Source organism: Micromonospora sp. NPDC005367, from assembly GCF_040606825.1.
Taxonomy (GTDB): Bacteria; Actinomycetota; Actinomycetes; order Mycobacteriales; family Micromonosporaceae; genus Micromonospora.
In genome coordinates this window covers 1-56,335 of the sequence record NZ_JBEXFP010000044.1, presented here as the reverse complement: position 1 = coordinate 56,335, position 56,335 = coordinate 1, and the positions used below count along the sequence as shown (strand labels likewise).

Here is a 56,335-nt window from a genome sequence, read left to right as displayed (position 1 = left end):
GCCCTGCGCGACCGGATCGCCGAGCTGGAGGATCAGGTGCGCCGGGCGCACGGCGAGGACGGCAACGGCGGCTCCCAGGTGCGGGGGCGGGGGCTCGTGCGCGACGGGGGTGGCATGGTTCGCTGGGGGCCGTCCCAAACCCTGGACGCCTGGAGGAAACATGATCGAGTCGCTGCTGGTCGCCAACCGAGGCGAGATCGCCCGCCGGATCATCCGTACCGCCAGGCGGCTCGGCGTCCGGGCGATCGCGGTGCACTCGGAGGCCGACGCCGACCTGCCGTTCGTCGCCGAGGCCGACGAGGCGGTGTGTGTGGGGCCGGCCAACCCGGCGCAGAGCTACCGCAACGTCGAGGCGATCCTCGACGCCGCCAAGTCCACCGGGGCGCAGGCCATCCACCCCGGGTACGGGTTCCTGTCGGAGAACGCCGACTTCGCCCGTACCGTCGAGTCGAGCGGGCTGGTCTGGGTCGGGCCCGGCGCCGACGCGATCGCCGCGATGGGCGACAAGATCAATGCCCGGAACCTCATGGCGGCGGCCGGTGTCCCGGTCGCCCCCGGCACCACCGAGCCCGCCGCCGACCTCGCGGCGGCGGTCGCCGCCGCGGCCGAGATCGGCTACCCGGTGATGGTGAAGGCCGCGGCCGGCGGTGGCGGCATGGGCATGGGTGTCGCTACCGACGAGGCGGCGCTGCGCACCGAGTACGACAAGGTGCGCTCGTTCGCCGAGCGGATGTTCGGTGACGGCTCGGTGCTGATCGAGCGGTACTTCCCGCGGGTTCGCCACGTCGAGGTGCAGATTCTCGGCCTCGCCGACGGTCGCGTGGTCGCGCTCGGCGAGCGCGAGTGCTCGGTGCAGCGACGTAACCAGAAGCTGGTCGAGGAGTCCCCGTCACCGGCGGTCGACGCCGAGCTGCGGGAGCGGTTCCTCGCCGCCGCCGTGCGGGCCGGCGAGGCGGTGAACTACCGCAACGCGGGCACCGTCGAGTGCCTGCTGGACCCGACCACGCAGGAGTTCTTCTTCCTGGAGATGAACACCAGGCTCCAGGTCGAGCACCCGGTGACCGAGCTGGTGTATGGCATCGACCTGGTGGCGGAGCAGCTGCGGGTGGCCTCAGGGCTGGCCCCGACGTTCGACCCGGAGGCGCTGGTCCCGCGCGGGCACGCGATCGAGCTGAGGATCAACGCCGAGGACCCGAAGCGTTTCCTCCCCGGCCCGGGCGTGATCAGCACGTGGACCGAGCCGGTCGGTGAGGGCGTACGGGTGGACTCCGGCTACGCCGCCGGCAACACGGTCACCCCGTTCTACGACAGCCTGATGGCGAAGCTGATCGTCAGCGGGGCGGACCGGGCCGAGGCGATCGAGCGTGCGAAGGCGGCCGTGGCCGGGTTCGAGATTGCCGGCCCCAAGTGCAATCTCCCCTTCTTCGCCGAACTGCTGGAGCACCCGGACTTCCTCTCCGGCGACTACGACACCCGCATCGTCACCCACCTCCGCTGACCCCAACCCCAACCCCACCCCGGCCCGGCCCGGAGGCCCGGAGGCCTTGCCCGGCCCGGACTGGCCCGGACTGGCCCGGACTGGACCGGCCCGGACTGGACCGCTTGATCATGAAGTTGTTGCCCTGCGCCGCCCGGTGTGTCGCAGCAACAACTTCATGATCAACCCGTGGCGCGGGTGGGGTGACATGCTGGGGGTGAACAGGACCAGCACCGTCACAGTGAGGTGACCCCTTATGACGAGCCTGCCGAACTCCGTGTCGATCCGGGAGGTCGGACCCCGCGACGGGTTGCAGAACGAGGACCCGATCCCGACTGACGCCAAGGTGCGCCTGCTCGACGCGCTCTCCCACACCGGCGTCAAGCGGATCGAGGCGGTCTCCTTTGTGCACCCGAAGGCGATCCCGCAGATGGCCGACGCGGACGAGGTGTGGCAACGCGCCGACCGGGTCGACGGGGTGCGCTACTCGGCGTTGGTGCCGAACACCCGCGGCGCGCAGCGCGCGCTGGCCGCCGGGTTCACCGAGATCGAGGTGGTGGTCTCGGCCAGCGACACGCACAACCGGCGCAACGTCAACCGCTCGACGGAGGAGTCGCTGGACGACATCGCCGAGTTGATCGACCTGCTGCACGGTGCGGGCGCGCGCGCCGAGGTGATCGTCGCGACCAGCTTCGGCTGCCCGTACGAAGGGGACATCGACCCGCAGCGGGTCGCCGGGATCGTGGATCGGGTCGTCCGCGACGGGGCCGACCGGGTCGCGTTCGGTGACACCACGGGAATGGGTACGCCGCGCCGGGTGCGCGAGCTGCTGACGGCGGTACGCGACCGCAACGCGCACATCCCGGTGCTGTTGCACTTCCACAACACCCGCGGCACGGCCCTGGCGAACCTGCTCACCGCGTTGGAGCTGGGGGTCATCGAGTTCGACGCCAGCATCGGTGGCCTCGGCGGCTGCCCGTACGCCCCGGGGGCGAGCGGCAACCTCGCCACCGAGGAGGCGGTGCACATGCTGCACGACATGGGCATCGACACCGGCATCGACCTGGACGCGCTGGTCGAGGTCGCCGAACTGGCCGAGCGGCTGGTGGGCCGGCAGCTGCCGTCCGGTGTGCTCCGCGCCGGGCCACGTACGCGACTGGCCCGATAGGCGGGGCGGGTCCCGTTCCGGACCGTCGCACGGCGCAGGGGCCGGCACGACGCCGACCCCTGCACCAGCCTGCTGCCGGCATTTGCGAACCGGCGCTGTCGGCCTCTGCGAACCGGCGTGCTGCCGGTTCCCGGTCGGTCAGCCCACCGTCACGGCGGTGGCCGGCCAGCTGTCGCGGAAGATCTGGCTTCCGGTGCTGTCGGTGGCGCGTTCGGTGGCGATGCGGGTGCCGGCGAAGAGGTTGCTGACCCGGTTCGCCTCGGTCGTGCTCGGGTACGGGTTCGTGCAGCTGGTGCCGGCGCTGCCGCCGGACATCAGGATCGCGCAGTTTCCGTTGTAGTTGTCCGGCAGGCCGAGGATGTGCCCGATCTCGTGGGTCATGATGCGCAGCGGGCTGTACTGCTGGGCCTGCTGGGTGTCGATGTAGACCCGGCCGTTGCCGAGGCTGGTCCGGATGGCGTAGGAGCCACCGCCGGTGATCTGGTAGATCCGCAGGTTCGAGCCGCAGTTCGCCGACAGGGTCAGGTTCGTCGTGGCGTTGTTCCAGATCGAGGCGGCCTGGCCGGCGACGCCGGCGAAGCTCCCCGCCTGGCTGGTGTTGTAGCAGATGGTCATGGCGGCGGACGCCGGTGCCGGGTTTGCCACCGTGACGCCGAGGGTGGCAAGCGCCGTCGCGACGGAGGCGGCCGCAAGCCGGCCGATTCGTGAGGTCATGACGCACTCCAATCCGGAAGGTGCTGGGGTGCCAGGAGCCTAGCCATAGAGATAGGTCGATATCAATATCTGGCGGGATGGTCGTCGGCCGAGTGGTCCGTCGTGACCGGGATGCGCTAACCTAACGATCGTTCAGGTCGGTACGGCGAGGGGGTCGGCGTGACGCTCGACGGTGAGGCACTGGAGCAGCTGCGCAAGCGGGCCAAGGCCGGCGGGGCGGACAAGTACCACGCGGCGAACGCCGCCAAGGGCAAGCTCTTCGCCCGGGAGCGGGTCGCGCTCCTGGTCGACGAGGGCAGCTTCGTCGAGGACGGCCTCTACGCCAACGCGCTGGCCGACGGGCTCCCCGCCGACGGCGTGGTGACCGGCACCGCCACCATCGACGGCCGGCCGGTCTGCCTGATGGCGAACGACTCCACGGTCAAGGCCGGCAGTTGGGGCGCCCGGACGGTCGAGAAGATCATTCGGATCATCGAGCGGGCGTACGACACGGGCGTACCCATGGTTTACCTGGTCGACTCGGCCGGCGCCCGGATCACCGACCAGGTCGAGCTCTTCCCCGGTCGACGCGGCGCCGGAAAGATCTTCTGGAACCAGGTTCGCGCCTCCGGCTCCATTCCGCAGGTCTGTGCCCTGTTCGGACCGAGCGCTGCCGGCGGGGCGTACATCCCGGCCTTCTGCGACGTGGTGGCCATGGTCGAGGGCAACGCCAGCATGTACCTCGGCTCGGACCGGATGGTCGAGATGGTCACCGGCGAGAAGACCACGTTGGAGGCGATGGGCGGGGCGAAGGTGCACTGCGCCGAGTCCGGCGTCGGGCACTTCCTCTGCAAGACCGACGCCGAGGCGCTCGACGTGGTGAAGCGCTACCTGTCGTACCTGCCGGCGAACTGGACGCAGACCCCGCCGGTCGGCGAGGCCGTGCCGGCGCCCGAGAAGGCCGACCTGGCCGCGCTGGTGCCGGCGAGCGAGCGGCAGGCGTTCGACATGCGACGGTACGTCAAGGGCCTGCTCGACGAGGGGTCCTTCTTCGAGATCCAGGCGCTCTGGGCCAAGGAGCTGACCATCGGCTTCGGCCGGCTGAACGGCGAGGTCGTCGGCGTGGTCGGCAACAACTCGATGTTCAAGGGTGGCGTCCTCTTCGTCGACTCGGCCGACAAGGCCACCCGGTTCGTGCAGCTCTGCGACGCGTTCAACGTGCCGCTGCTGTTCCTGAGCGACGTACCCGGCTTCATGGTCGGCAGTGCGGTGGAGAAGCAGGGCATCATCCGGCACGGCGCGAAAATGATCACCGCGATCTCCGAGGCGACCGTGCCGAAGATCTGCGTCGTGGTCCGCAAGGCGTACGGCGCGGGTCTCTACGCGATGGCCGGCCCCGGCTTCGAGCCGGACGCCACGATCGCGCTCCCCACCGCGAAGATCGCCGTGATGGGCGCCGAGGCGGCGGTGAACGCCGTCTACGCCAACAAGATCGCCGCGATCGCCGACGCGGCGGAGCGCGCCGCCTTCGTCGCCGCCAAGCGCGAGGAGTACGAGCGCGACATCGACATCGTCCGCCTCGCCAGCGAGCTGGTGGTCGACGCGATCGTTGAGCCGTACGAGCTGCGGGCCGAACTGGTCCGCCGCTTCGCCGCCGCGCGCGGCAAGGATCGCAGCTTCTCCCGGCGCCGGCACGGCGTCACCCCGGTCTGATCGACCGGTCCCGCGTCTGCCGCCGGCGTCACGAGCGCCCGGTCGGCCTGTCCGTACAGGAGGAACCATGGACTTCCGGCTCACCGAGGAACAAGAGGCACTGCGGGAGAGCGTGCGGGACTTCGCGCGCGAGGTGGTCGCGCCGGTCATCGCCGAGCACTACGAGAAGCACACCTTCCCGTACGAGGTGGTCCGGCAGATGGGCAAGATGGGCCTCTTCGGGCTGCCCTTCGCCGAGGAGTACGGCGGCATGGGCGGCAACTACTTCACGCTCTGCCTCGCGCTGGAGGAACTGGCCCGGGTCGACTCCAGCGTGGCCATCACGCTGGAGGCCGCGATCTCCCTCGGCGCGATGCCGATCTACCGGTTCGGCACCGAGGAGCAGAAGGCCCAGTGGCTGCCGAAGCTGATCAGCGGCGAGGCCCTGGCCGGCTTCGGGCTCACCGAACCGGGCGTCGGCTCGGACGCGGGAGGCACCCAGACCCGTGCCGTGCTCGACGGCGACGAGTGGGTGATCAACGGCTCGAAGGCGTTCATCACCAACTCCGGCACGGACATCACCACGCTGGTCACGGTCACCGCGGTCACCGGCACCCGGCCGGACGGCTCGAAGGAGCTCTCCACGATCATCGTGCCCTCGGGCACCCCGGGTTTCACCGTCGCGCCGGGGTACTCGAAGGTGGGTTGGAACGCCTCCGACACCCACGAGCTGACCTTCGACGACTGCCGGGTACCGGCGGGCAACCTGCTCGGTGAGCGGGGCCGGGGCTTCGCCCAGTTCCTGCGTATCCTCGACGAGGGGCGGATCGCCATCGCCGCGCTCGCCGTCGGCCTCGCGCAGGGCTGCGTCGACGAGTCGCTGAAGTACGCCCGGGAGCGGCACGCCTTCGGCCAGCCGATCGGGAACTACCAGGCCATCCAGTTCAAGATCGCCGACATGGAGATGCGGGCACACACGGCCCGGTTGGCGTATTACGACGCGGCGGCGCGGATGCTCGCGGGTGAGCCGTTCAAGCGGCAGGCCGCCATTGCCAAGCTGCACGCCAGCACCATCGCGGTGGACAACGCCCGGGAGGCCACCCAGATCCACGGCGGCTACGGCTTCATGAACGAGTACCCGGTGGCCCGGTTCTGGCGGGACTCGAAGATCCTCGAGATCGGTGAGGGCACCAGCGAGGTGCAGCGGATGATCATCGCCCGCGACCTCGGCCTCTGAGGACACCGGCCGTGAGGAGGGCGGGCGGCGACGGTTGTCGCGAGGGCGGGCGGCGACGGCTGTCGGATTTCCGCTGACGAACGTCGGCAGCCCGACGCTGAGCTGCCGGACCTCGTACCTGGTCCGTAGTCTTCCACTCCGTGACTCCGGCTCGTGATCGCTCGCCCGGCCCGGCCGACGGCTTCGGCCTGCCGGAATTCCTGCGGGGGCACCGGCTCGCCGCCGGCCTCACCCAGGCCGAGCTGGCGAACCGCGCCGGGGTGGGCGTGCGGACGGTGCGTGACCTGGAACGCGGCCGCTCCTCCCGGCCTCAGCGGACCACCGTCGAGCTGCTGGCCGGGGCGCTCGAGCTCAGCGGCGCCGCCCGTACGGCGTTCCTCACCGTGGCTCGGGGGCCGGTCGGAGTCGAACCGGCCGCCCCGACGTCGGGCTCGGCGGCGGCCACCCGGTTCGGCACCGGGGAACCCGGGCTCGCGCTGACGTTGCCGCCGCCGGTCGAGTTGATCGGGCGCGACCGGGACGTCGACGAGCTGGTCGCCATGCTGACCGACGAGCGCGGTCCCCGACTGGTGAGCCTTGTCGGCCTGGCGGGAGTCGGCAAGTCCGCGCTGGCCCTGACCGTTGGTCACGCGGTGGCGGGCAGCCACCCCGGCGGCGTCGCCGGGGTGCTGATCGGGGAGGGGTCGGACGCGCACGACGTGCTCGCCATCTCGGTGGCCGTGTTCGGCGCGACCCGCGCGCCGGAACTCGCCGCCCGCCTTGCCGGCCGTCCGGCGCTGCTCGTGGTGGACGCCGCCGAGCGCGCCACTGGTTCGGTGGCCGAGGTGCTGCACCGGCTGATCGCCGCCGTGCCGTCGCTCCGGGTGCTGGTCACCGGGCGGCATCCGGTCGGCCTGTCCGGGGAGCGGGTGTGGCCGGTGACGCCCCTCGAGGTGCCGCCCCCGGAGGCGGAGGTGTCCGGGCCCGCGGCGCTGACCGGGTGGCCGGCGGCCGAACTCTTCATCGCTCGTCTCGCCCAGGTGCGCCGCGAGCCGCCCGCGCCCGCTGAGCTGCCGGCCATCGCGGCGCTCGTTCGCCGGCTCGGTGGCCTGCCGCTCGCCATCGAACTGGTGGCCGCGCGCGGACGGGTTCTCGACCCGGCCGAGCTGCTCGATCGGTACGGCGACCGCGTTCTCGACCTCGCCACCCCCGACACGTACGCGCAGAGTCGAGGCTGGGGGCGGCGCGGGGCAGAGCCGGACGCCCCCTCGGTGGCGGTCACGCTCCGGGACGCCGTGGCGGCCAGCTACCGGCTGCTCGCCCCGGAGGAGCGGGTCGCGCTGTGCCGGCTCGCCGCGTTCGGCCATCGCTGGTCCGTCGAACTGGCCGAGGAGATGCTCGCCTGCGAGGCGGACGCGGACGGCGCGGTGGCGATCGATCCCGTTCCGGTGCTGGACCGGCTCGCCGAGCTCGGCCTGCTGAGCGTCTGCGGCACCGGGCCGTTGCGGTTCCGTCTGCTGGACGCGGTCCGCGAATTCGCCATCGAGCAGGCCGCGGGGGCCGGAAAGTTGACGCACATCCGCCGTCGGCACGCCGGAGTGATCGCCGCGCTGGTTGCCCGCATCGTGCCCGACCTGGTCGGCGCCCGCCTCACCGGTGCTGTGCGGCGGCTCGACAAGATGAACGGTGACATCAGCGCCGCGCTGGCGCACGCGGCCACCGACGATCCACTGACCGCACTGCGGCTCGCGTCGGGACTGTCGCGCTGGTGGCGGTTCCGGGGGCGCGACGTGGCCGGGCGGCAGTGGCTGCGCAGGCTGCTGGCCGACCCCCGTACCGCTGACGCCGACCCGGCCCTGCGGGCGTGGGCGGAGCTGGGGGCGGCCCGGCTCGCCGCCGAGCACGGGTCCGCCGACGAGGAACTGCCCGCGGCGTGGGCGGCCCTGGACACGTTCCGGCGTACCGGCGACGTGCCGGGGCAGCTCGCGGCACGTACCGTGCTCGGCAGCCTGCTGATCCGCACCGGCTGCCCGGTGGAGGCTCGGGAGCAGGCCGAGGCGGTGCTGCAGTTGGCCACGCGGCACGGACGGATCCGGGACGTGGCGGTGGCTCAGACCTATCTGGCCTGGCACGAGGTCCGCCTCGCCGACCTGGCCGGGGCTCGGCGTCGGCTCGCCGCGGTGGACCGGATCGCCGCCGAGCGTGGGGAGCAGCGGCTGCGGGTCCTGGCGCGGGCGAACCTGGTCGAGGTGGCCCGGCTGGAGGGGCGGTACGGCGACGCCGTCGACCAGGGCCGCCGGGTGGTGGCGATGCTCGCGGAGCTGGGTGATCCGGGGCATCGCCGCCGGATGCTCGGCCGGGTAGGGCTGGCGCTGGCCCAGGGCGGCCGGGAGGATGAAGCCGCCGAGGTGCTGGCCGAGCTTCGGGCCTGTGCCCCGGTGCGACCACGGCTGCGTCCCCGGTGGGAACATCCCGTGCCTCGGCAGCGGCCGGCCGCCGCGCCAGCGGGCCTGGCCGCCGACCACGTCGGGTGGCGGTGGCCGCATCTGGAGGCGGGAATCTGCGCGCTGATCGAGGGCAACCTGGCGCTGCACCAGGGCGATCGGGAGTTGGCGGCCGAGTGGTTCAGCGCGGCGGTTGAGGCCGGTGCGGATGGTTACGACCGCCGCGACACGGTGGAGGCGCTTGTCGGACTCGCCGCGAGCACCGGCGACCCGGCTTTGTTGGACCGGCTGGAGCGGGTGTGCCAGGAGGGCGCGATGCGGCTGTTGCCGCACGAGCAGGAGTTGCTCTACGCGCTGGTCGCCGTCCGGGGAGGTCGGGCGTCCCGGTAGAACGAGTGGAGCGCGGCGAATGGCTTCGGCCCGTGCGGGCGGTCGGAGCCGGCTCGGCGGCTCGTGCGGGCGGCGGTCTCACCGCTCCGGGTCGAACCGCTGCCCCGGTCGGAGTGGCGCGGGCGAAGAGCCCCCTCGTTGCTAACCCCTCGCTGTCCGCCCGCGCCGGCACCCCCCGGTGATCCCGTGCTGAGGCGAAGACTAGCCAGCGAGTGCCGGTAGGTTGGTCCGATTTCGCAATCGGTGTCCGGTGGTCCGGCGGTTCTGCCGGTCTTTCTGCCGGTACGTCTTTGCCCGCGGTCAGGCGGCCGGCTCCTCCGCGTCCCCGCACCTGCCGCTCCCAGCGGTGGCGCAGGGATGTACGGCGTCGCGGACCCGTCGGAGGGCGTCGAGCAGCGCATCCAGCGACTTCGGGTCGAGTTGACCGATGAACCACTCCTCGATGATGCGCAGGTGCCCGGGGAGCACCTCGTTCAGGCGCTGAAGCCCGGCGTCGGTCACCACCGCGAAGGAGCTGCGCCGGTCGGAGGGGCAGGCGCGGCGGGTGAGCAGGCCGTCGCGTTCCATCCGGTCGACCACCCGGGTCACACCGCTGGTGGAGAGGGTGGTCTGGGCGGCGAGATCGGTCATCCGGAGCTGGTTGTTGGGCGAGCGGGCCAGCCGTGTGAGCACCTCGAACTCGACCGGGGATAGATCATGTTCTTCGAATTGGGCGGCGAACCGGGCTGACAGCGCGGCGTGCACCTCGTACAGGAGGCCAATGGCGGTGATCCCGGGGGCGTCGAACACGTTCATCACCCCTGCATCCTATCAGTTATTGACACGGGGAATATCCAGCTGGCTATAGTTGTTACGTCAGCCGTTGGGCTACTAAACCAATCTGGAGGAGCATCATGACCAGCAGCACCGAGGCTGTGACCCGCGAGTGGGAGGGTCTCACCATTCCCACCCCCGGCACGTACGCGCTGGATGCCGCGCACAAGCGCGTCGGCTTCGTTGCGCGCCACATGATGGTGTCCAAGGTGCGTGGCGAGTTCACCGAGGCCGCCGCCACGATCACCGTAGCCGAGGACCCCATGCAGTCCTCCGTCACCGCGACCATCCAGGCCGCCAGCATCCACACCGGCGCGGCTGACCGCGACGCCCACGTGCGCAGCGGTGACTTCCTCGATGTCGAGAAGTTCCAGACCCTGGAGTTCCGTAGCACCGGGGTGAAGTCCCGCCACGGCAACGAGTTCGTTCTCCTCGGCGAGCTGACCATCAGGGACGTGACCCGCCCGGTCGAGCTGCACGTCGAGTTCGAGGGCGTCGGCCGCAGCCCCTTCGGCCAGGACATCTTCGGCTTCTCGGCCAAGACGGAGATCGACCGCGAGGAATTCGGCCTGACCTGGAACGTCGCGATCGAGAGCGGCGGTGTGCTGGTCGGCAAGAAGATCAAGATTGAGATCGAGGGCGAGGCCGTCCGGCAGGCCTGACCCCGGTTCGTACGCTCGGGCCCGCGCCAGACATCGGCGCGGGCCCCGCGTCGTATTCATGTGCGGATCGTCACCACTCGGGCACGGAGCTGACCCGATGACGCGGCGCCCCAGCTGGGTAGAGATGCCGTGGGAGCTCATCTCCTGGCCGGCCCGGCGGTCCGGTCACACGGATCGACGGCTGTCCGCCTCTGGTCCTGGCGAGGTGAGCGCTCTTAACGTTATGGGCTGACAACGCGCGTCGGGACGGTACGGCTCGGTCGCGCCTTATGCCGGGAGGGGCACATGGGCAGGGACGTCGCGCAGGGCGCCTTCTCCCGGGAGGACCGCGTCCGCTACCGGCAGAAGGTCCGGCGGTGTCTGGACGTCTTCGCCCTGATGCTGGACGACTTCGGCTTCGACGCCGACCGGCCGATGACCGGGCTGGAGATCGAGCTCAACCTGATCGACTCGACCGCCGAGCCGGCGATGCGCAACGAGGAGATCCTGGCCCATATCGCCGACCCGCTCTTCCAGACCGAGCTGGGTCAGTTCAACCTCGAACTGAACGCGCTGCCCCGGCTCATCGAGGGCACCGGCTTCGCCGACTACGAGAAAGACCTGCGCGGCAGTCTCGCCCGGGCGGACGAGCGCGCCGCCAAGTCGGACGCGAAGATCCTGCTCGTCGGCACCCTGCCCACGCTCACCGAACAGCATCTGATCGCGGACAACCTCTCCACGAACGAGCGCTACCGCGCGCTCAACGACCAGATCGTCGGCGCCCGCGGCGAGGACATCGAACTCGACATCCGGGGCGTCGAGCGGCTGCGTACGCACACCGACTCGATCGCGCCGGAGGCCGCGTGCACCAGCCTCCAGTTCCACCTCCAGGTCGCACCGGACAGCTTCGCCGACTACTGGAACGCATCGCAGGCCATCGCCGCCGTGCAGGTGGCGGTCGGCGCGAACTCCCCGTATCTCTACGGTCGGCAGCTCTGGGCCGAAACCCGGATCGCCCTGTTCGAGCAGGCCACCGACACCCGCCCGGACGAGCTCAAGGCCCAGGGCGTACGACCCCGGGTGTGGTTCGGCGAGCGGTGGATCACCTCGATCTTCGACCTGTTCGAAGAGAACGTCCGGTACTTCCCACCGCTCCTGCCCATCTGCGAGGACGAGGACCCGGTGGAGGTCCTGCACGCCGGCGGCGTACCCAGGCTCGGTGAGCTGCGCCTGCACAACGGCACGGTGTACCGGTGGAACCGGCCGGTCTACGACATCAGGGACGGCCGCCCGCACTTACGGGTGGAGAACCGGGTGCTGCCGGCCGGGCCGACGGTGGTGGACATGCTGGCCAACGCCGCGTTCTACTTCGGCCTGGCCCGCGCGCTCGCCGAGGCGGATCGCCCGATCTGGAGCCAGCTGACGTTCAGCTCCGCCGAGGAGAACTTCCACGCCGCCGCCCGACGCGGGATGGGTGCCGTTCTGCACTGGCCGAGGCTCGGCGACGTACCGGTGACGGAACTCGTGCTGGACGTCCTGTTGCCCAAGGCCGCCGCCGGCCTGGACGGTTTCGGTGTCGCACCGGCCCAGCGGGATCGCCTGCTCGGCGTGATCGAACAGCGCTGCCGTACCGGTCGCAACGGCGCGGCCTGGCAGACCGAGGCCGTCTGGGTGGCCGAACGGCACCGGGGCATGGACCGCGACGCGGCCCTGCACCACATGGCGCAGCGATACGCCGAGCTTCAGCGCAGCAACGAGCCGGTACACACCTGGCCGGTCGACTGATCTCGTCGACGGGAACTCCGGGCGCGCCCGCGCCGGCGACCACCCGCGCCGGACGGGCCAGACGGGCCGGCCGCGCCGCCGGGTGATGCCGGACCATTGGGATCGCGGCGCGACCACTGTCACGTCCGGGCCGAGGCCGAGAACTAACCGGCGTGTTCGACCGACCGCCGGTGCGCCCATGCCGTCAGCCGGTCCGACGTGGCGGCCGGGCCCGGCGGCCGGGCCGGACCGCCGGCTCGACCGGCTCAGCGCCGGTGGCGGCCTCCGGCTCGTCCGGGTCGAGCCGATCGGCTTCCCCGGTACGCGGTGCGGGCACGTGGGGGGCGGCAAAATCGCCGGGTGGCGTGACGTCCCCGCCGTCGGCGGGCCCGGTGCCGGTCGGCGACGGCGTGGGAGCCGTGCCCCCGCTCGAATCGTCCGTGGTCCGGGCCGGCACCACCTGGTCGGCGTCGGTCGGGTCCGTCCGCTCGGTCGCCTGCCCCGCCGTCTCGACCGTCCGTTCGGATCCGCTTCCCACGCCGGTCGAGGGCTCGGCGGCACGCGACGCCGCATGTCGATCACGGGCCTGCGCGAGCGCCGCCACCAGCACCGAACCGCCGATCCCGACGATCACCGCGTACGGCGCGATCAGGTGCGCCGACACCTGCTCCGGGCTGATCGCGGACAGGCGCGGTACGGCCAGCAGGTACGCCACCGCCACGAACAGCGGCCCGGCCGCGCCGGAGACGGCCGCACCGATCCGGTGCTCGGCCGAGCGGGCGGGGCGCCGGGCGGCCAGCACGCCGACCACCAGTGCGGAGCCGAGGGACAACGCCGCTCCCGGCCAGTAGAGGTAGTCGCGGATCCAGAACTCCGGCCGGTCCGAACCGATCTGCCAGATGCCGAGCTGGGCGCTGGCCAGACCGCGTCCGGCGAGCACGCCGTCGACCACCGCGACGACGGCGAGCAGCCAGAGCCAGGCCACCGTGGCGATCACGTTGCCGGCGGCCGCCCGCGAGCGCAGCGCCCAGAGCGCGGTCAACACACCCATCAGCACGCCGATCGCCGCGTACCCGGCGGCGAGCCGCTGCGGGGTGCCGGTGTCCGGGGCCACCGCGACCCGGGCGGGAACCGCGACCAGCAGCACGGTGACGAGGCCGCCCAGTCCGGCCGCGACGGCGAGGGTGACTCGCCGAAGACCTCCCGCGCCGTCGGCCGTTCGCCGACCGGCCGGCACGACGTCGTCCCGGCCGTCGAGCTGTGCGCCCCCGGACCGGGCCGGCTCGGACGAACCGGCGGGTTGCGGTGTGGCGGTGTCCGAACCGGCTCCGGACTCCGTCGGTTCCGGCTCGCGGGCCGGCGCAGCCCCGGCGGTGAGCGCGCGCTCGTGCAGCCGGTACGCGCAGATCGCGCCGAGGATGGTCGAGGTGCCGGCGATCCAGGTGGCCCAGACCAGGCTGGCGACCCACGCCTCCCGGGCCGCACCGGCGTCGGCCGGTGCCCAGTTGATGATGCCCAACCCGTAGCCGAAGCCCAGTTGGGCCGCGCCGGTGCCGGCGGCAACGCCGACGGCGGTCGCGATCGATCCTCCCCAGCCGCGTCTGGCCATGCCGGGCAGCGTAACGTCCCGTCGTCGGCGCGGCGAGTCGTCGACAACCGTCCCGCCTGGACGGTGGCGGCGGTGACTAGGCGGGAATCGGTACGGTCGCCGGTGACTGGGGCGGTGTCGGTATGACGGACGGGAACACGAGCGGGACCCTCGGCGACAGAGGCGAGGGTGGCCCGGGACGGCTCGCCGTGGTGCTCGGCGGCGGCATGATCGCCGTACTGCTCGCCGCGATCGGTGCGACCGGCGGTTGGCTGTTGGCGGCCGAGGACGTACCCCCGGAGAAGCCGGTGGCGGCGCCGAGCGCGACCGGCGCTCCGAGCGATGGTCCCACCGAGCGGCCGACGCCCACGCGGACCACGCCGTCCGCGCCACGTACTTCGGCGTCGACCCACCCGGGGTTGACCGTTCCGCCGGTGATCGGCACCGACTTCACCGACGCCCGCGACGAGCTGCGCGACCGCCGGTTGGGCTGGCGACTGGTGTTCGGTGACGGCGTGGGCCGTACGGTCGAACGCACCGACCCCGAGGTCGGCCGCGAGGTACGCCGCGGCATGACGGTGACCCTCTACGTGGCCGGACCGCCACCGGAGAACGACGTGCCGGACGTGGTCGGCGACGACTGCGACGAGGCGGCGGATGAGCTGGTCGAGGAGGGCTTCTACCCGCAGTACGGGAGCGGGAAGCAGGGCACCGTGACCGGCCAGGAGCCGTCCGAGGGGAGCCTGGCGCGCTGGAACGACGAGGTTCGGATCTGGTGTGGGTCGGAGAAGCCGAGCCAGCCGACGCTCTTCCCGGGGCTGTGACCCCGGCGGCCTGACCAGGGGCGGAGGTTGCCCGCCGTCGCCTGCGGGCGGGTCGGCACGTTGATCCGGGCCGATGGTTGCGTGGCCCGCTAGGTTGGCGGACAGAGGATCTGGACGCCCGCCCGGCTCGGGAAAGGACGTGCGATGAGCGACGACCGTCAGGAGCCACCCGCCGGTGACGGTGAAGGCGACGAGACCCGTCCGCTCCCGCGCTCCGATGCCGAGCCGGGCGACCAGACCCAACGGCTGCCCGGCCCGACGGAAGGCGCCGGGGCTCCGGGGCCCCGCCGTGGACCTTCCGACGCGACGACCCCGATGGGCCGGGCCGGGGGCCAGGGCGTCCCGCTGCGGCCGGAGCGCGTCCCACCCTGGTCCGGCCGGGCCGAGGTGCCGCCGCCCCGCCCACCCGACTATCGCGAGCCGGCCGGTGAGTGGTACCCGGAGGACCAGGGCGGGCGACGCTGGTGGCTGCCGATCCTGTGGGGCATCCTCGCCTTGCTCCTGGTGGCTCTGCTCGGCGTCGCGTTGTGGGTGCTGAACAACGCGGCGGACGAGCGGCGCGGCCCCGAGCCGAGCGTTTCCCCCTCGCTGACCACCGTGGCGCCGACCAGCGTCACCCCGACCTCGGCCGAGCCGACGACCGCGTCACCGAGCAGTGCCTCGCCGACGGCCACTGAGGCGGTGGAAGTGCCGGTGCCGCCGCTGGCCGGCCTGCCGCGGGTGAGCGCGGAGGCGCTGCTCGACCGGCTCGGGCTGAGCTATCGGGTGGAGTTCCGCCCGTCGGAGTTGCCGCCCGGGCGCGTGATCGGCACGGTCCCGGAGACCGGCACGTTGGTGACCGAGGACGACGAGATCGTCCTCCTGATCTCCGAGGCCACCACCACGACGTCTCCGAGCAGCGTGCCACCGTCGGAGCCCACCCCGGCGGCTACCGCCTGACCAGCGGCGATGCCGCGGCACCGTCGAGCCGGCGGTCACCACATCCGTCGTCGGGTGCCGACCAGCCCGAGCCCGGCCAGCGAGATGGTCAGTCCGAGGATGCCGGACCAGAAGAGCACCCGCCGGGTGTCATCCGGCGCACGGCGCCCGGTGGCGGTCTCTCCGGCCAGCGTGCCGCCGCCGGAACCGCTCGCCGGGTCCCCTCCGGTCTGGTCGGCCGCGGCGTTCGGGTCGTCCGGGGCGCCGGTGCTCTCGTCGGCCAACGGGTCGCTGACGCCGGGCGTCCCGTCCCAGCCGGGCCCGTCGTCCGGGTCCGGTGAGGTCCCTTCGCCGATCACGGTGATTTCGGGAGCGGGTACCGGCTCTGGCTGCTGGGTGGTGGAGGAGAGAGCGGGGTCGCGTACCACGACCGCGAGAGTGGTGGCGGCGCCGAAGAGCGCCAGGACTCCGAAGGCGTAGGCGATTCGTGAGCGGTGTTGCCGCCGCGCGGCGGGCAGATTGAGCATGGCCATCCCAGGTTCAGGGTCCTGGATGCGCGGGGTGGAACATGCCGGGGTGGGCGTGCCCTGAGTCTAATGCGAGACACGCCCACAAAATGCGGGTTCGCGGTGCTCAGCCCACCCGGACCGGCGTACGGGAGACCGGCCGGCGCTGCCTGGCGGTGTGCGGTCGCTGCTGCGGCACGGGGCGCTGCTGCGGTACCTGCTGCAGCCCCTGGCCCTGAACGAAGATCGACCGTCGGTTGACCGCGTCCCCCGCCGCGTTCAACTCGTAGCCGTCGAGCCAGAGCCAACCGTCGTAGGTCGGCCAGTCGAGCACCCGGATCACCCGGAACTTGATGGGCCGGAGGAACTGGACACTCGCCGCGCGAGTCACGTGCAGTACGTCACCAGAGCGGGGAAGCACATGGGCTCCTGAAGGAAGTTGGCCGGCGGCCTCGCCGGCGAGTCTCGTCGGGGGGACTTTTCACGGGTCGGTGCGTCGAGGTTGTGCCTCGCGTACCGGTGGGTGGTGCGGGTGGTGGTGGTCGGGCCGTACCCGCTGGTGGCGTGCCGCCACCCGACCATCACCCGGCTGCTCCCGGGTACCGCGCCCGCCGCCACAGCCAGCTGGCGTGCAGCGGCGAGGTCATCACCCTGGAGCAGGTCTGGTTGTCGCCGGCCGGGTCGAACCGCTCGACAGGCCCCCCACGCTGCGTTGATCACCAACGGGTAGGCTGTCGAGACGGTGAGTAACCCGTGCCATACGGACAGACTGCACCAGCGACGTGCTTCATGCAAGTTGCACGTCGACTTTTGCCGATACGTGAGTGCGACACGTAAAACGGCGCTTGAAGCCGTCGGCCTCCGGGCGTCACACTGAGGAACGGTTTCGCCCGCCCGCGGCCGGTCGACGACCGGCACCACCCCGAGCCGCGAACCGTTCGCTGTCGAAGCTGCGCGCCACGGCGGACGGCGACCATCGGCGCGTTGACCGGAGGTACAGGGCGGGTGAGGGCGAACAGCCGACGATCCGGGACGACACTCCGCCGCGCACGTCGCGGGCCGGCCACCAGACAGGGCGGGGTGGGCCGGTGAGCGAGCGGCGCAGCCCGACCATCCGGCGGCGGCGGCTCGGTGCCGAGTTGCGCCGGCAGCGCGAGGCGGCCGGCATCACCATCGAGGTCGTGGCCGAGCAACTGGAGTGCTCGGCATCCAAGATCTCCCGGATCGAGACCGGCCACACGACGGCCACCCCGCGCGATGTGCGCGACATGCTCCGGATCTACGGAGTGGTCGGGGTGGAGAGCGACGAGCTGGTCCAGATCGCCCGGGAGGCCCGGCAGAAGGGCTGGTGGCACCCGTACAGCACGGTTCTGGTCGGGGCGTACGTCGGCCTCGAGGCGGCGGCCAGCTCGATCCGCGCGTACGAGCAGCAGGTGGTGCCGGGTCTGCTCGAGACGGAGGAGTACGCCGGCGCGATGATCCGTGCCGCCCGGCCGGACTTCAGCCCGGAGCAGGTCGCACAACGTGTCCGTGTCCGCCTCGGTCGACAGTCGTTGCTGACACAGGATGATCCGGTCGATCTGTGGGTGGTGCTCGATGAGACGGTGGTGAGCCGTCCGGTGGGCGGGGACGACGTGATGCGGAACCAGCTGAAACGGCTGGTCGAGGTCGCCGAGCTGCCGAACGTGACGCTGCAGATCCTGCCCTTCGAGGTGGGGGCGCACGCCGGCATGGACGGGACCTTCACCATCCTGAGCTTCCCCGAGCCCGGTGATCCGGATGTCGTGTACGCGGAGAACGCCACGGGTGGGCTCTTCCTCGAGAAGAGCGACGAACTGCAGAAGTACAGCTTCATCTTCGATCACATACGAGCGGCGGCCATTCGTCCGGAGGAGTCCATCGCACACATCGCGAAACTGGTAGAGGAGCCGTTGTGGAAATGGCGACCAAGGGGTTCTCTGTGGACCTGACGCAGGCAACGTGGTTCAAGAGCTCGAAGAGCGGGCCGAACTGTGACAACTGCGTGGAGGTGGCGTACGTGCCTGGGGCGGTCGGCGTCCGGGACTCGAAGGACAAGGCGGGGCCGGCCCTGCTCTTCGCTCCGGCTGACTGGCACGCCTTCGTCGCCAGCACCAGGAACGGCGGGTTCGGTTCGGACTGAGCCGTCGGGCAGAGCTGACGGGGCGGGTCCTCATCCGGATGGCCGGACGCGGACCCGCCCGTCGGCGTTTCGGGGCCGCCGACCGCGCGCTGCGATACCAGGTTTCGGGCCGCCGTGGGTGAGGATCCGCCGGAAATCCCGTCGCCACATGCGCCCCGCCTCGTTGAACCCGTCGGTACGGCGCCGGTCGACGACCGGCCACGGGGGATCGGGAACCGAGCGAGGCAGGCGAGACGCATGACGACGATCGGGTCAGAGAACCTCACCAACGGGCCGGGAAAGCCGGAACGGTTCGGTGGCAAGTACCGCGGCGCGCGCCGGGACACCGTCCTGACCGAGGTGGGCTCGACCGACTCCGAGCTATCGGGGCGGGAGACGTCCGTGTCCGAGACGTCGGCCTCTCCGATCACGCTGCCGTCGCTGGACCCGAACCCGCTCACCGAGCCGTCCTTCCCGCCGTCCGGCTGGTCGACCGAGCCCGGTGACTCGCTGGTCGACCACCCGCTGCTGCGCGGACTGCTGATGGAGCTGCCGCCGAAGGGCAGCGTGCCGCCGCCCGGCTGGCTCGACCGCTGGTTCGAGGCGACCCGCGCGATCCTGGAGCTGCTATACGTGCAGGGGACGACTCGCTCGCGTTGACGCCGTCTCCGGCGCTCGGGCCCGTTCGGCGAGCCGGTTGTGCCGTAGCGCGTGCCGAACACCGACGGCGAGGATCCCGAGTGCCCCGGCGGTGATCGCCGGCCCGGTGACGCCCGGCGCGGTGAACCGGTCACCGCCGCTCGCCACGATCATTCCGGCCACCGTCAGCAAGGCGGTGACCTGCAATGGCAGCCCGATCAGCGGATGTGCGGCCGCGGCCCGCAGCCCGTACGGCGCGGGCGTGCCCGGCGCCGTGGCGAAAGCGCCTGCTCCGGCCCACAGCCGACGTACCCGGCGTACGGTGCAGACGGCGACGATCAGCGCCGGGACGGCGGTCATGTCGAGCGCGGCGGCGGCCCGGTCGGCCGGGGTGTTCCCGGCGCCGAGGAGCCCGGCCACCAGTACGGTCGCAGTCAGCGCGAGCCCGCTCAGGACCAGACCGAGCAGCCATCCGCTGTGCCGGCGGACCGCGCGGGCGTTTGCCAGCCGGGGTAGCCCGTCCGCGACGAGGCCGGCGGCCAGCCACACTGCGGCGACCGGTGGCAGGACGGCGAGATGACTCTCCATGTTGCCAGGATTGCCCGTCCGGACGGCTCGCGAATCCGGGTGGCTCCCCCCTTCCCCCCGGACGCGCTCCCGTAGGGGTCATCCTCGCGCGTTATGAAAGATTCGACATGTTCAATTGGACGCCCCCATCGATCTACTCTCAGCTAGATCGGCGGTCGTCGATCTGAGCGGGCACCGTCTCGGACGACCGCCGGTCCGAGGGAGGTAGAGAGATGGGTCTTGCCCACAGGTCCGTACTCGTCGGCGTGGCCACACTGAGCCTGCTGGCCGCCGCCACACCCGCACCGGCCGCCGAACCGACCGGAACGATCAGAGCGGCGGGTGGGGACACCGCCGTGGCCGACAGCTACATCGTCGTCTTCAAGGACACCGCGGTCGGCCGGGCCGCCGTCGGTGACAACGCCGACCGCCTGGTCGGGCGGCACGGCGGGTCGGTCGCCCGCACGTACGACGCCGCGCTGCGCGGATTCGAGGCCCGGGTGGACGCGAAGGCTGCCGCACGGATCGCGGCCGACCCGGCGGTGGCGTACGTCGAGCAGAACCACACCGTCTCGATCGCCGGCACCCAGCCCAATCCGCCGTCCTGGGGGCTGGACCGGATCGACCAGCGGAACCTGCCCCTGAACAGCTCGTACACCTACCCGAACACGGCGTCCAACGTGCGCGCCTACATCATCGACACCGGTATCCGGTTCACGCACAACGACTTCGGCGGCCGGGCCGTCTCCGGCTACGACGCGATCGACGGCGGCACCGCCGACGACTGCAACGGTCATGGCACGCACGTCGCGGGCACCGTCGGTGGCTCCGCCTACGGTGTCGCCAAGGGCGTCCAGCTCGTCGGCGTTCGGGTGCTCAACTGCCAGGGCAGCGGCACCAACGCGCAGGTCGTGGCCGGCATCGACTGGGTGACCGCGAACGCGGTCAAGCCGGCGGTGGCGAACATGAGCCTCGGCGGCTCGGCCAACAGCGCGATCGACACCGCGGTCACCAACTCGATCAACTCCGGCATCACGTACGCGGTCGCCGCCGGCAACGGTGACATCTTCGGCAACCGGCAGAACGCCTGCAACTACTCACCTGCCCGGGTCGGCCCGGCGATCACCGTCGGCGCGACCCAGAACAACGATTCCGCCGCCAGCTTCTCCAACTACGGCACCTGCGTCGACATCCTGGCGCCGGGCGTGAACATCACCTCCGCCTGGTACACCAGCAACACCGCGACGAACACGATCAGCGGCACCTCGATGGCCTCGCCGCACGTCGCCGGCGTCGCGGCGCTCGTGCTCTCCGCCGGCCCCGGGCTGACCCCGCAGCAGGTACGGGACAGCCTGGTCGACAACTCCACCCCGAACGTGCTGACCAACCTGGGCACCGGCACCCCGAACCGGCTGCTCTACGTGGTGAACGGGTCCACCCCGCCGCCCACCAACGACTTCTCGGTCTCGGTGTCGCCGACCTCCGGCTCCACCGCGCCGGGCGGTTCGGTGACGGCGACCGTGGGTACGGCCACCACGAACGGCTCCGCCCAGTCGGTCAGCCTCTCCGCCAGCGGCCTGCCGAGCGGCGCGACCGCCTCGTTCAGCCCGTCGACGGTGACCTCGGGCGGCTCCGCCACCCTCACCATCGCCACAGCGGCGAGCACGCCGGCCGGCAGCTACCCGGTCACGATCAACGGTACCGGCGCTTCGGCGACCCGGACGGCCACCTACACGTTGACCGTGACGGGCACGAGCGGCGGCTGCTCGGGGACCAACGGAACCAACGTCGCCATCCCGGACGCCGGTGCCACCGCGTCCAGCTCGATCGTGATCTCCGGTTGCGGCCGCAACGCCTCGGCCAGCTCGCAGGTCCCGGTCAACATCGTGCATACCTACCGCGGTGACCTCGTGATCGACCTGGTCGCCCCGGGCGGCTCGGCGTACCGGCTGAAGAACAGCAGCTTCTTCGACGGCGCCGACAACGTGAACACCACCTACACCGTCAACCTGTCCAGCGAGGCGGCGAACGGCACCTGGCAGCTGCGGGTGCGGGACGTCTACTCGGGCGACACCGGCTACATCAACTCCTGGTCGCTGGCCCTCTGAGCAGCGGACGCAAAGGGCCCCTCCCCAGTCGGTGAGGGGCCCTCCTGCGTGTTCCGGGCGAGCGCGGTCAGACCGCGAAGCTCGCGGGGCGTTCGCTGGTCGGCGCCGGCGGAGCCGCCTGCCAGAGCCCGAGCTTCTGGGCGAACAGGCGACCCAGGAACGCGGGGTTGAGGATCACGTACCGGCGCCAGAGTCGCTTCGGCTCCAGGCCCAGGCGCCAGAACCACTCCAGTCCGGCCCGCTGCATCCACGACGGAGGCTTGCGCAGCAGCCCGGCGTGGTAGTCGAAGGCCGCGCCGACGGCCATGAGCGGCATGTCGAGCAGCGGCCGCATGGCGTACGTGAAGACTTCCTGCCGAGGGCAGCCGAGCCCGACCAGGACGAGCCGAGCTCCGCTGGCCCGGATCCGATCGGCGATGTCGACGTCCTCGCCCGGCTGCACGGGCCGGAACTTGGACGGCTCCACCCCGGCGATCTTGAGCGCCGGGAACATCCGCTCCAGGGCCGGGATCAACCGGGACAGCGTCTCCTCGGTCGAGCCGTACAGGTAGACCGGAAGACCCTCGTCGGCGAACCGGGAGAGCACGTGCAGGGTCAGCGTCGGGCCGTAGACCCGGTCGGTGAGGCCGGCGTGGTGCAGCAGGTTGAGTGCCCAGCGCACCGGCTGCCCGTCCGGCGTGACCACGTCGAAGGAGTTGAGCCGGGCGTTGTGCGCCGGGTCGAGCACGCCGGTCATCACGCCGTGCACGGCCAGCGCGGTCAGCGCCAGCGGCCGGCGCTCCTGAGCGGCCGCTACAACCTGCTCGGTCGCCTCGGCGTAGTCCGTGGCGTCGACCAGGACGCCGAGCACGTTGCGCTTCCGCTGCACGGTCATGCCGAAGGCACCCACTTGTCCACGTTGGCCTCGTAGATCTCTCGCATGATCATGGGTACGTCGTAGACCTGCTTCCACTCGGGATAGTCGGCCTGGAACGCCTCGTTCGAGCCGATCCACCACTTGTGGTCGCCGACCCGGTTGGCCTCGACGTACTCCGCGACCATCTCCTTGCCCGTGATTCGCCCGGCCTCGGCGAACGCCTCCTGCATGGAGGTGTTGGAGTGCCGCCCGCCGCCCAGGTTGTAGACGGCGGCCGAGCGGGGGTTGCGAAAGAACGCCTCGAACGCGGCGACCACGTCCGAGCTGTGGATGGCGTCGCGCACCTGCTTGCCCTGGTAGCCGTAGATCCGGTACGTCCGGCGCTCCATGTTGGCCCGCATCACGTAGCCCAGGAAACCGTGCAACTCGGTGGCCGAGTGGGCCGGGCCGGTCAACGTGCCGCCGCGGAAGCACGCCGTACGCATGCCGAAGTAGCGGCCGTACTCCTGCACCATCACGTCCGCGGCGACCTTCGAGGCGCCGAAGATCGAGTGCAGGCTGGAGTCGATGGACATGTCCTCCCGGATGCCCTGCTCGTACGGGTGCCCGGGCTCGATCTCCCAGCGGGTCGCGAGCTCCACGAAGGGAAGACTGTTGGGCCGGTCACCGTAGACCTTGTTGGTCGAGCAGTGGATGACCGGCGCCTCGATGCAGTGCTCGCGCACGTTCTGCAGGACGTTCAGCGTGCCGCCGGCGTTGACGTCGAAGTCGGTGAAGGGGTCGCGGACCGCCCAGTCGTGCGAGGGCTGGGCGGCGGTGTGGATCACCACTGCGATGTCTGAGCCGTACCGCTGGAAGAGCTTCGCCAGCGCGTCCCGGTCGCGGATGTCGATGGTGTTGTGGGTGTACGCCGAACCCATCTCCCGGGTCAACCGCTCCACGTTCCACGCGGTCGACGCCTCCGAGCCGAAGAACTGCTGCCGCATGTCGTTGTCGATACCGACCACGTCGAGACCGAGACCGGCGAAGTGCCGGACCGCCTCGGAGCCGATCAGACCGCCCGACCCGGTCACCAACGCGACACTCACACGCCACTCCTGGTCCATCGGAGGCAGAGACCATCGGAGCATAGCGTGACGCTCGACATGCCCCGATACGTCGCGAGGGCCCCGCGACCCGCGGAGCCCTCGTGTGGTGGTGGGGAAGGGGGGAGTTGAACCCCCACGCCCTTTCGGGCACACGGACCTGAACCGTGCGCGTCTGCCATTCCGCCACTTCCCCGTGGCACGACCAGATCACTGTAACCCGGCCCGACCTCGCCGCCAGCGGCGGGGCCCGGCACATATTACGCTGTCCCGGTCATCGCCACGACCGGTTACCGTTCGTGGCGGACGAAAGAGTAGCACGGTAGAAGTGGCCCGTCCGAACGGGCCAGGACAAGGCGGCCGAACGGCGTGTGAGCTGCGCGCGCGCCGGCCGGATACCATCATGTCCTCGGGACCCGAGGAGGAGCCGGTGAGCGTGCTGCAACGCTTCGAGAAGCGTCTGGAAGGCCTGGTCGAAGGGGCCTTCGCCAAGGTCTTCAAAGGGGTGGTCCACCCCGTGGAGATCCTCAACGCCATGCAGCGGGAGGCCGAGGCGCACAAGGCGATCCTGGCCGGTGGGCGCACGTTGGTGCCCAACCGCTACGTGATCGATCTCTCGCCGTACGACCACAGTCGGCTGGCGCCGTACGCGGCTGCGCTGGCTCAGGAGCTGGCCCAGTCGCAGGCGGAGTTCATCGGCGAGCAGGCCTGGACCGTGTACGGCGACGTGATCGTCGAGATCGAGCGCGGCGAGGGGCTGGACACCGGTATGTTCCGGGTCACCGCCGAGGTCTACACCGGTGGCGATGTAGCCCCGGCCCCGGGCCCCGGCTACGACGCCGGCCCGCCCGCCTATCCCGCCTACGACCAGGGCGGCGGCTACGGTCCCCCGCCGGGGCACGGCGGTGGGCACAACGTACGTCTGGTCTCCGGTGACGGGCGCACCTACCCGCTGCAGATGGGCTCGACGGTCATCGGCCGTGGCGACCAGGCCAACCTGCGGCTGCCGGACGTCGGTATCTCCCGGCGGCACGCCCGCCTGGACTTCGACGGCGGTCAGGTGGTGCTGACCGACCTCGGCTCGACCAACGGCACGATGGTCAACGGTCAGCGGGTCTCGGCCGTCGCCCTCAACCCGGGGGACATGGTCCAGCTCGGCACCACCACACTGACCTTCCGCGTGGACGGCTGATCCGCGTTGCCGGAGCTCGTCATCACCGTCGCCCGGTTCGGGTTCCTGATCCTGCTGTGGATCTTCGTGTTCACGGTGGTCGGCGTCATCCGCCGAGATCTCTTCGCGGGTGCCCGCTCGGGCCGGCTGGTCGCCGCGCCCCGGACGCTGGGCGCCGTGGCCGGGCAGGCGGCGAAGCCGGCCAAGGTGAAGCGAGGAAGGGCAGCCCACCAGCTGGTGGTGACCGCCGGTCAACTGGCCGGCACTCGAATCACGCTCGGTGAGGCGCAGATCACCATTGGTCGTGCGGAGGACTCCACCCTCGTGATCACCGACGACTATGCCTCGGCGCGACACGCCCGACTCGTGCCGCGTGACGGGCAGTGGTTCGTCGAGGACCTCGGTTCGACTAACGGCACCTATCTGGATCGCGCTAAGGTCACCGGACCGACCCCCGTCCCCCTCGGCGTGCCGATCCGGATCGGCCGCACTTCCCTCGAATTACGGCCATGACTCTGACCCTGCGCTACGCGGCCCACAGCGACCGCGGTCTGATCCGAGACGGTAATCAAGATTCCGTCTACGCCGGGCCGCGGCTACTCGCCGTCGCCGACGGCATGGGCGGCATGGCCGCCGGTGACGTCGCCAGCAACATCGTCATCGGTGCCATGGCGCCCCTCGACGAGGACGTCCCTGGAGACGCCCTCGTGGACGCGCTGCGATCTGCCGTCGGCACCGCCAACCAACAGCTCCGCGACACCGTGGACGCCAACCCTCAACTGGAGGGGATGGGTACCACGCTGACCGCGACTCTCTTCTCCGGCAGCAAGCTCGGCATGGTGCACATCGGCGACTCTCGTGCGTACATGTTGCGCAACGGCGAGTTCGCGCAGATCACCAAGGACGACACCTACGTCCAGATGCTCGTCGACGAAGGTCGCATCAGCGCCGAGGAGGCGAGCAGCCACCCACAGCGGTCCCTGCTCACCCGCGCGCTCGACGGCCGGGACATCGACCCGGAGTACTCGGTCCGCCAGGTGCTTCCCGGTGACCGCTACCTGATCTGCAGCGACGGGCTCTCCGGTGTGGTCAGCGCGGACACCATCGCGGAGACCATGCGGGAGTACACCGACCCGCAGCAGTGCGTCGAGCGGCTCGTCCAGCTCGCGCTCCGCGGCGGCGGCCCGGACAACATCACGGTGATCATCGCCGACGCCACCGACCAGGACATCGTCGAGGCGACACCGATCGTGGGTGGCGCCGCCTCCCGGGACCGGGGCATGGCGACCTCCGCGGACACCTCCACTCCGGCCGCTCGGGCCTCGGCGCTCTCCGCGCCGCGCACGCCGGCTCCCGAGGAGCCGCCCGACGAAGAGGAGCCGGAGCGGCGCCGGCACCGGCCGGTACGCGCCGCCGCGACGGGGCTCGCGCTGCTGGTGATCCTCGGTGGTGGTCTCTTCGGCGGCTGGAGCTACACCCAGCAGCAGTACTACGTCGGTGCGACCGACGAGGGCCAGGTCGCGGTGTTCCGCGGGGTCCAGGGCCAGATCGCGGGCCTGGATCTCTCCACCGTGCACTCGACCAGCCCCGCCCAACTCGACGATCTGACCCTGGCCGCGCAGGAGCAGGTCAAGCAGGGCATTCCCGCCAAGAGCGAGCCGGACGCCGAGCGCCGGCTGGCCGAGCTGACCAGCGACAGCCCGACCAACCCGAACCTGAAGCCGATCTGCCCGCCGAACTCGCCCACGCCGACCGCCTCGCCGAACACGGCGACCTCGCCGAACACGGCGACCTCGCCGAACACGGCGACCTCGTCGACTCCGGTGCCGACCGACGTGGCGACCACACCGACGCCGAGCGGCAGCGCCGCCGTCGGCATGCCGACGGCCAGCAGCCGCACCCGGACCGTCTCGAACAGCCCCGACCCCAGCCCCAGCGGCAGCGTGGCCGGCACCGAGCCGACCAGCACGCCCGACGCCCCACCCTCCGACTCGGTTCCGCCGGCGCTCGACCCGGCCGCCTGCCGGTCGCCTGAGTGAGCGTCGGCCCGACCCCGAGGACCCTTCCGTGACCGCAGCGGCCACACCGGCAGCCTCGCCCGCCACAACGGGCGAGCAGCCCGGCGTACGCCTGGCCCGGTCTCGGCGCAACGCCGAACTCTCCCTGCTGCTGCTGGCCATGGTGCTCGTGGCGGCGTACGGGGCGACCGTCGAGGCGACCATGCTCGACACGGTCACCCCGGACTTCTGGATTCCGGCTGCCGCACTCGGCGCCGTTTTCCTCGGTCTCCACCTGGTCATCCGGTTCCTCGCCCCGTTCGCCGACCCGGCCCTGCTGCCGGCGGTTGCCCTGCTCAACGGCCTGGGCGTGGGCTTCCTGCGCCGGCTCGACCTGGGTGAGGCCGCGCCCGACGCACGCGAGGGCCTGGCCGTCTTCGCGGGCACCGGCGGCCGTCAGCTCGCCTGGACGCTCGTCTCGGTGATACTCGCGGCCGGGCTGCTCGTCCTGATGCGCGACCACCGGTCGGTCTCCCGCTACGCGTACACGCTGGGGCTGGCCGGCATCGTGCTGGTGATGATCCCAGCGGTGCTGCCCCGCCGGTTCTCCGAGATCAACGGCGCCAAGCTGTGGATCAAGTTCGGCGATACCTTCTCCATCCAGCCCGGCGAGTTCGCCAAGCTGGCGCTGCTGGTCTTCTTCGCCTACTACCTGGTACGCAAGCGCGAGGTGCTGTCGCTGGCGAGCCGCCGCTTCCTCGGCATCGACTTCCCGCGGGGACGCGACCTCGGCCCGGTGGTCGTGGTCTGGCTGATCAGCCTCCTGGTCCTGGTCTTCGAGAAGGACCTCGGCACCTCGCTGCTGTACTTCGGCATGTTCGTGGTGACGTTGTACATCGCCACCGAGCGCGTCAGTTGGCTGCTCATCGGTCTGGTGCTCTTCTTCGGCGGCGCCTACCTCGCGTACGTCCTCGGTGACCTCGTCGGCGGGCCGTTCGCCAACTTCTACCTGCGGGCCCAGATCTGGCTGGATCCGTTCGCCGACCCGCACAACGACGGCTACCAGTTGGTGCAGGGGCTGCTCGCGCTCGGCACCGGTGGACTGTTCGGCGCCGGACCTGGCGGTGGCCAGCCGGGCCTGCTGCCCGAGGTGCAGAACGACTTCATCTTCGCCGGGCTGGGTGAGGAGATCGGGCTCTTCGGCCTCTCCGCGCTGCTCGTCATCTACCTGCTGATCGTCGAGCGGGGGTTGCGTGCCGCGCTGGCGGTGCGCGACTCGTTCGGCAAGCTGGTCGCGGGCGGCCTGGCGTTCACCCTCGGGCTCCAGGTCTTCGTGATCGTCGGCGGGATCAGCAAACTCATCCCGCTGACCGGCCAGACCACCCCGTTCCTCTCCGCCGGTGGCTCCTCGTTGATGGCGAACTGGCTGCTCATCGCGGTGCTGCTGCGGATCTCCGACGGGGCCCGTCGGCCGGTGACCGGTGGGGGCGCGCCCGCACGACCTTCGGGCGGCCGGCCGGAGCAACTGCACGGTGCTCCCACGGAGGTGATCAGGCCGTGAACGCACCCCTGCGCCGCGCCGGTGTCGTCGTCATGATTCTTTTCGGGCTGCTCTTCGCGAACCTGAACTGGATTCAGTCCTACAAGGCGGACGAATACCGCAACAGCGACTACAACGGCCGGGTCCAGGTCGCCGAGTACGAGCGCAAGCGCGGCAACATCGAAGCCAGCGGCACGGCGCTGGCCACCAGCAAGGACACCGGCGGCAAGCTGAAGTTCCTGCGCACCTATCCGGCCGGGGCGGAGTACGCCCACGTGCTCGGCTACAAGCCCGTCAACCTGGCCGAGACCGGCATCGAGCGGGTGGAGGACGAGTTCCTGGCCGGCACCAGCGACCAGCTGATCGGCGACCGGATCAAGGACCTCTTCACCGGTGACCAGACCGGTGGCGGCAACGTCCTGCTCACCCTCTCGAAGAAGGCCCAGGACGCGGCGTACAACCAGCTGCGGAACAACACGCTGGGCGTGAAGCGGGGGGCCGCGATCGCCATCGACCCCCGTACCGGGGCGGTGCAGGCACTGGTCTCCATGCCCAGCTTCGACCCGAACCCGCTGGCCAGCCACGACAGCAAGAAGGCCGCCGCCGCGTACAACGAGCTGGAACAGGACCCGAACGGCCCGCTGAAGAACCGGGCGCTCGGGGAGGTCCTGCCCCCCGGCTCCACCTTCAAGATCGTGGTTGCCGCGGCGGCGCTGGAGAACGGCGTCGGCAAGGAGACGAAGATCCCGGCCGGCTCCAGCTACACCGCGCCGACGTCGGGCACCCCCATCCGCAACGCGGAGCCGGGCATCTGCCCAGATCCGCAGGTCACTCTGATCGAAGCGGTGACCGAGTCGTGCAACACGGGTTTCGCTCAGCTCGGGGTGCGGCTCGGTGCCGATGCGATCAAGGAGAAGGCTCGGCAGTTCGGCTTCGAGCAGGAGGACCTGACCGTCGGCCAGCTCGGTGAGAGCGGGCTCCCGGTGGCGGCCAGCCGGACCGGGGACATGCAGAACCCGGATGGCAGCACCGACCCGGCCGCGTTGGCCCAGTCCTCCATCGGCCAGAACAACGTGCGGATGACCCCCCTGCAGGGTGCGCTGATCGCCGCCGCCGTCGCCAACAACGACGGCAAGCAGATGCGTCCGTACCTGGTGCGGCAGATGCTCGGCCCGGACCGGACCACCAGCTACTACACCGCCGAACCGCGGGAGCTGCGGCAGCCGATCAGCGGCCAGGTTGCGAACGACCTGCGGGACATGATGGTCAGCGTCGTTGAGCACGGCACCGGCCGCAAGGCGCAGATCAACGGCTACACGGTCGGCGGCAAGACCGGCACCGCCCAGTCCGCGCCGAACCGGCCCGACCACGGCTGGTTCATCGGCTTCGTGCTGGACAAGAACGGCACCCCGATCTCCGCCGTCTGTGTCGAGCTGGAGCAGGCCGGGCCGGGCGGTAGCGGCGAGGCCGCGCGGATCGCCGGCAAGATCATGCAGGCCGTCATCTCAGACCCCGGGAGTCGCTGACATGCTCAGCCCCGGGGTCCAGCTCGGCAACCGCTACCGCCTCGACGAGCGGATCGCCAGCGGTGGCATGGGTGACGTCTGGCGCTGTACCGACCAGGTGCTGGGCCGGACAGTTGCCGTCAAGAGCCTGCTCCCCGCACTGCTCGACGAGCCGGGCTTCGCCGAACGGTTCCGCGGCGAGGCCCGGACCATGGCCACCATCAACCACCCCGGCGTGGTGGACGTCTACGACTTCGGCAACGACCAGCAGATCGCCTTCCTGGTGATGGAGTACGTCGAGGGTGATCCACTCTCGGCGACGCTGAGCCGGGTCGGGCGACTCACCCCGGCCCGAACGATGGCCCTGGTCGCCCAGGCTGCCGACGCGTTGCACGCCGCCCACGAGAAGGGCATCGTGCACCGCGACGTGAAGCCGGGCAACCTCCTCGTCCGGCCGAACGGCACGCTGGTGCTGACCGACTTCGGCATCGCCCGCTCCGACCTGGTGGGGCAGCTCACCGCGGCCGGCTCGGTGCTCGGCACGGCCTCGTACATCTCGCCCGAGCAGGCCATGGGTCAGGTCGCTTCGCCCGCCTCCGACGTCTACGCGCTCGGCGTGGTCGCGTACCAGTGCCTCGCCGGCCGCCGCCCGTTCGAAGGGGACAACCCCCTCGAGATCGCCATGAAGCACGTCCAGGAGCCGCCCCGGCCACTTCCCGCCGACATCCCTCCGCAGGTGCGGTCGGTGGTCGAGCGGGCAATGGCCAAGGACCCCGGGGCCCGCTGGCCGACCGCCGCGGCGCTGGCCGGGGTGGCCCGCCAACTGAAGGCGGCGTTGTCCCAGCAGGCCCGGGCCGGCGCCCAGTCCCGGCCGATCTCGGGCGTCCCGGCCTCACCGGCCGCCCCGCCCGGGCGTGCCCAGGTGCCGCCCCCGCAGCAGTCGCGCCCCATGGCAGCGCCACACCGGCCGCCGGCCCTCGCGTCGCCGGTGCCGCCGCCCGGCGCCGCTCCGCGTCCCGGTGTAGCCGCGCCGGCCCAGCCGTCGCGTCCCACCGCGGTCGCTTCGGCCCTGGGACAGCCCCGGCCGCCGATGGCCGCGGCCAGCTACCCGCGCGGCGCCGCCTCGGTGCCGCAGGCTCCGGCCCGGCCGACGCCGCCCCCGGCCTACGTGGGGCAGGCCGGTCCGACGTCGCCCCCGCCCGTCCCGGGACGCTCCCGGCCGGGAATGGTGCTCGTGGCCGTCCTGGTGGCCGTACTGGTCCTGGTCTGCTCCGGCGTGATTTCCTACAACTTGCGTAAGAGGGGCCAATCGGCACCGATCACACCGCAGACAGTGGCCTCCGGCGCGCTACGGTTCGACGGACGCGAAGATCTGACCCGGGCGTCGTACCGTCAGTTCGATCGACTCCGACTGGCGAGCGGCGAGACGACGACGAGCGAAGGACGACAGACGCGATGACAGCCCAGGCCCGCCTGCTCGGTGGCAGGTACCAGGTCGGCGAGCTGCTCGGCTACGGTGGTATGGCCGAGGTGCACCGCGGTCGCGACCTCCGGCTCGGTCGGGACGTCGCGATCAAGATGCTCCGGACGGATCTCGCCCGGGACGCCACTTTCCAGATGCGGTTCCGCCGGGAGGCGCAGAACGCGGCGTCACTCAACCATCCGGCGATCGTGGCCGTCTACGACACCGGCGAGGAGACCGCCCCCACCGGTGAGACGCTGCCGTTCATCGTCATGGAGTTCGTCAACGGTCGAACCCTCAAAGAGGTGCTGGCCGTCGAGGGGCGGCTCCAGCCACGGCGGGCGCTGGAGATCTGTGCCGACGTGTGCGCGGCGCTGGAGTTCAGCCACCGGCACGGCATCATCCACCGGGACATCAAGCCCGGCAACGTGATGCTCACCCAGACCGGCCAGGTCAAGGTCATGGACTTCGGCATCGCTCGGGCCCTGGCCAGCGGTGCGACCACCATGACCCAGACCAGCGCGGTGATCGGCACGGCGCAGTACCTCTCTCCGGAGCAGGCCCGGGGTGAGGCGGTCGACGCCCGCTCGGACGTCTACGCGGCCGGTTGCGTGCTCTTCGAGCTGCTCTGCGGACACCCGCCGTTCGTCGGGGACAGCCCGGTGAGCGTCGCCTACCAGCATGTCCGGGAGGCGCCGCCCACGCCGAGCGACATCAACCCGGACGTCAACCCGGCGGTTGACGCGATCGTGCTGAAGGCGCTGTCGAAGAACCCGCTGAACCGTTACCAGAGCGCTGCCGAGATGCGGGCCGATCTGCTGCGGGCCGCCGCCGGGCGGCCGGTGCTGGCCACCCCGGTGATGCGCGAGCAGGAGACCATGCCGATGGCCCCGGCCGCGGCCGCAGGGGGCTACCCGGCCGGTGGCGGTGCGGCCCCGCCGACGCGGCAGATCCCGGCCCGGGTCGGCGACCCACGCCGCCGCCGGGCGTCGTCCTGGCTGATCGCGCTCTTCTCGGCGGTGGGTGTGCTCGCGGTGATCGCGCTGGTCGCCGCCCTGCTCATGAACGGCAAGGGGGAAGACCTGCGCAGGGTGCCGACGCTGACGGGCCTGACCCAGGCGCAGGCGTTCCAGGAGATCCAGAACGCCGGATTCGCCCCGCAGGCGGGCGAGCAGGTGAACAACTCCACCTGCGAGAAGGGCAAGGTGGTCTCGCAGAGTCCGGCGCCGGACACCCAGCTCGAGCCCACCCGCACGGTGACCATTCAGGTCTGCGGGGGACCGGCCATGCAGACGATCCCGGACGTGGTCGATTCCAGTTTCGAGAGCGCCAAGCGGCAGCTCGAGGGCCTGGGCTTCGTGGTCGACTCGAAAGAGAAGGACAGCCCGCGCGAGAAGAACACCGTCCTCGAAATGGATCCCAAGCCCGGCAAGGAGGCGGCCGAGGGCACCAAGATCACCCTCACCGTCTCCAAGGGCAACGTGGGCCAGGTGCCCCGGGTGATCGGCGCCACCGAGGACGATGCACGGGAGGAACTCGAGGACGCCGGTTACCGCGTGCGGGTCCGCGAGGGGAGCGAGGTGCCCGCGGACCAGGCCGGTCGCGTGGAGGAGCAGGACCCGGGCCCAAACAAGAACCTGCCGCGCGGCCGGGAGGTGACCATCGTTGTGACCATCCCGGTGCCGGACGCGCCGCCGACTGACTCGGGTTCGCCCACGCCGACGGCGACCCCGACCACGCCGGGAACGGGCAACGGTGGCGGCAGTGGTTTCCCGATGCTTCCGCCGCCGGGCACGTTCCTCCGCAACGACTGACCGTACGACCGGCCGGGCTGATAACCCGGCCGGTGAGCCTCGGGGTCTGTCGACCGGCCTCGGTCGACGACGGGTAGTTCCCGCGTGGCGGGTCGAGCTGTGGGTCAGACGGCGTTGAAGGCGGCCAAGCGGCGGGCGTCGACCTCGGCGGCCAGCGCCGGTGCCCGCTCCAGCGCCTCGGGGTGACCGCAGCCGGCCAGCCAGTTGGCGAGCATCAGGTGACCGCCCTCGGTGAGGACGGACTCCGGGTGGAACTGCACGCCCTCGATCGGAAGGCTGCGGTGACGCATCGCCATCACCACGCCGGAGCCGGTCCACCCGGTGACCTCGAGCTCGTCCGGCAGGGTCTCGGGTAGTACCGCGAGCGAGTGGTAGCGGGTGGCGGTGAACGGGTCCGGCAGGTTGGCGAGTACGCCGACCGAGTGGTGCCGTACCTCAGACGTCTTGCCGTGCAGCAGCTCGGGCGCCCGGGCGACCGTCGCACCGAAGGCCTCCCCGATCGCCTGGTGACCGAGACAGACGCCGAAGATGGGCAACTCGCCCGCGTACCGCCGGATGACCTCCAGGCAGATGCCGGCGCGGTCCGGGCTGCCCGGCCCGGGCGAGAGCAGGATGCCGGCCGCGCCCACCTTCCCTACCTCGGCGACGTCGATCTCGTCGTTGCGGCGCACCTCGCACTCCACCCCGAGTTGGCCGATGTACTGCACCAGGTTGAACACGAACGAGTCGTAGTTGTCGATCACAAGGACGCGCATCGTCTCACCGGCTCGAAGTGGTGGGTGGGGTGTTGTTCTGCCCGGTGTCGTACGGCAGGTCATGCTCGTCGCCGGGCGGAGCGTCGCCGGGTATCACGTCACCGGCCGGGCCACCGGGAACCTCGGAATCCTGGGTGACCTGCACGTCGTCGAAGGGGAGCAACGGTTCGGCCCACGGAAAGACCACGTACCACAACAGCGCCACCGTCGCGGCGGCCAGCAGTACGGACCCGGTGAGTTTGCCGACCACGCCGAACGGGAGCTTGCGCCAGATCCACGCGTACATCGCCCGTCAGCCTCCCAGCTCTGTCGGCTTACCCGCCGTCTTCGGCTGGGTCCGGTCCAACTCGGCGTGGATGATCAACCGCTGGTAGTTGTCGAACTTGGGGTTGCACGTGGTGAGGGTGAGCATGCGCCGGGTCGGCTTCTCGTCGGGCTTGCCCGGCACCGGTGCCACGACCTCGACCTGGGTGGGCTTGACGATCCGGGTCTGCGCGACCTTGTAGACGTACCAGTCGGTCTTGCTCTCGACCACTATCGCGTCACCGTCGCGCAGCTCGTCCAGACGCCAGAACGTGGCCCGGTTGCGGTGACCGGCGACCGAGAAGTTGCCGACCTCGCCAGGCAGGGCGCTGTCCGGATAGTGGCCCGGGGCGTACCTGATGTCGGCCTGGGTCACGCCCTCGACGACGACCCAGTTCTTGTCGAGCTTCGGGATGTAGAGACCGGCGAGCGGCTCGCCGTGCACGGGCGGGGACGGCTTGGCGGAAGGCGTGGCGGCAGCGGAGACCGTCGGATCTCCGGTCGGCCCCCACGCCTGCGCGAGCTGATGGCTGAGGTCGTTCTGGTGGGCGTCCACGATCGCCGACTTGCCCCAGACCTCGTAGCCGGCGAAGAGCAGGACCACCAGGCCGAAGGTCATCAGGACCTCGCCGGTGACCCGCAGGCCGCCGCGAACCCGTGAACCGAACGACGGCCGGGTCAGCTCCGAGTAGACGCTCCGGTAACCCTTGCCCGTCTGCTCCGGCCGTAGCTGGACGACTCGCTCGCCCCGCCGGGGACGTGGCGGTTCCGCAGGCCCGGCCTCGGCCGGCTCCTCGGTCTCCGGCGGCTTGGGCACCGCGCCCATCAGTGCGGTGGAGTCGAGCGCCGGATGCCGCGCCGGGGCGCCGGAGACGGCCGGGATGAGTGCGGTGGCTCCGGGGTCGGCAGCCGCCGGGCCGGGGGCGATCGGCGCGCCCGAGGGGCGTTCGCCGCGCGGGGTGACCGTGGGGATGAAGGCGGTCGGACTGTCGCCGGTGCTGGTCGGCGGACGCCCGGAACCGGGTGCCGGGGTGCCCGGCCCGGTCGCGGTGGTAGCTCTGCTCGGATCGGGATCGCGCGGGCTCGCGGGCCGGGTGCCCATGGGGTCACCGGTGCCCGACGGGGCGTGCGGGGACCTGCCGGAGGTGGCAGCACGATGCGCGGATCCGCCGCCGACCGGCGGGTGGTCTGGGTAGCCACCGGGAGCGCCGGCGGGCGGGTGGTTCGGGTGGCCGCCGGGAGCGGTCGGAGCGCCGCCGACCGGGTGGTTCGGGTGGCCGCCGGGGGTGGGGGGGCGGACGGCGGCCTCGGGGGGGCGCGGAGGTTGCGAGGCCCGGTTCGGGTTGTCGCCCCCGCCTGTGGGGCGCGCCGGTGGTCCGCCGGCGGGAGCGAAGGAGTTTCCCGTCCCGGCGGGGGACGTCGGCCGCGTGGACCCGGGCCATGGCGGTGGGGCGTCGTACTGCGCGACCGGCCGGTTCGGCGGCCGGTCAGCATCCGGGGCGAACCGCCCGGAGTCTCCTGGCTGGGTGCCGCCCTCCGGGGCGCCGCTCGCCGTCGGCGAGTTCCGCTGGGCGCGGTGCGGCAGCTGATCCGGCGAAGGGGGCGTCTGGGAGGTGGCGGCCGGGGGCTGACCGACTCGCGGCGGCAGTACGGGTTCCGGCCAGGCATTACGGGCCCGAGGCGCGCCCGGCTCGGAGCGGTCGACCTTGGGCAGGAACGCGGTCGGCTGGTCGGTCTGACCGCGGTGCCGCCCGTCGGGCCGGTCGTCGTCGTTCACTGGAGCACCTTCGCCGAACGGTTTAATGGAGCACCTTCGCCGAGCGCAGCCCGGTCGAGTCCTCGAACGCCGGCACGGTCACCGTGGAGACGCTCTCCCGGTAACCGAGCTGATAGTGCTCGACCGCGTCCCTGAACAAGCGGACTCCCTCAGACCCGGCGAGAGCCTGCTGCAGGGAAGCCGGATCGCCGATTGCTACGATCTTGAATGGTGGGGAGTACACCCGGCCGTGCAGCAGCAGGGTGTTACCGACGCAGCGTACCGCGCTGGTGGCCAGTACGCGGACGTTCATGATTGACATGGCCTCCGCGCCGCCCGCCCAGAGCGCGTTCACCACCGCCTGGACGTCCCCCTGGTGGACCACCAGGTCGTCGTTGCTTGCCCCCTTGGGTAGCCGCTGATCGTTGCGGCGCGGCGCGTCGTTGAGTTCGACAGTGAGGCCGACGCCGGTCAGCGCGGTGAAGCCGGCCGTCTCCAGGCTCCCCGCAGCCCGGTCCTGCTGGGCCTTGATCGGGCCGTCCTGCGCGCCCAGCGCGGTGGTCCGCTCCTCGATGTCCTGACGCAGGGTCGCCGCCCGCCGCTCGCTCGCGGCCACCTGCTGCCGGCGTTCCTCGATCAACTGGGTGAGCTGGGGGCGCCGGTCCTCGCGTAGGGCGATGCCGCCGGCGGTGGTCGCGGTGGTGGTGAAGAGCAGCCCGGCGGCGGCGGCGATCACCGGTACGCCGATGGACCAGCCCGGCCGCCGTTGCCGCGGGCGCCGTGGCAGTAGCCCGGCGACGGCGCGCCGGAGCACCTTCCGCCAGGAGGCAGCGCCGGATGTGTACTCCACCGAGCGTTCCTTCCCGTCATCCGCCGCGTCGCGACCGGGGCGATGATCCGAATACTTTCGCCTTTTCCGGTCACTCCGCGCACCGGCCTGACCCCATTCGTGGATTGGACGGGCCTTCCGGACTACGCTAGCTGTCGAACATTATTGGCCATGGACCGTCGCCTTCGCGCCCGGTTGTCAGGCCGGACGAGGTCGCAATAACCCCCTCTGGAGAGCGTCGTGCCCAAGTCTCAGGTTCGCAAGAAGAAGGTGTACACCCCGCCGACGGACGTACGCCCGACAGCTACGGCGGCGACGCGCAAGCCTAGCCCGGTCTGGCTGCCGATCGCGGCGGTCGCCTTGATCGTCGTCGGCATCGGCTGGCTGGTGGTCTACTACCTCTCCGAGCAGGCGTACCCGGTCCTGTCGTGGGGTTACTGGAACCTCGCGGTGGGCTTCGGCGCGATGGTCGCCTCCCTCATCCTGCTCTCGCGCTGGCGCTGACCCGCGGCCGGCGGCTCGCCGCCGGCCGCGCTCCGGGCCGATCCATCTCACTCGACGTGCCCCTGCCCGGCGGTTTCGGGCGGGGGCCCCTATGGTGTGCGCAGGGCGGCGCGGCCCGGGTGCGAGACGACTCACGTTACTGCTGGGTAACCTTGCGCGTAGGCTGCACCGCATGACCGGGCGGAGCGCGGTCATCGATCGGTCCGGTCAAGGGTGTGGCAGCGGCGGCTCGTCGCCGGTGGCCTGACCCCGGCCCGGTCGCCGAGTCGCTCGACAGGCAGCAGACCGGGAGGCCAACTCGATGGGCAGCGTCCAGATCGTCGCCACGATCCTCGCGGCCGCCATCACCGCTGTGGCGGTGTGGCTTGCGGTGCGCGCGGTCATGAAGATGACGGCCGTCATCCGGCTCGGGCAGCCCGCGCCGGAGCGGTTCACCGACAAGGGCACCCGCACCAAGAAGATGCTGGTGGAGACCGCCGGTCACACCCGCATGCTCAAGTGGGGCCTGGTGGGTGCGGCGCACTGGTTCGTGATGGTCGCGTTCATCGTGCTGTCGCTGCTGGTACTCGAGGCGTACTTCGAGGTGGCCAGCGCCGGCGGTGAGCTGCCGATCATCGGGCACTGGACGGCCTTCGGCCTGGCTACCGAGATCATCGGCGTGCTCGGCCTGGTCGGCATCCTCGTGCTGATGGGGATCCGGCTGCGCAACCGGCCCAGCCGGCCGGGCGGTCGCTCCCGGTTCACCGGCTCGACCATGTGGCAGGGCTACTTCGTCGAGTGGGTCGTGCTGCTGGTCCTGATCTTCGGGTTCCTGATCCGCGGCTTCAAGGTGGCCACCGACCACTTCGAGTACCCGGTCTGGGCCACCCCGGTCAGCCACGCGCTCGGCAACTCCCTGCCGGCCTGGGAGGCCGGCGTCAGCGTCGCCGCGCTCATCAAGATTGTCATCTCGATGACCTGGCTCATCGTGATCTCGCTGAACGTCACCATGGGCGTGGCCTGGCACCGCTTCCTGGCGTTCTTCAACATCTTCTTCAAGCGTGAACCGGCCAAGGCCGCCGGCTCCGGCCTCGGCGCCCTGCGTCCGATGACCAGCAACGGCAAGCCGCTGGACTTCGAGGAGGCCGACCCCGAGAAGGACCAGTTCGGGGTCGCCCAGGTGGAGCAGTTCACCTGGAAGGGTCTGCTCGACTTCAGCACCTGCACCGAGTGCGGCCGCTGCCAGTCGCAGTGCCCGGCCTGGAACACCGGCAAGCCGCTGTCGCCGAAGCTGCTGGTGCTGAGCCTGCGCGAGCACGCGTACGCCAAGGCGCCCTACCTGTTGGCCGGCGGCGGCAAGGACCTGACCGGTGAGGAGAAGGCCACCGCCGCGGAGCTCGCCCACGTCGACGTGCTCGCCCTCGCCGAGGCCGACAAGCCGCTCATCGGTACGGCGGAGGAGGGCGGTGTCATCGACCCGGACGTGCTCTGGTCCTGCACCACCTGTGGTGCCTGCGTGGAGCAGTGCCCGGTCGACATCGAGCACGTCGACCACATCGTCGACATGCGCCGCTACCAGGTGCTCATCGAGTCGAGCTTCCCGTCCGAGGCCGGCGTGATGCTGCGCAACCTGGAGAACAAGGGCAACCCGTGGGGCGCCCCGCAGAACACCCGCGAGGACTGGACCAAGGGCCTCGACTTCGAGGTGCCCCGGGTCGGCGAGGTCGACGACTTCGAGTACCTCTTCTGGGTCGGCTGCGCGGGGGCGTTCGAGGATCGGGCGAAGAAGACCACCCGAGCGGTCGCCACGCTGCTGAACGAGGCCGGCGTCTCCTTCGCCATCCTCGGCGAGGGGGAGACCTGCTCGGGCGACCCGGCCCGCCGGATCGGCAACGAGTTCGTCTTCCAGATGCTCGCGCAGCAGAACGTGGAGACGCTCAACGAGGCGTTCGAGGGCCGCGAGAAGAGCAAGCGCAAGATCGTCGCCAGCTGCCCGCACTGCTTCAACACCCTCGGCAACGAGTACGGGCAGCTCGGTGGCGAGTTCGAGGTGGTGCACCACACCCAGCTCCTCGCCCACCTGGTGGCGACCGGGAAGCTCACCCCGGTGCAGCCGGTCGACGGCGGGGTCACCTACCACGACCCGTGCTACCTCGGCCGGCACAACCGGGTGTTCGCCCCGCCGCGAGAGGTGCTCGGGACCGCCATCGAGGGCGAGCTCACCGAGATGCCGCGCAACAGCGAGCGCTCCTTCTGCTGCGGCGCCGGCGGCGCCCGGATGTGGATGGAGGAGAAGATCGGCAAGCGGATCAACGTCGAGCGCGTCGAGGAGGCCATGGCCACCGGCGCGAAGACCGTCGCGGTCGGCTGCCCGTTCTGCTCGACCATGCTCAGTGACGGCGTGAACGGCAAGGGAGCCGGCGAGCAGGTCGAGGTGATCGACGTGGCGAGCGTGCTGCTCCGCTCGGTGAAGCCGGAGCAGACCCAGGGCGACAAGGCAGCCGAGCCGGTCGCCGGCTGAGGCGTACGCCCGGAGCATCCGCAACGACGACGGCGGTGGCGCCTGCCACCGCCGTCGGTCCCGTCACGGCCCGACGCCGGCCACGCTCCACGCCCGAAGCGAACACCCTTGGTACGTGCCCCGTCGCGTTGGTGTGACGACGCGCGGGCGCGCCTTGATTCCGCTCCGGCGCTTCCCTATCGTGGGGCACCGACCGCTGTGGGTCGTCTGCCCTCGCCCACTTCCCCTCTGCGAGGCGCCCGGCGGTCGATCGCTAAGGAGTCGGTGCCGGTGGCAACCATGCCCCCTCATCGTCACGCACCGGGACGTTCCGCTCGTCCGGGTGGCCTTCGTCGGGCCGCCCACCGTCTGCTCACACTGGTCGCCGCTGCGGCCGTCGGCGCCGGTCTGCTCGCCGCGCCGGCCCACGCCGAGCCTTCGGTCGAGGAGATCGAGGCGCAGATCGACAGGCAGTGGGAGCAGCTGGAACCCACGATCGAGCAGTACAACAAGGTGCGGGCGCAGCTGAAGGTCAACCAGAAGAAGTCGGCCGGCCTGGAGAAGAAGATCGAGCCGCTCGCTCTCCAGACCGAGCTGGCGATGACCCGGGTCGGTGACCTCGCCTCCCGCTACTACATCAGCGGGCCCTCACAGGACCTCGGCGCGCTGCTGATCAGCGCCAAGCCGGACACGCTCACCGAGCAGCTGACCATCCTGGACCGGCTGGCCCGGCAGGAACACAAGCAGGTTGAGGGCATCCTCAAGGTCCGCGCGAAGTACGACGCGGAGAAGGAGAAGCTGGACGGGCTCATCGAGACCCAGACGAAGCAGAAGGACGACCTGGCCGCCAAGAAGAAGAGCATCGACGCCGAGATCAAGCGGCTCGAGAAGACGCTGCCGAAGTCCGTGGTCATGCCGGAGAACTGCCCGACCGTCAAGGGAGTGGTCAGCGAGGCGGCCCGCACCGCGATCCAGACCGCCTGCAAGCAGGTCGGCGACCCGTACGTGTGGGGTGCCACCGGCCCGAACTCGTTCGACTGCTCCGGCCTGACGCAGTACGCCTACAAGGCGGCCGGGATCGGCCTGACCCACTTCACCGGCGCCCAGTGGAACGAGGGCAAGGCCATCCCGCGCTCCGAGGCGCGCCCGGGTGACCTGGTCTTCTTCTTCAGCGACCTGCACCATGTCGGGCTCTACCTCGGCAACGATCAGATGGTGCACGCACCACGGGCCGGCAAGCCGGTCCAGGTGGCGAGCATCAACTACATGCCCGTCGCCGGTTTCCGACGACCCGGCTGATCCACCACGTACGCCGAGGGCCCCCGGTCGACCGACCGGGGGCCCTCGCGTTTCGTGTAACGCTCATCGAGCCGGGCGCCGGAGCCGGGCCGGCGCGATGCTCGTCAGCGGGGTGCGCCCACCGCGGACGGGAGCAGCAGCACGTCGTCGAGGTTGACGTACATGATGCGGTGGCCGAACTGGATCTGCACGTACCGCAGGTCCCCCCGGATCACCGTCCAGTCGCCCGGGGACGAGCCGTCGAAGGTGGATGCCTTGTAGTACTCGCTCGGCAGCACGTCGCCGACCGCGTACCGCTGCCCGGCGGTGAGCGTGTACTGCATCGGGGAGATCGTCTGGTATGGCACGCCGTCCGGGTACGCGGCCTGCTCCGGGTAGGCCCGCCCGTAGACGGGGATCGTCGCCTTCCCCGGCTTCGGAGTCACCACGAACCCGGTGGCCCACTTCGCGGTCGGCGCCGAGGCGGGGTTGTGGAACCATGCCTTCTGGCCGAGGTACCAGATCGCCGTCCAGTCGCCGCGCACCTCGGCCACCGCGTACGTCTGGCCGGCCGAGGCCCGGGCGCCGTGGTCGGAGATGTACATGGTGTTCGGCGAGCCGTCCGGACGGAGGCCCAGGTCGTTGACGAGCGGGGCGTCTTGGCTCGGCGCGTTGTGCAGGACGACCGCGGAGGAGCCCCGCAGCGGGCAGGGCTCGGCCGGCGGCAGCGGGTCCGGCACGCCCGGCGGCTGCTGGTTGCAGCCGACGAACGCCGGCCGGTTGGCGGCGAGGTCCGGGTCGATGGTGACCAGGCCGGTCCGTTTGGTGCCGGTGGTCCGGAACGGCGCCTTCAGCAGATCGAAGTAGTGCGACCAGTCCCAGTACGGGCCCGGGTCCCAGTGCATGCCCGCCACGGTCGAGGCGACGGTGCCGGGAACGTTGTCGTGCCCGATGATGTGCTGCCGGTCCAGCGGGATGCCGAGCTTGAGCGCCAGGTACCGGACCAGCTTGGCCGAGGCCCGGTACATCGCCTCGGTGTACCAGGTGCCGTGGCCGGCGAAGCCCTCGTGCTCGATGCCGATCGACTTGGCGTTCACGTACCAGTTGCCGGCCTGCCAGCCGACGTCCTTGGTCCGAACGTGCTGCGCGACGTGGCCGTCCACCGAGCGCAGCGTGTAGTGCCAGCCCAGGTAGTCGGCCTGCTGCACGAGGCCGACGCTGGGCCCGTAGTACCCCTCGGTGTCGTGGATGACGATGTACTCGATCTTCTGCTGGGCCGGCCGGTTGCCCAGGTCGTGGTTGCCGTAGTCGCCGGCGCCCGGGCCGTACTGCTCGTACGGGGCGGGAATCCACTCGCAGCCGAGCCGTACCGGGCACTCCACCCGGTCCGGGCGCTGCGACTTGCGCAGCCCGAGACGGTGCACCGTGTCCGCCCGTGCGGTCACCGGGCGCGCGGCGAGGGTGACCTGGTGGCCGTCGTCGGTTCGCCGGGTCGCGCCGACGCGGATCTGGTCGTACACCTCGTCGGCGAAGGCGGAGGCCGTCTCCTCGGTGTCGGCTCCCGAGTAGCGCGCCACCGCGCCGTACCAGGTTCCCGGGTCGGTCTCCGCGCCGACCGGGCCGCCCAGCTGCTTCTGGTACGAGGCGAGCAGCGCCGCGCCGCCACGGATGTTGGCCGCCGGATCGGTACGGAGTGCCGTGGTGTCCGCCCCGGTGAGCGCTGCGGCGGCCTGAAGGGTCTGTAGCGCCGCGGACGCCGGCGCGCTGGACGGTTCGGCTCCACCGGGCGCGGCGACCGCCAGTGGCCGGGAGGTGTCGCCGCGCGGGTCCTCGTCCTGCTGGACGTGGTGGCTCGGGGTCAGGCTCGCGACGTGAGCCGCGTCGGTGAGGTGCAGCGGCCCGTAGCCGCCGCTGGTGCTGGGTGTGCCGGCGTGGGTGTCCCACCTGGACTCCAGGTAGGAGACGCCGAGCAGGACGGTCTCCGGCACGCCGTACTCCGCGGCCGCGGCCGCGTACTGCTGCTGACGCTCGCCGGTCGGGTCGGTTCCGGCGAGCGGTGCGGCCCCGGCCGGACCGCCGGTCAGTGGCACGGCAGCGGTGGCCGTGACCATCGCTGCGGCGAGCAGGGCACGCCTGCTCCTCGACATGGTTGATCGGTGCATCGAACCCCCAGTTACGGACGGGTCAAGGTATTGGTCACCTTGACTCCGCCGTGCCCTCGGGGTCAATACCTTTCCACTGGTCGAAGCGCTCGGAAGAAAACCTTCGTTCTCGCACCAGGGGTGCGTCCCGCTGCGTCACCACGGAGTGTCACGGCTCGACGGGTTGCGGATCGGTAACGGCGCTCTCTAGGCTGATCAATCGTCGGCCGGCAGCAGGTCCGTCCAACCCGGGCGGTAACGGTCCGACACCGCCGAGTCGCTCGCTGAGCGAGCCGGGGACCCAGGTTTCCGGGGTGAATCCGCAGCCACTGCGGTAGGGCGCCGACCTTCCCGCCCGAACCCGTCAGCTAACCCGGTAGGCGGTCAGGAAGAAGGAGTACGGAGCCCGGTGGCACACCATGCCCCGCGGCCTCCGTCCGGACGGTCGGCGACAGCCGGCCCGACGACGGGTGCGCCGCGTCCACGCTGGTCCCGCATCACCACCGTCCTCGCCGCCCTCATCGGCGTCGGCGTCGTCCTGACCGGCGGCGCCACGGCGGCGCACGCCGACCCGTCGGTCGCTGAGATCGAGCGTCAGATCGACCAGGACTGGAACAAGCTCGAACCCGTGATCGAGCGGCACAACGCCACCCGTCAGGAGCTCGCGGCCAAGCGCAAGCAGGCCGATGCGCTGGCGGCCCGGATCAAGCCACTGCAACTCCGGATCGACCAGGCCATGAACAAGGTCGGTGTGCTCGCGGTGCGGGCGTACAAGGGCGAGAACCTGTCCACCGTCAACGCCCTGCTCGGCAGCCAGTCACCGAGTGACGTCGTCGGCCAGCTGGAGCTGCTCGATCGGTTCGCCCACAATCAGCAGACGGACGTCGCCCAGGTCGTCGACCTGCGCGACGAACTGGCCCGGCAGAAGGCGCCGCTGGACGAGCTCGTCACCCAGCTGACCCGGACCGAGGCCCAGCTGGCCGAGAAGAAGAAGCAGATCAACACCGAGATCGACCGGCTGCAGAAGCTGCGGATCAAGGTGTACGGCAACGGCGGCGGCGGGCCACTGCGTCCGGCCCCGTGCCCGGCCACCTATCCGGGTGGCGCCGCCGGGGTGGCGGTGAAGTTCGCCTGCGCCCAGATCGGCAAGCCCTACGTCTGGGGTGCCGACGGTCCCGGCTCGTACGACTGCTCCGGGCTCATGCTCGCGGCGTGGGCCAAGGCCGGGGTGTCGCTGCCGCACAACGCCGCGCAGCAGCGCAGGGTGACCAAGACGGTGAGCCGTGCGGACCTGCGCCCCGGCGACCTCGTCTTCTACTACAGCGATCTGCACCACGTCGGCATGTACGTCGGCGGCGGATGGGTGGTGCACGCCTCGCAGGCCGGGGTGCCGATCAAGATGAAGAAGGTCGACGACGGCCCCATCCACAGCTTCGGCCGTCCCGACTGATCGTTTCGCGCAGAAGCCCCTTCCACCGGGTGGGAGGGGCTTCTGCGTGCGCCCGACGGGGCACGAGGCTCGGTCGGATTCCGGGCCCGACCGCCGGTCAGCGGGTGGGCCAGGTACGCCAGTTCTGCCAGGCCCGGCTCGGCGTCGGGCCACGCTGGCCCTGGTAGCGCGAGCCGTAGACGGCCGAGCCGTACGGGTGCTCGGCGGGTGACGAGAGCCGGAAGATGCAGAGCTGACCGATCTTCATGCCCGGCCAGAGCGTGATCGGAAGGTTCGCCACGTTCGACAGCTCCAGCGTCACGTGGCCGGAGAATCCCGGGTCGATGAAACCGGCGGTGGAGTGGGTCAGCAGGCCGAGCCGGCCCAGGCTCGACTTGCCCTCCAGCCGGCCGGCGAGCTGCTCGCCGAGCGAGATCACCTCGAGCGTCGAGGCGAGCACGAACTCCCCCGGGTGCAGCACGAACGGCTGCCCGTCGGGCACCTCGACCACCGATGTCAGGTCGTCCTGCTGCAGTGCCGGGTCGATGTGCGTGTAGAGGTGGTTGTTGAAGACCCGGAAGAGCCGGTCGAGACGTACGTCGATGCTCGACGGTTGCACCAGGGTGGGCTCGAACGGCTCCAGCCCGAGCGTGCCGGCCTTGATCTCGGAGACCAGGTCGCGGTCGGAGAGCAGCATCGCACCACCATAGCGAGACCCGCTCGGAAGGTTCGAATCCGGTGCCGGTGACCAGCGCGTCGTGTCGCTTGTCGAACATTTGTTCGATAGAATGTCTACATGGCTTCCTGGTCCGATTTCGCAGCTGACGAGCCCCGGCTCGCCGACGGGATCCGCGTTCTCATGCAGCAGTACGGTCCGGGCTTCGGCTACCTGGCCACGGTCCGTGCCGACGGCGGACCCCGGGTCCACCCGGTGTCGCCGGTGATCACCGACGAGGGGCTCTTCTGCTTCATCATCGACTCGCCCAAGCGGCGTGACCTGGAGCGGGACGGCCGCTACGCACTGCACTCCTTCCCGCCGGAGGAGACCGACGACGAGGCGTACGTGGCGGGGCATGCCCACCCGGTCACCGATCAGGCCCGGGTGGCCCGGCTCGCGGCCAGGGCCATGGCGGCGTCCCAGGTCGACTGGCGGCTCTTCGAGTTCACCGTCGACGTGGCCATGCTGGCTCGGCGCGACTCCGGCAGCGCCGGTGGGCCGGGCGAGGGGCGCGGCCGCCCAGCCGTGCAGGTCTGGCTCGACCCGCACGCGGACGACCAGCCGGCCGATCTGATCCCGGCCGTACCGCAGGCCCGTCCCGCCCGCCGCGAGCGCCGCGACGTCCACCGTTCGGCGGCCTGAGCGCGTTCCTGGGGAGCGATACGCCGGTGCCGGCCCCGCAGATCGTGGGCCGGCACCGGCGGTAGCGTCGTCAGGCCGCACGGTAGGCGTTCCACGCGGTCAGCATGCGGCTCGCCTGCCCAGGAGTGAACTGGTGCATGCACGAGTCGTACGTGTAGTCCATGAAGTTCGTGATCGGGTCCAGGCCGGCGGCACTGCAGGTGTCCCGCCCGGTCGGGCACTCGTACGCCGGCGTGGCCTCGGCCGGGGTGTCCCCGACGCCGTCGCCCGAGCCGGAGCAGCCGCCCTGGAAGGTGTGGTAGAGGTTCAGCCAGTGGCCGACCTCGTGGGTGGCGGTGTCGCCCTGGTTGTAGTTGGTCTCGTTGCCGCCCGGCAGCGACTCGTTCAGCACGACCACGCCGTCGGCGCTGTTGAGCCGTCGCTGCGGGAAGGTCGCCCAGCCGAGCAGGCCGGGGGTCACGTCGCCGAGGTAGAGGTTCAAGGTGTTCTTGCCGCCCTCACGCAGCGCCGACTTCATCGAGCGCTCGGCCGAGGAGCCGTCGAGGATCGGGTACCACGAGGGGTTGACCACACGGTTGATCTTGGCGAGCTGGAAGGCGAAGGCCGTCGCCGCTCCGCCGGTCGCGCCGCTGTACGCCTGGTTCAGCACGGTGATCTGGTTCTGGATCATCGAGTCCGGGATGTTGCCGCCGGCCCGGGTGCTGTTCTCCTGGATCACGTGCACGACCACCGGGATCGTGACGGTGGCGAACGGGGCGACCGCGCCCGTACGCCGGTTGGCGCTCTCACGGAGCGCGGCAGCCAGGTCGGCCTCGCGCTCCTTGATCTGCGTGGCCGTCAACTCGTTCGGCTCGTGCTTGGCGGTGCCGCCCGCCTTGACGCGGGCATCGACGTGGGCGTCGGCCGGCTCGGCACAGGTGCCCGCAGGGGCGGCGGCGGAGGCCGAAGCGGCCGGAAGGACGCCCACGGCGGCCGTGCTGAGCAGCAGCGCGAGGGTCGTGGACGCGACACCGGCGGTACGCCGGGTCAGCAGGTTGGGACGGAGTCCCATGGGCCCACCTCTTTCTGGCGACGCGACGGGAGGGATGTCACGTCGCGGCTGAGAACGTGAGGCAGACGTTACAAGCCATCGAGACATTTGAGAACAGCCATATCTTGCGATGGGGAAACCAGTTCCTCGGGCGTGATCAGCGGCTCAGGTGCCGGCGGGCCCAGTGCGGCCGGCGCAGGGGTACGGGGTAGTGCCTCGCGGGGGTGCCTGGATGCGGCGGGCTGCTGACTCGGGTACAGTGGTCCCGCCTGCGGGTGTAGTTCAATGGCAGAACATCAGCTTCCCAAGCTGACAGTGCGGGTTCGATTCCCGTCACCCGCTCCATGCGAAAGGCCCTGATCAGGACGTGAGTCCCGATCAGGGCCTTCGATATTCTGAGGTCAGGGATCATGCGGCGTGCCATTGGCGTGCCATTAGCCCCGGTCGAAGGAGGGCACCTTGCCTGCGAAGCTGACCCGGGACGAGGCGGTTGTCCTCGTCGAGCGGATCATGCGGTACGACTTTGCGGACTTCGCGGAGCGGGACGACTGGCTGGACCGCCTCGAACGTGACCTGGGCTACCCGGACATTTCGGATCTGATCTTCACGGTTAACCCGGAGTTGGCGGCGACTGAGGTCGTTGACCGGGCCTTGGACGACCAGTCGATCCAGATGCAGGCAACCCCGTGGACAGAGCCGACGGCTACCTAGCTTCACTTGTTGTCGCGCTCCTTGTCCTTCTTGCCCTTGGCCTTGCGCTTGCCGTGGCCATCTGACTTCTTGGCCTTCTTGCGATCGGCCCGCATCGCTTCGTGCAGCGCCTGGGCAATGGCCCGGTCGGCTTCCGCCGTCGCGTGCTGGTAGATCAGAGCGGCTTGCGGCGATTCGTGACCCATCCGGGCCATCAGGTCGCGGGTGCTGGCACCGGTGCGGGCCGCCAAAGTGTTGCCGGTGTGCCGCAGGTCGTGGAAGTGTAGGTCTGGCTGACCGATGCGGGACACGCTGGCCTTCCAGGCAATGAGCTTGTTCAGGTTGCCCCGCCAGATCGGACGCCCGCTCTCCGTCGTGAACACGAACGCGTCCGGGGCGTCGTCGACCTCGGCGGCCAGGTGGTCCCGCACGACGTCGACGACGGCCGGCGGCAGGCTGACCGTGCGCCGGCTGGCCCGGGACTTCGGCGGACCGAGGACCAGGCCTATGCCGCGCTGTTCGGTGTACGCCTGCCGAACTCGGATAGTGCCGGATGCGGTGTCGATGTCCTGCCGTTGCAGCGCGGCGACCTCACCCCAGCGCAGGCACCCGAAGGCGGTGACCAGGACCAGGGCGCGGTACCGGGGCGGCACGATCTCGGCCAGCCTGAAGACCTGGGCGAGTGTGAGCACCGGCCGCTCCGCAGATTTCTCCTGGTCAGCGCCAGGGACCCGGCACGGGTTCCGGCTCAGGATCTCGTCTTCCTTGACCGCCGTCATCAGCACCGCGCGTAGCAGCCGGTACGCCTTGGCCGCCATCGTCTCCGAGACGCCGTTGCCGAGCAGTTTCGCCCGCCAGTCCCGGACCATCGGCGTGTCCAGCCGGCCCAGCTCAACCCCGCCCAGGTACGGCATGATGTGCTTGTCCAACAGCCAGCCGTACAGGTGGATCGTTCGGGGCCGCAGGTTTGGCCGCTGGTCGATCCACCGCCGCGCGTAGTCGCCGAGCTTCACCTTGGCCCGTTCCGGGTCGATCCACTCCCGCCGGGCCATCTGCGCCTCTACCAGCGTGAGGTACCGGTCTGCGTCGGATTTGCGGGCGAACGTCTCCGGCGCGTTCCGCATCCGGCCGTCCGGCCCCGGATAGCGGGCCTGATACCGCCCGGAAGGCAGCTTGCGGACGTTGCCGAACCGCCGGTGTCCTTCCTTGTTCGCCATCAGGCCACCCGCCCCAGGTCACGCCACACGGTGGAGGCGGTCATCGGCTCCACCCGACCGGCATCGACATGGCCGTCCACGTCCGAAGCCTTGAGGCGGACGCTGCGCCCGACCTTGTGGAAGGCGATGCGCCGCTGCGCGACCAGCCGACGCACGTAGCGAGCGCTCATCTTCATCCGGGCCGCGGCTTCCTCCACCGTCAGCACCTCATCCACCGCCGTCATACCTCCCCGCTTTCGGTGGTCTTGTCGTCAGTTGCCGAAACATCGGGCGGGTCGGCAGCACGTCTCGCGGCGTCCAGCTGCGCCCGCCATTGGATGCGTTCGGAGATGGCCCGCAGCACCCGGTGGCCGAGGGGTGGCACGTCGGGGTCGGTGGGTCGGGCGAGTTCCCAGGCGTGCCGCACGGTGTCGGAGCCGGCCGGGGCGGTGTCGGCGTCCGTCGTGACGCCGAGCAGCGCCTTGACCCACTCGCGCCGGTCGGCCCGGTGGTCGGCCAGGGTTTTGCCGGACCACTGTCGGGAGATGAGGACGCGTCGGCCGCCGATGCCGAGGGTTTCCCGTTTGTGGACCTTGTTCTTGCAGTTGCCCGGCTTGAGCCCGGCGCGGGCCTTCTTGGGTTGGATGCCGTAGAGCAGCCAGTTGGCGCACCGCTCGGAACAGGGCGTGTGCCGCAACTCCTGCCAGAGCCGTTCCAAGTGAGCGCGCTGCCGGCCGGTGGTCACCTGGTGGCAGTCGGTGGCCTGTTTGGTGAGGTACTTGGTGATGTAGCCGACGCATCGGTCGGCGTCCTTGGTGCCGGCGAGTACGCCCTTGGCGTCGACCTGGCTGCCGAAGCGGACGACGTGCACGGGTTGGGCGTCGGGGTCGGCGTCGATCAGGTCCAGGGAGTCATCCCAGGTCGGCAGGAGCCGGCCGGTGGTGGGGTCGGTGTAGCCGCCCGCGTCGGCGTCCCACTGTGGCGCCCGTCCCGGTTCGTAGACGAGCTGGTCGACGGGCGGCCACCAGACTTGGTGGTAGGTGGCGGCGGCGACCTGGCGGACCAGTGCCCGGGGGATGGTGCCGCGCATGGCGAAGTGCGCGTGCGGCGCAAGGCGGCGTTGCGGCTCGACCGCGCCCGCGTATTGGACGTTCCAGCCGACCGCCCGCCGCAGGTTCTGCCAGAACCGATCCAGGAGCCGAGGGAGGTGCACGGCATCCCAGGCGGCCCGCCGGTAGTCGTAGCTGTCGGGGTCGACGGGGGTGCCGTCGGAGTGAACGCGCCCGTAGGAGCTGAGGGTGAGGGTGAGGAACATCGACGGCCGAAACACCATCCCGGCGTGCCCCTCGTAGGTTCGGCCAATCGTGCGGTTCTCGACCGGGAGGCGGGGCAAATCGGGTGCGTCCTGCCGCCGTTTGGTCGACCGGACCCGCCGCTTGCCGTCGCCGTCCTCCTGGTCCTCGCTGGCGTGCGGCGGGGCGGGTCGGCCTCGGAGTCCTTCGGTGGTGATCTGGCCTTCCAGTTCCGCGATCGCGTCGTCCAGGTCCGCGACCTGATCCCACTGCGACGCCCGAGCGGCCTCGTCACGGGCGAATTCCAGGTGAGCGCGGGCGACGATCAGCCCGCGTTGCGCGTCGGTGGCGGGGGCGGGTCCGGGGTCGGGTTCGTCGTCACGGTGCCAGCCCTCCCGGATCTGCTGCTGCCGCAGCCGGCGGGCACGGGTCGCGCAGGCGGGGCACTTGGCCTCTTGGGTGGCGCCGCAGGGCATGTCGATGACTTCGGTCTGGCCGGTGTTGAGGTCGGTGCGGCGCAGGGACACGGGGCGGGTGCAGACGCCGTAGTCGGCCGCGAGGTCTTTGACGACGTCGACGGAGCGGGGCATGAGCATCCGGGCGGCCCGGGAGCCCGGCCTCGGACCCTCCGCCACGGGGGCAGGTTCGAGGCCGGGCAGCGTCGGGGTGAGGGTCATCGGCCCACCCCCAGCGTCGGGGTGAGGTCGCGGACGCGCAGGGCGGGGCGGGGGTCGGCGGTGGTGTGGTCGTCGCGTATCGGGTCGAAGGCGGCGACGCCGGTCCGGGTGCTCTTGGCCCTGTACATGGCCGCGTCGGCGTCGCCCAGGGCGGCGGCGAGTCCGGCCGGGTGGGCGGGGGCGAGGCCGATACTGGCGGTCACCGACACCGCGATGCCGGAGGGAAGCCGGACTGGCGTGGCGATGGCGGCGGCGAGCTGGCGGGCAGCCGCGGCCGGGTTCGGGTCGAGGAGCAGGGCGGCGAACTCGTCTCCGCCGAGGCGGGCGGCGATGCCGTGGACCGACCGGAGGCGTTGCGCGACGGTGGTGAGGACGTGGTCTCCGGCGGCGTGGCCGTGGGTGTCGTTGACGGGCTTGAAGCCGTCCAGGTCGACCAGCACCACCCACGGGCGTAGCGGGGCGAGCTGGTCCCATGCGTCGGCCAGGCCGGTGCGGTTGGCGAGTCCGGTGAGCGGGTCGCGGCGGGAGGCGCGCTGGAGGGCGGCGAGTTCGTAGCGGGCGGCGGCAAGCCGGTACTGATCCCAGCAGAAGACAGCGAGCCCGGAGACCAGGAACAGGGTCGAGAAGAAGTGCTCTTTCATCGAGTCACCTCCCGAGTCAGCGGAGTGCCGTTGCGGCGGACAAACGCGGTGGAGGGCACCGGGGCGACCGGGGCCGGGCGGGTCGGCTCGACCGGGACCAGGGCGACGGGCTCAGGGCCGACAGCTGGCGTCGGATCGGCGGGCCGGGTCGGCTCGACGGATGGAACGGGCACCGGGGCAGGTGCCGGGGACGGGACCGGGGCGGAGTCGGCGGTGGGGGTGGTCGGGCGGCTTTCGCGGCGGATGAGGGCGCGCATGTGTACGGCCAGGCCGGCGACGGCCGGCGGCAGGGCGCCGACGATGGCGGCGAGGATGGGTTGCCACACGTTGCGGTCGGCGGCGGGTTGTTCCGACCAGACGGTGAGCGCGTGGAACGCGGATTGTGCGGCGACGCCGATCCCGGCGGCGGCGTAGGTGTTGACCCGAGCGAACTCCGCCACACGGGCGGGGACGGGCGCCATCCACAGGACGAGGGCGACGACGACGTAGCCGTCGACGGCGACGGGCATGAGCCAGGCGAGGTCGGCGGCCACGTCGAGCAGAGGGAGGTGCAGTTTGGCGGAGAAGCCGGCGAGGCGGGCCATGGCGATCCACGTTGCGGCCGACAGGCCGAACGAGGCCGACAGCACCGCCCACGACGCGGCAGCGGCAAGACGCGGCTCACCCGAGGCCGGGGTGTTCGCGGGAGTGGTGGTCATGCGGCACCGTCCAGGACTTCGCCGTCGATGACGCGCAGGCGGCCGTAGGTGTGGGCCATGTTGCGGATCTCGTCATCGCTGAGGTAGGAGAACCGCACCCGCATCGGGGTGGGATCGCCGTCGATGACCACGAACCCGACACCGGGCAGGGACTGCGGGATGCGGTCGCACAGGGCTCCCCGGTCACGCATCCCCTCACCCAGCACCAGATCCACCTGCGCCGCTTCGGCGAGGCGCAGGCCGATGCGGGTGGGGAACAGGTCCCGGAACGGCAGCACCTCTTTGCGCGGGTCCTGGATCGCGGCCACGACGTGCACGCCGACCGCTCGCCCTTGGCTGAGCAGGATCGAGAGAGCGGCCTTGATCCGGTCCTTGAGCTGCCGGTCGGTCAGGTAGGCGGTGAGGTTCGCCAGCTCATCGATGACCAGGACGATCAGTGGCTCATCCGGCGTCGGCGTGTGCTGCCGGGTCCTGCCGAACAGCTTGCCCGCCCGTTCCTTGGCCACGGCGGCGGCTTCCTCGATCAGCTCGCACATGGCCGCGTAGTCCTTGCAGGCGAAGCGGGTGAACATCGGGGCGCCCATCCCGAGTTCCATGCCGCCCTTCGGGTCCAGGCCCCACACCTGGACGAGTCCGGAGGTGACTCCGGCGGCGAGGGAGCGGACCACGGACCAGATGACCGAGCCCTTCCCGGAGCCGGTGGCGCCCACGACGAGGACCTGAGTGCCGAACAGCCGCAGCTCGTAGCCGTCGCCGTCTTCGCGCCGGCCGACGGGCAGGGCGGTGAACTCCGGGACGGCGGGCACCGGCATGGGGCGGACGAGCTTGGCGAGGGGATCACCGCGGAACAGGTGCAGCAGCACCACATCCGGCCGCCCACCGGGCACGGCCTTTACCTGCCGGACACCGAAGGTGTGAGCGAGGCGTTCGGCCACCTTGGCGAAGTCGTCGGGGATCTGCCCGGTGACCATCCGCACCGTCACCACGTCCACCCCGGAGGAGCAGCGCACCCGGCGTAGGACGGGCAGGACGGTGTGCGCGTCGAACGAGACGGCGAGTTTCGCGGTGACCATCGCGGCGTGCCAGTTGCGTCGGTACACCCACCGGCGGTAGCGGGACAGAGCCGGCCACCAGCCGAACCGCAGGAACGAGGGCCGGTGCCCGAACGCCCACCCGGTCGAGAGGGCGGCGACGGCACCGACGACGACGACCGGACCGACCCAGCCCCAGCGCAGGTACAGCCAGGCGAAGAACACCGCCGGGGCGGTCACGTACCAGAAGCGGATCAGGACCACGGCCAGCCGGGCGAGAGCCTTCGCGGTCCACCACGACAGGGCCAGCCACATCGGAATCCGCACGAACGGCGTACGCACGTTGATCGGCGCGGAGTCGATCCGGTCACCCCGGATCACGTTCACCAGCGGCATCGCTCAGCCCTCCCGCATGGAGGCGAGCAGCGAACCCTGCCCAGGAGCGACCGGCCGGCGACGCACCACCCGACGACGCTGCGCCGGACGGGCGGGCATCAGCGCGACCAAGTCCACAGGCCCGGGCTCCGGGGCGGGTACGTGGCGGGTCATGGTCGGCAACCACCGGCCACGACCCAGCACCGCCCGCAGGTCGACGCGGTCGGAGACGTGCGGAGCGATCAGATCGGGGTCCAGGTGCCGCAGCTTCACCACGGTCCGGGCCAGGGCCGCGGCGGCGGCGGAGATCTCCACCAGCGCGGCGACCCGGATCGCGTCGGCGGGGATGGTGGTGTAGACCTCGCGGGCGGCCCGGATACCGGGGCCGGCGAGGCGCATGACGGTGCGGCGGTGCGTGGTGCGGCGGGGGGCGGGGCGCGGGTTCCCGGCGATGCGGGCAGCGTCAGCTAGCGTGGGCATCAACCCACTCCTTTCAAGAGGTTGCGGGTGAGGCGCGGGGCGGGTTTGGTCTTGGCGGATGAGGCCCGCCCCGCGCGACGTGATCTGGTCAGGCCGCCTGCTTCACGGCGGCGGGCTCACTCATGGCACCGGCGCGGATCGACCACGCCTGACGAGCCCGGCACTTCCCCGACCCCTTGCACCGCTGCGAGTCGACGTACGGGGTGAGGGTCACGTCGGTGAACTGCACCGCCGGCGGGTAACCCGGGATCTTCGACGCCGGCGGCACCGGCTGCACCGGGGCGGCGATCTTCACCTTCACTTCCTTCGACCCGCCGAACTTCCCGGCCTCCGGGTCCAGGTCCAAGACCTTGACCACCCACAGGCGCTCGCCCGACTCCTTGTCACGCGCCTGGTCGTCGCCCTGGCCGCGCTTGTCGAAGTCCGTCACCGCCTCCACACCCAGGCACAGCGCCCCGTGCGGGAACACGTAGTCGAACGGAACCGGAACCTTGATCGTGTTCGGGACAGCCACTGTCCACTCCCTCTCGTTTGCCGCCGGCCCCTCGGCCGGCTCTGGCGTTTGCTACGGCTCGCGCCGCATGCCATCACGCTAGCCGCACTTTTAGTGCGGGACAACACTTTGAATACGGGAGATCGAGGATCGCGCATAGAAATCGCCCGCCACCAACCAGAATGGGTTGATAACGGGCGATTAAGTAGCTATCGGGTTCGTCCTACATGGATGGCATGGCTGAGCTCAGTCCAAGCCGATCCGCAAGTTCACGAAGCCCCGGCTCGTCGGCCAGATCCGACCGCAGCATGTCCGTCACGAGCCGTTGCACCAGTGGATGAGCCGGCGCTAGCTCCGGTGCTACCTCGACTGCGCGAGAAAGCGTCTCGACCACACCGGGCACGTTCCGTCGCTGGGCATGAGCGCGGGCCACGTCGATGAGGAAGCGGCCCTGTCGCTCCGGCGAGAGGCTGGACGGATCTACGTTCGCAGCGCCCCGCAGCGCTCGCCCCGCATCCCCCAGCTCGACCGCCACCGCAACCTCGTGAAGCGCAACGTTGGTCGAACCGAACTCGGTGTTGTAGTCGTTCCGGTCCACCCCGAGCCGTTCTGCCGCACGACGGGCGATCGCGAGCTCTTCATAGGCCGCTTCCGCATCGTTCCGCCGGGCAGCCACTACGGCTAGTTGCAGGTGGAGCGCACCCCAGATGGAGAGCGCTTCCGGCTCGCCCGCCTCCGCCCGGTCCTCTAGCGCGGCGGCGGCTGTGGCGGCTGTCTGCTGTGCGCGGTCAAGCCTCCGGGCGGCCTGGAATACCAGCGTCAGGCGAAACGCTCCCTCGGCCATAAGCAGCGCGTCGCCGGACCGCTCGGCGGCACTGATCGCCCGGTCGGCGGCCACCCATGCCGCGCCCGGCTCGGCCATCCGGGCAAGCACGGCAGCGCAGGCGTGGTAAGCCCGCGCGAGAGCCGCAAAGACTGCCTGTTGCGCCTCACCCTCCGTCGTCCGCGCTGCGGTTTCCAGGTCCGGCAGCAGGCCCACCAGCATGGCGCCCACTTGGCTGAATTCGGAAGCGTGCGTGTACGTCCAGGCTTCCGCGACTCTGGCCGACAGCTCATCGACGTCAGCCGGCTCGTGGCTCGTACCGAGCACCGCCGCCAGGGCGTGACTGGAACTGAGCGCAAGGCCCAGCTCGGTTGCGGCGGGTAGTTCCTCGTGCGCGGCAGCGACAACCGGTGCCTCGGGGGCCAGCTCCGACAGCGGCACCTCCAAGACGCCTGCAAGGCGTTCAAGGACCGTCATCCGGTCGATCTTCCGCACGCCGCGCTCAACCTGGGATAGCCACGTCTCCGAACGGTCGATCAGGCGGGCGAACTCCCGCTGTGACAGCCCACGACGTTGCCGGTAGAAGGCGATCCGTCGACCGACGGCCCGCTCCGAGGGTGTGCCGTCACTCATGACCCGCTCACGCCCTTGTTCCCGAGCGGGTCCAAGAACTCCACCCGGACACCCGACAAGTACTGCTCGCGCTCTGACAGGAACCGCAGGGTGTGAGGCTGACGCTCGTGAGCGTCGAAGGCCGCGCGGTCCCGATAGACCTCGTAGAAGACACGCGCCAAGGGCTCACCCTCTACCCGATGCGTGGCGTACACGAGCGTGCCCGGCTCGTCCTGCTGGATCCCGGGCAGCGTCTCTGCCGCGAGCCGATCGAAGCCTGCTGCAGCGTCCTCATCCTTGAGGTCGAAACGGACTACCAGCGCGAACATGGGCAACCTCCGGGTAGTGAGCCGCACTCTATGTACGCCATGGTACTGGCGATGCTGGGCATAGGTGGTTGCCGAATTGCGCTCTATCAGATCAAGGCGGCCCGCAAAGCGGGCCG

At 70.9% G+C, this 56,335-nt stretch carries 51 protein-coding genes, 2 tRNA genes and 1 riboswitch; of the genes, 27 read left to right on the top strand and 26 right to left on the bottom strand.

Features of this window, described 5'->3' with window-relative positions; all coding sequences use genetic code 11:
• Positions 1-160 precede the first annotated feature (160 nt).
• Positions 161-1,498, top strand: a complete 1,338-nt coding sequence (locus ABZS42_RS25110) for a biotin carboxylase N-terminal domain-containing protein (protein WP_355149189.1) — start codon at positions 161-163, stop codon at positions 1,496-1,498.
• A gap of 235 nt (positions 1,499-1,733) precedes the next feature.
• Positions 1,734-2,645, top strand: coding sequence for a hydroxymethylglutaryl-CoA lyase (locus ABZS42_RS25105; RefSeq protein ID WP_355149187.1), 912 nt, complete (start codon positions 1,734-1,736; stop codon positions 2,643-2,645).
• Positions 2,646-2,783: 138 nt separating this feature from the next.
• Here ABZS42_RS25105 and ABZS42_RS25100 read toward each other — a convergent pair whose 3' ends face one another.
• Complete coding sequence (locus tag ABZS42_RS25100) at positions 2,784-3,359, bottom strand: snapalysin family zinc-dependent metalloprotease (protein ID WP_355149185.1); 576 nt, start codon at positions 3,357-3,359, stop codon at positions 2,784-2,786.
• A gap of 159 nt (positions 3,360-3,518) precedes the next feature.
• Here ABZS42_RS25100 and ABZS42_RS25095 point away from each other — a divergent pair, with 159 nt between their 5' ends.
• The 3 genes from ABZS42_RS25095 (at position 3,519) to ABZS42_RS25085 (ending at position 9,080) form a co-directional block, all read left to right on the top strand.
• Positions 3,519-5,051 (top strand): acyl-CoA carboxylase subunit beta, encoded by a 1,533-nt coding sequence (locus ABZS42_RS25095; protein ID WP_355149183.1) that lies wholly within the window; start codon positions 3,519-3,521, stop codon positions 5,049-5,051.
• Between the two features lie 67 nt (positions 5,052-5,118).
• Entirely contained in the window at positions 5,119-6,267 is a 1,149-nt protein-coding gene (locus ABZS42_RS25090; RefSeq protein ID WP_355149181.1) for an acyl-CoA dehydrogenase family protein, read from the top strand.
• A gap of 140 nt (positions 6,268-6,407) precedes the next feature.
• On the top strand, positions 6,408-9,080 hold the full coding sequence (locus ABZS42_RS25085; protein WP_355149179.1) for a helix-turn-helix domain-containing protein: 2,673 nt from the start codon (positions 6,408-6,410) through the stop codon (positions 9,078-9,080).
• 300 nt (positions 9,081-9,380) lie between these two features.
• On the opposite strand, the gene ABZS42_RS25080 is transcribed toward ABZS42_RS25085, so the two are convergent.
• Entirely contained in the window at positions 9,381-9,875 is a 495-nt protein-coding gene (locus ABZS42_RS25080; protein WP_355149177.1) for a MarR family transcriptional regulator, read from the bottom strand.
• 98 nt (positions 9,876-9,973) lie between these two features.
• Between ABZS42_RS25080 and ABZS42_RS25075 the strand changes: the two genes are divergently transcribed.
• Together ABZS42_RS25075 and ABZS42_RS25070 are read left to right on the top strand one after the other, a co-directional pair.
• Positions 9,974-10,555 (top strand): YceI family protein, encoded by a 582-nt coding sequence (locus ABZS42_RS25075; protein ID WP_355149175.1) that lies wholly within the window; start codon positions 9,974-9,976, stop codon positions 10,553-10,555.
• Positions 10,556-10,840: 285 nt separating this feature from the next.
• On the top strand, positions 10,841-12,319 hold the full coding sequence (locus tag ABZS42_RS25070; RefSeq protein ID WP_355149173.1) for a glutamate--cysteine ligase: 1,479 nt from the start codon (positions 10,841-10,843) through the stop codon (positions 12,317-12,319).
• A gap of 184 nt (positions 12,320-12,503) precedes the next feature.
• Here the strand turns inward: ABZS42_RS25070 and ABZS42_RS25065 are convergent, their stop codons facing one another.
• Positions 12,504-13,907 (bottom strand): hypothetical protein, encoded by a 1,404-nt coding sequence (locus tag ABZS42_RS25065; RefSeq protein ID WP_355149171.1) that lies wholly within the window; start codon positions 13,905-13,907, stop codon positions 12,504-12,506.
• A gap of 122 nt (positions 13,908-14,029) precedes the next feature.
• On the opposite strand from ABZS42_RS25065, the gene ABZS42_RS25060 reads away from it, so the two are divergent.
• A complete protein-coding gene (locus ABZS42_RS25060; RefSeq protein ID WP_355149169.1) occupies positions 14,030-14,710 on the top strand; it encodes a PASTA domain-containing protein in 681 nt (226 codons plus the stop codon).
• Positions 14,711-14,854: 144 nt separating this feature from the next.
• Entirely contained in the window at positions 14,855-15,649 is a 795-nt protein-coding gene (locus ABZS42_RS25055; RefSeq protein WP_355149167.1) for a PASTA domain-containing protein, read from the top strand.
• A gap of 35 nt (positions 15,650-15,684) precedes the next feature.
• Here ABZS42_RS25055 and ABZS42_RS25050 read toward each other — a convergent pair whose 3' ends face one another.
• Together ABZS42_RS25050 and ABZS42_RS25045 are read right to left on the bottom strand one after the other, a co-directional pair.
• A complete protein-coding gene (locus ABZS42_RS25050) occupies positions 15,685-16,161 on the bottom strand; it encodes a hypothetical protein (RefSeq protein ID WP_355149165.1) in 477 nt (158 codons plus the stop codon).
• 100 nt (positions 16,162-16,261) lie between these two features.
• Complete coding sequence (locus tag ABZS42_RS25045) at positions 16,262-16,555, bottom strand: hypothetical protein (protein WP_355149163.1); 294 nt, start codon at positions 16,553-16,555, stop codon at positions 16,262-16,264.
• 667 nt (positions 16,556-17,222) lie between these two features.
• On the opposite strand from ABZS42_RS25045, the gene ABZS42_RS25040 reads away from it, so the two are divergent.
• The 3 genes from ABZS42_RS25040 to ABZS42_RS25030 all read left to right on the top strand — a co-directional run bounded on the left by ABZS42_RS25040 (position 17,223) and on the right by ABZS42_RS25030 (position 18,934).
• Positions 17,223-18,104, top strand: coding sequence for a helix-turn-helix transcriptional regulator (locus ABZS42_RS25040; protein WP_355149161.1), 882 nt, complete (start codon positions 17,223-17,225; stop codon positions 18,102-18,104).
• Positions 18,074-18,295 carry a DUF397 domain-containing protein gene (locus ABZS42_RS25035; protein ID WP_355149159.1) on the top strand — a complete coding sequence of 74 codons (222 nt, stop codon included), beginning with the start codon at positions 18,074-18,076 and terminating at the stop codon, positions 18,293-18,295. The genes ABZS42_RS25040 and ABZS42_RS25035 overlap by 31 nt, the downstream gene beginning before the upstream one ends.
• A 237-nt stretch (positions 18,296-18,532) precedes the next feature.
• On the top strand, positions 18,533-18,934 hold the full coding sequence (locus ABZS42_RS25030; RefSeq protein ID WP_355149157.1) for a hypothetical protein: 402 nt from the start codon (positions 18,533-18,535) through the stop codon (positions 18,932-18,934).
• On the opposite strand, the gene ABZS42_RS25025 is transcribed toward ABZS42_RS25030, so the two are convergent.
• Positions 18,902-19,501, bottom strand: a complete 600-nt coding sequence (locus ABZS42_RS25025) for a hypothetical protein (RefSeq protein ID WP_355149155.1) — start codon at positions 19,499-19,501, stop codon at positions 18,902-18,904. The genes ABZS42_RS25030 and ABZS42_RS25025 overlap by 33 nt on opposite strands.
• 212 nt (positions 19,502-19,713) lie before the next feature.
• On the opposite strand from ABZS42_RS25025, the gene ABZS42_RS25020 reads away from it, so the two are divergent.
• Positions 19,714-21,588, top strand: a complete 1,875-nt coding sequence (locus ABZS42_RS25020) for a S8 family serine peptidase (protein ID WP_355149154.1) — start codon at positions 19,714-19,716, stop codon at positions 21,586-21,588.
• A 67-nt stretch (positions 21,589-21,655) separates the two neighbouring features.
• Here the strand turns inward: ABZS42_RS25020 and ABZS42_RS25015 are convergent, their stop codons facing one another.
• From ABZS42_RS25015 to ABZS42_RS25005, 3 genes are all read right to left on the bottom strand, one after another.
• Positions 21,656-22,462, bottom strand: coding sequence for a WecB/TagA/CpsF family glycosyltransferase (locus tag ABZS42_RS25015; RefSeq protein WP_355149152.1), 807 nt, complete (start codon positions 22,460-22,462; stop codon positions 21,656-21,658).
• Positions 22,459-23,574 carry an NAD-dependent epimerase/dehydratase family protein gene (locus ABZS42_RS25010; RefSeq protein WP_355149150.1) on the bottom strand — a complete coding sequence of 372 codons (1,116 nt, stop codon included), beginning with the start codon at positions 23,572-23,574 and terminating at the stop codon, positions 22,459-22,461. Before ABZS42_RS25010 ends, ABZS42_RS25015 begins: the two co-directional genes overlap by 4 nt.
• 65 nt (positions 23,575-23,639) lie before the next feature.
• Positions 23,640-23,725 (bottom strand) — tRNA-Leu (locus ABZS42_RS25005).
• 207 nt (positions 23,726-23,932) lie between these two features.
• Here ABZS42_RS25005 and ABZS42_RS25000 point away from each other — a divergent pair.
• Genes ABZS42_RS25000 through pknB form a run of 7 tightly spaced genes read left to right on the top strand, consistent with a single transcriptional unit; the run spans position 23,933 to position 33,018 of the window.
• Positions 23,933-24,721 (top strand): DUF3662 and FHA domain-containing protein, encoded by a 789-nt coding sequence (locus ABZS42_RS25000; RefSeq protein WP_355149148.1) that lies wholly within the window; start codon positions 23,933-23,935, stop codon positions 24,719-24,721.
• Positions 24,722-24,727: 6 nt separating this feature from the next.
• Positions 24,728-25,213, top strand: a complete 486-nt coding sequence (locus ABZS42_RS24995) for an FHA domain-containing protein (RefSeq protein WP_120683594.1) — start codon at positions 24,728-24,730, stop codon at positions 25,211-25,213.
• The gene (locus ABZS42_RS24990) at positions 25,210-26,739 is read left to right on the top strand and encodes a protein phosphatase 2C domain-containing protein (protein ID WP_355149146.1); all 1,530 of its coding nucleotides are present in this window, start codon (positions 25,210-25,212) and stop codon (positions 26,737-26,739) included. Before ABZS42_RS24995 ends, ABZS42_RS24990 begins: the two co-directional genes overlap by 4 nt.
• A 28-nt stretch (positions 26,740-26,767) precedes the next feature.
• Positions 26,768-28,258, top strand: a complete 1,491-nt coding sequence (locus ABZS42_RS24985) for an FtsW/RodA/SpoVE family cell cycle protein (RefSeq protein WP_355149144.1) — start codon at positions 26,768-26,770, stop codon at positions 28,256-28,258.
• Positions 28,255-29,763, top strand: a complete 1,509-nt coding sequence (locus tag ABZS42_RS24980) for a penicillin-binding transpeptidase domain-containing protein (protein ID WP_355149142.1) — start codon at positions 28,255-28,257, stop codon at positions 29,761-29,763. Before ABZS42_RS24985 ends, ABZS42_RS24980 begins: the two co-directional genes overlap by 4 nt.
• A gap of 1 nt (position 29,764) precedes the next feature.
• On the top strand, positions 29,765-31,201 hold the full coding sequence (locus tag ABZS42_RS24975) for a protein kinase (protein WP_355149140.1): 1,437 nt from the start codon (positions 29,765-29,767) through the stop codon (positions 31,199-31,201).
• On the top strand, positions 31,198-33,018 hold the full coding sequence (gene pknB, locus ABZS42_RS24970; RefSeq protein WP_355149139.1) for a Stk1 family PASTA domain-containing Ser/Thr kinase: 1,821 nt from the start codon (positions 31,198-31,200) through the stop codon (positions 33,016-33,018). Before ABZS42_RS24975 ends, pknB begins: the two co-directional genes overlap by 4 nt.
• A gap of 104 nt (positions 33,019-33,122) precedes the next feature.
• Here pknB and ABZS42_RS24965 read toward each other — a convergent pair whose 3' ends face one another.
• The 4 genes from ABZS42_RS24965 to ABZS42_RS24950 form a co-directional block, all read right to left on the bottom strand.
• Entirely contained in the window at positions 33,123-33,773 is a 651-nt protein-coding gene (locus tag ABZS42_RS24965) for an aminodeoxychorismate/anthranilate synthase component II (protein WP_355149137.1), read from the bottom strand.
• A gap of 4 nt (positions 33,774-33,777) precedes the next feature.
• Positions 33,778-34,059 carry a hypothetical protein gene (locus ABZS42_RS24960; RefSeq protein WP_355149135.1) on the bottom strand — a complete coding sequence of 94 codons (282 nt, stop codon included), beginning with the start codon at positions 34,057-34,059 and terminating at the stop codon, positions 33,778-33,780.
• A 6-nt stretch (positions 34,060-34,065) separates the two neighbouring features.
• Positions 34,066-35,790, bottom strand: coding sequence for a class E sortase (locus ABZS42_RS24955; protein WP_355149191.1), 1,725 nt, complete (start codon positions 35,788-35,790; stop codon positions 34,066-34,068).
• A gap of 85 nt (positions 35,791-35,875) precedes the next feature.
• Positions 35,876-36,682, bottom strand: a complete 807-nt coding sequence (locus tag ABZS42_RS24950) for a DUF881 domain-containing protein (protein WP_355149133.1) — start codon at positions 36,680-36,682, stop codon at positions 35,876-35,878.
• Positions 36,683-36,901: 219 nt separating this feature from the next.
• On the opposite strand from ABZS42_RS24950, the gene ABZS42_RS24945 reads away from it, so the two are divergent.
• The 3 genes from ABZS42_RS24945 (at position 36,902) to ABZS42_RS24935 (ending at position 40,943) form a co-directional block, all read left to right on the top strand.
• Positions 36,902-37,165 carry a cell division protein CrgA gene (locus tag ABZS42_RS24945; RefSeq protein WP_076468631.1) on the top strand — a complete coding sequence of 88 codons (264 nt, stop codon included), beginning with the start codon at positions 36,902-36,904 and terminating at the stop codon, positions 37,163-37,165.
• A gap of 301 nt (positions 37,166-37,466) precedes the next feature.
• Entirely contained in the window at positions 37,467-39,665 is a 2,199-nt protein-coding gene (locus ABZS42_RS24940; RefSeq protein WP_355149131.1) for a (Fe-S)-binding protein, read from the top strand.
• A gap of 279 nt (positions 39,666-39,944) precedes the next feature.
• Positions 39,945-40,943: an NlpC/P60 family protein gene (locus ABZS42_RS24935; protein WP_355149129.1), complete on the top strand. Its 999-nt coding sequence runs from the start codon at positions 39,945-39,947 to the stop codon at positions 40,941-40,943.
• A gap of 104 nt (positions 40,944-41,047) precedes the next feature.
• Here the strand turns inward: ABZS42_RS24935 and ABZS42_RS24930 are convergent, their stop codons facing one another.
• Entirely contained in the window at positions 41,048-43,069 is a 2,022-nt protein-coding gene (locus ABZS42_RS24930; protein WP_355149128.1) for a peptidoglycan recognition family protein, read from the bottom strand.
• Between the two features lie 254 nt (positions 43,070-43,323).
• A riboswitch (cyclic di-AMP (ydaO/yuaA leader) is annotated at positions 43,324-43,460 on the top strand.
• A gap of 12 nt (positions 43,461-43,472) precedes the next feature.
• Between ABZS42_RS24930 and ABZS42_RS24925 the strand changes: the two genes are divergently transcribed.
• Complete coding sequence (locus tag ABZS42_RS24925) at positions 43,473-44,513, top strand: NlpC/P60 family protein (RefSeq protein WP_355149126.1); 1,041 nt, start codon at positions 43,473-43,475, stop codon at positions 44,511-44,513.
• A 97-nt stretch (positions 44,514-44,610) separates the two neighbouring features.
• Here the strand turns inward: ABZS42_RS24925 and dcd are convergent, their stop codons facing one another.
• Positions 44,611-45,189 (bottom strand): dCTP deaminase, encoded by a 579-nt coding sequence (gene dcd, locus ABZS42_RS24920; protein ID WP_355149124.1) that lies wholly within the window; start codon positions 45,187-45,189, stop codon positions 44,611-44,613.
• A gap of 99 nt (positions 45,190-45,288) precedes the next feature.
• Here dcd and ABZS42_RS24915 point away from each other — a divergent pair, with 99 nt between their 5' ends.
• A complete protein-coding gene (locus ABZS42_RS24915; RefSeq protein WP_355149123.1) occupies positions 45,289-45,852 on the top strand; it encodes a pyridoxamine 5'-phosphate oxidase family protein in 564 nt (187 codons plus the stop codon).
• Between the two features lie 70 nt (positions 45,853-45,922).
• Here ABZS42_RS24915 and ABZS42_RS24910 read toward each other — a convergent pair whose 3' ends face one another.
• The gene (locus ABZS42_RS24910; RefSeq protein WP_355149121.1) at positions 45,923-46,903 is read right to left on the bottom strand and encodes a zinc metalloprotease; all 981 of its coding nucleotides are present in this window, start codon (positions 46,901-46,903) and stop codon (positions 45,923-45,925) included.
• 250 nt (positions 46,904-47,153) lie between these two features.
• Here ABZS42_RS24910 and ABZS42_RS24905 point away from each other — a divergent pair.
• Positions 47,154-47,227, top strand: a tRNA-Gly gene (locus ABZS42_RS24905).
• A gap of 114 nt (positions 47,228-47,341) precedes the next feature.
• Positions 47,342-47,593 carry an e9imm peptide gene (locus ABZS42_RS24900; RefSeq protein WP_355149119.1) on the top strand — a complete coding sequence of 84 codons (252 nt, stop codon included), beginning with the start codon at positions 47,342-47,344 and terminating at the stop codon, positions 47,591-47,593.
• A gap of 2 nt (positions 47,594-47,595) precedes the next feature.
• On the opposite strand, the gene ABZS42_RS24895 is transcribed toward ABZS42_RS24900, so the two are convergent.
• The 10 genes from ABZS42_RS24895 to ABZS42_RS24850 form a co-directional block, all read right to left on the bottom strand.
• On the bottom strand, positions 47,596-48,789 hold the full coding sequence (locus tag ABZS42_RS24895) for a tyrosine-type recombinase/integrase (RefSeq protein ID WP_355149117.1): 1,194 nt from the start codon (positions 48,787-48,789) through the stop codon (positions 47,596-47,598).
• Complete coding sequence (locus ABZS42_RS24890; protein ID WP_355149115.1) at positions 48,789-49,013, bottom strand: excisionase family DNA-binding protein; 225 nt, start codon at positions 49,011-49,013, stop codon at positions 48,789-48,791. Before ABZS42_RS24890 ends, ABZS42_RS24895 begins: the two co-directional genes overlap by 1 nt.
• Complete coding sequence (locus ABZS42_RS24885) at positions 49,010-50,737, bottom strand: replication initiator (protein WP_355149113.1); 1,728 nt, start codon at positions 50,735-50,737, stop codon at positions 49,010-49,012. Before ABZS42_RS24885 ends, ABZS42_RS24890 begins: the two co-directional genes overlap by 4 nt.
• Positions 50,734-51,378: a GGDEF domain-containing protein gene (locus tag ABZS42_RS24880; protein WP_355149111.1), complete on the bottom strand. Its 645-nt coding sequence runs from the start codon at positions 51,376-51,378 to the stop codon at positions 50,734-50,736. The genes ABZS42_RS24885 and ABZS42_RS24880 overlap by 4 nt, the downstream gene beginning before the upstream one ends.
• The gene (locus ABZS42_RS24875) at positions 51,375-52,076 is read right to left on the bottom strand and encodes a hypothetical protein (protein WP_355149109.1); all 702 of its coding nucleotides are present in this window, start codon (positions 52,074-52,076) and stop codon (positions 51,375-51,377) included. Before ABZS42_RS24875 ends, ABZS42_RS24880 begins: the two co-directional genes overlap by 4 nt.
• Complete coding sequence (locus ABZS42_RS24870) at positions 52,073-53,503, bottom strand: FtsK/SpoIIIE domain-containing protein (protein WP_355149107.1); 1,431 nt, start codon at positions 53,501-53,503, stop codon at positions 52,073-52,075. Before ABZS42_RS24870 ends, ABZS42_RS24875 begins: the two co-directional genes overlap by 4 nt.
• A gap of 3 nt (positions 53,504-53,506) precedes the next feature.
• The gene (locus ABZS42_RS24865; RefSeq protein ID WP_355149105.1) at positions 53,507-53,962 is read right to left on the bottom strand and encodes a hypothetical protein; all 456 of its coding nucleotides are present in this window, start codon (positions 53,960-53,962) and stop codon (positions 53,507-53,509) included.
• Between the two features lie 88 nt (positions 53,963-54,050).
• Positions 54,051-54,476, bottom strand: a complete 426-nt coding sequence (locus tag ABZS42_RS24860) for a hypothetical protein (protein WP_355149104.1) — start codon at positions 54,474-54,476, stop codon at positions 54,051-54,053.
• A 202-nt stretch (positions 54,477-54,678) separates the two neighbouring features.
• Positions 54,679-55,911 (bottom strand): helix-turn-helix transcriptional regulator, encoded by a 1,233-nt coding sequence (locus ABZS42_RS24855; protein WP_355149102.1) that lies wholly within the window; start codon positions 55,909-55,911, stop codon positions 54,679-54,681.
• The coding region (locus ABZS42_RS24850) for an antibiotic biosynthesis monooxygenase (RefSeq protein WP_355149100.1) at positions 55,908-56,335 on the bottom strand (428 nt) is incomplete at its 5' end. The genes ABZS42_RS24855 and ABZS42_RS24850, both read right to left, overlap by 4 nt.

Coding starts and splice junctions, on each gene's coding strand:
- ABZS42_RS25050 (WP_355149165.1), bottom strand. CDS start 16,161: ATGGCCATGCTCAATCTGCCCGCCGCGCGGCGGCAACACCGCTCACGA.
- pknB (WP_355149139.1), top strand. CDS start 31,198: ATGACAGCCCAGGCCCGCCTGCTCGGTGGCAGGTACCAGGTCGGCGAG.
- ABZS42_RS25065 (WP_355149171.1), bottom strand. CDS start 13,907: ATGGCCAGACGCGGCTGGGGAGGATCGATCGCGACCGCCGTCGGCGTT.
- ABZS42_RS25030 (WP_355149157.1), top strand. CDS start 18,533: ATGACGACGATCGGGTCAGAGAACCTCACCAACGGGCCGGGAAAGCCG.
- ABZS42_RS25000 (WP_355149148.1), top strand. CDS start 23,933: ATGTCCTCGGGACCCGAGGAGGAGCCGGTGAGCGTGCTGCAACGCTTC.
- ABZS42_RS25025 (WP_355149155.1), bottom strand. CDS start 19,501: ATGGAGAGTCATCTCGCCGTCCTGCCACCGGTCGCCGCAGTGTGGCTG.
- ABZS42_RS25105 (WP_355149187.1), top strand. CDS start 1,734: ATGACGAGCCTGCCGAACTCCGTGTCGATCCGGGAGGTCGGACCCCGC.
- ABZS42_RS25080 (WP_355149177.1), bottom strand. CDS start 9,875: ATGAACGTGTTCGACGCCCCCGGGATCACCGCCATTGGCCTCCTGTAC.
- ABZS42_RS25020 (WP_355149154.1), top strand. CDS start 19,714: ATGGGTCTTGCCCACAGGTCCGTACTCGTCGGCGTGGCCACACTGAGC.
- ABZS42_RS25070 (WP_355149173.1), top strand. CDS start 10,841: ATGGGCAGGGACGTCGCGCAGGGCGCCTTCTCCCGGGAGGACCGCGTC.
- ABZS42_RS24990 (WP_355149146.1), top strand. CDS start 25,210: ATGACTCTGACCCTGCGCTACGCGGCCCACAGCGACCGCGGTCTGATC.
- ABZS42_RS25060 (WP_355149169.1), top strand. CDS start 14,030: ATGACGGACGGGAACACGAGCGGGACCCTCGGCGACAGAGGCGAGGGT.
- ABZS42_RS25055 (WP_355149167.1), top strand. CDS start 14,855: ATGAGCGACGACCGTCAGGAGCCACCCGCCGGTGACGGTGAAGGCGAC.
- ABZS42_RS25015 (WP_355149152.1), bottom strand. CDS start 22,462: ATGACCGTGCAGCGGAAGCGCAACGTGCTCGGCGTCCTGGTCGACGCC.
- ABZS42_RS24890 (WP_355149115.1), bottom strand. CDS start 49,013: ATGACGGCGGTGGATGAGGTGCTGACGGTGGAGGAAGCCGCGGCCCGG.
- ABZS42_RS24885 (WP_355149113.1), bottom strand. CDS start 50,737: ATGACCCTCACCCCGACGCTGCCCGGCCTCGAACCTGCCCCCGTGGCG.
- ABZS42_RS24915 (WP_355149123.1), top strand. CDS start 45,289: ATGGCTTCCTGGTCCGATTTCGCAGCTGACGAGCCCCGGCTCGCCGAC.
- ABZS42_RS24895 (WP_355149117.1), bottom strand. CDS start 48,789: ATGGCGAACAAGGAAGGACACCGGCGGTTCGGCAACGTCCGCAAGCTG.
- ABZS42_RS24930 (WP_355149128.1), bottom strand. CDS start 43,069: ATGTCGAGGAGCAGGCGTGCCCTGCTCGCCGCAGCGATGGTCACGGCC.
- ABZS42_RS24940 (WP_355149131.1), top strand. CDS start 37,467: ATGGGCAGCGTCCAGATCGTCGCCACGATCCTCGCGGCCGCCATCACC.
- ABZS42_RS24855 (WP_355149102.1), bottom strand. CDS start 55,911: ATGAGTGACGGCACACCCTCGGAGCGGGCCGTCGGTCGACGGATCGCC.
- dcd (WP_355149124.1), bottom strand. CDS start 45,189: ATGCTGCTCTCCGACCGCGACCTGGTCTCCGAGATCAAGGCCGGCACG.
- ABZS42_RS24870 (WP_355149107.1), bottom strand. CDS start 53,503: ATGCCGCTGGTGAACGTGATCCGGGGTGACCGGATCGACTCCGCGCCG.
- ABZS42_RS25100 (WP_355149185.1), bottom strand. CDS start 3,359: ATGACCTCACGAATCGGCCGGCTTGCGGCCGCCTCCGTCGCGACGGCG.
- ABZS42_RS25035 (WP_355149159.1), top strand. CDS start 18,074: ATGGCGACCAAGGGGTTCTCTGTGGACCTGACGCAGGCAACGTGGTTC.
- ABZS42_RS24965 (WP_355149137.1), bottom strand. CDS start 33,773: ATGCGCGTCCTTGTGATCGACAACTACGACTCGTTCGTGTTCAACCTG.
- ABZS42_RS24880 (WP_355149111.1), bottom strand. CDS start 51,378: ATGAAAGAGCACTTCTTCTCGACCCTGTTCCTGGTCTCCGGGCTCGCT.
- ABZS42_RS25110 (WP_355149189.1), top strand. CDS start 161: ATGATCGAGTCGCTGCTGGTCGCCAACCGAGGCGAGATCGCCCGCCGG.
- ABZS42_RS24960 (WP_355149135.1), bottom strand. CDS start 34,059: ATGTACGCGTGGATCTGGCGCAAGCTCCCGTTCGGCGTGGTCGGCAAA.
- ABZS42_RS24975 (WP_355149140.1), top strand. CDS start 29,765: ATGCTCAGCCCCGGGGTCCAGCTCGGCAACCGCTACCGCCTCGACGAG.
- ABZS42_RS24935 (WP_355149129.1), top strand. CDS start 39,945: ATGCCCCCTCATCGTCACGCACCGGGACGTTCCGCTCGTCCGGGTGGC.
- ABZS42_RS25010 (WP_355149150.1), bottom strand. CDS start 23,574: ATGCTCCGATGGTCTCTGCCTCCGATGGACCAGGAGTGGCGTGTGAGT.
- ABZS42_RS25090 (WP_355149181.1), top strand. CDS start 5,119: ATGGACTTCCGGCTCACCGAGGAACAAGAGGCACTGCGGGAGAGCGTG.
- ABZS42_RS25075 (WP_355149175.1), top strand. CDS start 9,974: ATGACCAGCAGCACCGAGGCTGTGACCCGCGAGTGGGAGGGTCTCACC.
- ABZS42_RS24910 (WP_355149121.1), bottom strand. CDS start 46,903: ATGGGACTCCGTCCCAACCTGCTGACCCGGCGTACCGCCGGTGTCGCG.
- ABZS42_RS24875 (WP_355149109.1), bottom strand. CDS start 52,076: ATGACCACCACTCCCGCGAACACCCCGGCCTCGGGTGAGCCGCGTCTT.
- ABZS42_RS24865 (WP_355149105.1), bottom strand. CDS start 53,962: ATGCCCACGCTAGCTGACGCTGCCCGCATCGCCGGGAACCCGCGCCCC.